This window comes from Paracoccus sp. TD-10 (assembly GCF_048270675.1).
GTDB lineage: Bacteria > Pseudomonadota > Alphaproteobacteria > Rhodobacterales > Rhodobacteraceae > Paracoccus > Paracoccus pantotrophus.
In genome coordinates this window covers 1,516,152-1,565,577 of record NZ_CP182419.1, presented here as the reverse complement: position 1 = coordinate 1,565,577, position 49,426 = coordinate 1,516,152, and the positions used below count along the sequence as shown (strand labels likewise).

General features: G+C 67.4%; 43 protein-coding genes, 1 other RNA gene and 4 pseudogenes (1 of these 48 running past the window's edge). 30 read left to right on the top strand and 18 right to left on the bottom strand.

Translation table 11 applies throughout. The annotated features are described in order from the left end of the window. Positions 1 to 510 precede the first annotated feature (510 nt). From rpsT to mutM, 3 genes are all read right to left on the bottom strand, one after another. On the bottom strand, positions 511 to 780 hold the full coding sequence (gene rpsT / locus ACNKFW_RS18690) for a 30S ribosomal protein S20 (protein ID WP_024843470.1): 270 nt from the start codon (positions 778 to 780) through the stop codon (positions 511 to 513). Positions 781 to 932: 152 nt separating this feature from the next. After that, positions 933 to 1,709 carry an enoyl-CoA hydratase gene (locus tag ACNKFW_RS18685; RefSeq protein ID WP_024843471.1) on the bottom strand — a complete coding sequence of 259 codons (777 nt, stop codon included), beginning with the start codon at positions 1,707 to 1,709 and terminating at the stop codon, positions 933 to 935. A gap of 120 nt (positions 1,710 to 1,829) precedes the next feature. Continuing rightward, positions 1,830 to 2,675 carry a bifunctional DNA-formamidopyrimidine glycosylase/DNA-(apurinic or apyrimidinic site) lyase gene (gene mutM, locus ACNKFW_RS18680; protein ID WP_147428700.1) on the bottom strand — a complete coding sequence of 282 codons (846 nt, stop codon included), beginning with the start codon at positions 2,673 to 2,675 and terminating at the stop codon, positions 1,830 to 1,832. Between the two features lie 98 nt (positions 2,676 to 2,773). Here mutM and ubiE point away from each other — a divergent pair, with 98 nt between their 5' ends. From ubiE to ACNKFW_RS18660, 4 genes are all read left to right on the top strand, one after another. Then, positions 2,774 to 3,526, top strand: coding sequence for a bifunctional demethylmenaquinone methyltransferase/2-methoxy-6-polyprenyl-1,4-benzoquinol methylase UbiE (gene ubiE / locus ACNKFW_RS18675; protein ID WP_024843473.1), 753 nt, complete (start codon positions 2,774 to 2,776; stop codon positions 3,524 to 3,526). Between the two features lie 2 nt (positions 3,527 to 3,528). Further along, positions 3,529 to 5,064 (top strand): 2-polyprenylphenol 6-hydroxylase, encoded by a 1,536-nt coding sequence (gene ubiB / locus ACNKFW_RS18670; protein WP_024843474.1) that lies wholly within the window; start codon positions 3,529 to 3,531, stop codon positions 5,062 to 5,064. A gap of 59 nt (positions 5,065 to 5,123) precedes the next feature. Beyond that, positions 5,124 to 5,942 carry a TIGR00282 family metallophosphoesterase gene (locus tag ACNKFW_RS18665; RefSeq protein ID WP_024843475.1) on the top strand — a complete coding sequence of 273 codons (819 nt, stop codon included), beginning with the start codon at positions 5,124 to 5,126 and terminating at the stop codon, positions 5,940 to 5,942. A 100-nt stretch (positions 5,943 to 6,042) separates the two neighbouring features. Beyond that, positions 6,043 to 7,821: an SLC13 family permease gene (locus ACNKFW_RS18660; protein WP_147428702.1), complete on the top strand. Its 1,779-nt coding sequence runs from the start codon at positions 6,043 to 6,045 to the stop codon at positions 7,819 to 7,821. A 148-nt stretch (positions 7,822 to 7,969) separates the two neighbouring features. Here the strand turns inward: ACNKFW_RS18660 and ACNKFW_RS18655 are convergent, their stop codons facing one another. Continuing rightward, on the bottom strand, positions 7,970 to 8,803 hold the full coding sequence (locus ACNKFW_RS18655) for a lysophospholipid acyltransferase family protein (RefSeq protein ID WP_147428703.1): 834 nt from the start codon (positions 8,801 to 8,803) through the stop codon (positions 7,970 to 7,972). Next, positions 8,800 to 9,579, bottom strand: a complete 780-nt coding sequence (locus ACNKFW_RS18650) for a GNAT family N-acetyltransferase (RefSeq protein WP_024843478.1) — start codon at positions 9,577 to 9,579, stop codon at positions 8,800 to 8,802. The genes ACNKFW_RS18655 and ACNKFW_RS18650 overlap by 4 nt, the downstream gene beginning before the upstream one ends. A 278-nt stretch (positions 9,580 to 9,857) precedes the next feature. On the opposite strand from ACNKFW_RS18650, the gene ACNKFW_RS18645 reads away from it, so the two are divergent. Continuing rightward, a complete protein-coding gene (locus ACNKFW_RS18645) occupies positions 9,858 to 10,466 on the top strand; it encodes a hypothetical protein (RefSeq protein ID WP_147428704.1) in 609 nt (202 codons plus the stop codon). A 24-nt stretch (positions 10,467 to 10,490) separates the two neighbouring features. Here the strand turns inward: ACNKFW_RS18645 and ACNKFW_RS18640 are convergent, their stop codons facing one another. After that, positions 10,491 to 10,685, bottom strand: a complete 195-nt coding sequence (locus ACNKFW_RS18640; RefSeq protein WP_024843480.1) for a DUF3553 domain-containing protein — start codon at positions 10,683 to 10,685, stop codon at positions 10,491 to 10,493. Positions 10,686 to 10,725: 40 nt separating this feature from the next. Between ACNKFW_RS18640 and ACNKFW_RS18635 the strand changes: the two genes are divergently transcribed. Beyond that, the gene (locus ACNKFW_RS18635) at positions 10,726 to 11,382 is read left to right on the top strand and encodes a histidine phosphotransferase family protein (protein WP_024843481.1); all 657 of its coding nucleotides are present in this window, start codon (positions 10,726 to 10,728) and stop codon (positions 11,380 to 11,382) included. Between the two features lie 43 nt (positions 11,383 to 11,425). Here the strand turns inward: ACNKFW_RS18635 and ACNKFW_RS18630 are convergent, their stop codons facing one another. The 7 genes from ACNKFW_RS18630 to ACNKFW_RS18600 form a co-directional block, all read right to left on the bottom strand. Further along, the gene (locus tag ACNKFW_RS18630) at positions 11,426 to 12,697 is read right to left on the bottom strand and encodes a glutamate-5-semialdehyde dehydrogenase (RefSeq protein ID WP_147428706.1); all 1,272 of its coding nucleotides are present in this window, start codon (positions 12,695 to 12,697) and stop codon (positions 11,426 to 11,428) included. A 70-nt stretch (positions 12,698 to 12,767) separates the two neighbouring features. Then, positions 12,768 to 13,121, bottom strand: a transfer-messenger RNA (tmRNA) gene (ssrA, locus tag ACNKFW_RS18625). A gap of 174 nt (positions 13,122 to 13,295) precedes the next feature. Beyond that, positions 13,296 to 14,348: an ABC transporter substrate-binding protein gene (locus ACNKFW_RS18620; RefSeq protein ID WP_024843483.1), complete on the bottom strand. Its 1,053-nt coding sequence runs from the start codon at positions 14,346 to 14,348 to the stop codon at positions 13,296 to 13,298. 72 nt (positions 14,349 to 14,420) lie between these two features. Continuing rightward, a complete protein-coding gene (locus tag ACNKFW_RS18615; protein WP_418025163.1) occupies positions 14,421 to 15,362 on the bottom strand; it encodes a TPM domain-containing protein in 942 nt (313 codons plus the stop codon). A gap of 21 nt (positions 15,363 to 15,383) precedes the next feature. Continuing rightward, the gene (gene ppk2 / locus ACNKFW_RS18610; protein WP_051419747.1) at positions 15,384 to 16,301 is read right to left on the bottom strand and encodes a polyphosphate kinase 2; all 918 of its coding nucleotides are present in this window, start codon (positions 16,299 to 16,301) and stop codon (positions 15,384 to 15,386) included. 2 nt (positions 16,302 to 16,303) lie between these two features. After that, positions 16,304 to 17,230, bottom strand: a complete 927-nt coding sequence (locus ACNKFW_RS18605; RefSeq protein ID WP_024843486.1) for a homoserine O-succinyltransferase — start codon at positions 17,228 to 17,230, stop codon at positions 16,304 to 16,306. Beyond that, positions 17,230 to 18,132 (bottom strand): hypothetical protein, encoded by a 903-nt coding sequence (locus ACNKFW_RS18600; protein WP_024843487.1) that lies wholly within the window; start codon positions 18,130 to 18,132, stop codon positions 17,230 to 17,232. The genes ACNKFW_RS18605 and ACNKFW_RS18600 overlap by 1 nt, the downstream gene beginning before the upstream one ends. Positions 18,133 to 18,403: 271 nt before the next feature. On the opposite strand from ACNKFW_RS18600, the gene ACNKFW_RS18595 reads away from it, so the two are divergent. The 15 genes from ACNKFW_RS18595 (at position 18,404) to recN (ending at position 34,604) form a co-directional block, all read left to right on the top strand. Continuing rightward, positions 18,404 to 19,384 (top strand): TerC family protein, encoded by a 981-nt coding sequence (locus ACNKFW_RS18595; RefSeq protein ID WP_147428708.1) that lies wholly within the window; start codon positions 18,404 to 18,406, stop codon positions 19,382 to 19,384. A gap of 227 nt (positions 19,385 to 19,611) precedes the next feature. Further along, a complete protein-coding gene (locus ACNKFW_RS18590; protein ID WP_024843489.1) occupies positions 19,612 to 20,781 on the top strand; it encodes a peptidoglycan glycosyltransferase FtsW in 1,170 nt (389 codons plus the stop codon). Further along, positions 20,778 to 21,866: a UDP-N-acetylglucosamine--N-acetylmuramyl-(pentapeptide) pyrophosphoryl-undecaprenol N-acetylglucosamine transferase gene (locus ACNKFW_RS18585; protein WP_147428709.1), complete on the top strand. Its 1,089-nt coding sequence runs from the start codon at positions 20,778 to 20,780 to the stop codon at positions 21,864 to 21,866. Before ACNKFW_RS18590 ends, ACNKFW_RS18585 begins: the two co-directional genes overlap by 4 nt. After that, the gene (gene murC / locus ACNKFW_RS18580) at positions 21,863 to 23,290 is read left to right on the top strand and encodes a UDP-N-acetylmuramate--L-alanine ligase (RefSeq protein WP_024843491.1); all 1,428 of its coding nucleotides are present in this window, start codon (positions 21,863 to 21,865) and stop codon (positions 23,288 to 23,290) included. The genes ACNKFW_RS18585 and murC overlap by 4 nt, the downstream gene beginning before the upstream one ends. Continuing rightward, complete coding sequence (locus tag ACNKFW_RS18575) at positions 23,287 to 23,562, top strand: DUF2484 family protein (RefSeq protein ID WP_024843492.1); 276 nt, start codon at positions 23,287 to 23,289, stop codon at positions 23,560 to 23,562. Before murC ends, ACNKFW_RS18575 begins: the two co-directional genes overlap by 4 nt. Before the next feature lie 12 nt (positions 23,563 to 23,574). Beyond that, on the top strand, positions 23,575 to 23,946 hold the full coding sequence (locus ACNKFW_RS18570; RefSeq protein ID WP_024843493.1) for a hypothetical protein: 372 nt from the start codon (positions 23,575 to 23,577) through the stop codon (positions 23,944 to 23,946). A gap of 50 nt (positions 23,947 to 23,996) precedes the next feature. After that, positions 23,997 to 24,491: a cell wall hydrolase gene (locus ACNKFW_RS18565; protein WP_147429171.1), complete on the top strand. Its 495-nt coding sequence runs from the start codon at positions 23,997 to 23,999 to the stop codon at positions 24,489 to 24,491. Positions 24,492 to 24,606: 115 nt separating this feature from the next. Further along, complete coding sequence (gene murB / locus ACNKFW_RS18560) at positions 24,607 to 25,527, top strand: UDP-N-acetylmuramate dehydrogenase (protein WP_024843495.1); 921 nt, start codon at positions 24,607 to 24,609, stop codon at positions 25,525 to 25,527. Positions 25,528 to 25,659: 132 nt separating this feature from the next. Beyond that, a complete protein-coding gene (locus tag ACNKFW_RS18555) occupies positions 25,660 to 26,583 on the top strand; it encodes a D-alanine--D-alanine ligase (protein ID WP_024843496.1) in 924 nt (307 codons plus the stop codon). Next, positions 26,571 to 27,605, top strand: coding sequence for a cell division protein FtsQ/DivIB (locus ACNKFW_RS18550; protein WP_024843497.1), 1,035 nt, complete (start codon positions 26,571 to 26,573; stop codon positions 27,603 to 27,605). Before ACNKFW_RS18555 ends, ACNKFW_RS18550 begins: the two co-directional genes overlap by 13 nt. 22 nt (positions 27,606 to 27,627) lie before the next feature. After that, a complete protein-coding gene (ftsA, locus tag ACNKFW_RS18545) occupies positions 27,628 to 28,962 on the top strand; it encodes a cell division protein FtsA (protein ID WP_147428710.1) in 1,335 nt (444 codons plus the stop codon). Positions 28,963 to 29,182: 220 nt separating this feature from the next. Continuing rightward, positions 29,183 to 30,793 carry a cell division protein FtsZ gene (gene ftsZ / locus ACNKFW_RS18540; RefSeq protein ID WP_147428711.1) on the top strand — a complete coding sequence of 537 codons (1,611 nt, stop codon included), beginning with the start codon at positions 29,183 to 29,185 and terminating at the stop codon, positions 30,791 to 30,793. A gap of 235 nt (positions 30,794 to 31,028) precedes the next feature. Then, entirely contained in the window at positions 31,029 to 31,967 is a 939-nt protein-coding gene (gene lpxC, locus ACNKFW_RS18535) for a UDP-3-O-acyl-N-acetylglucosamine deacetylase (protein WP_024843500.1), read from the top strand. 128 nt (positions 31,968 to 32,095) lie between these two features. Further along, positions 32,096 to 32,938 (top strand): outer membrane protein assembly factor BamD, encoded by an 843-nt coding sequence (locus ACNKFW_RS18530; RefSeq protein ID WP_024843501.1) that lies wholly within the window; start codon positions 32,096 to 32,098, stop codon positions 32,936 to 32,938. Positions 32,939 to 32,945: 7 nt separating this feature from the next. Further along, entirely contained in the window at positions 32,946 to 34,604 is a 1,659-nt protein-coding gene (recN, locus tag ACNKFW_RS18525) for a DNA repair protein RecN (RefSeq protein ID WP_147428712.1), read from the top strand. 16 nt (positions 34,605 to 34,620) lie between these two features. Here recN and ACNKFW_RS18520 read toward each other — a convergent pair. Next, positions 34,621 to 35,323, bottom strand: a pseudogene (locus ACNKFW_RS18520) (FadR/GntR family transcriptional regulator). Positions 35,324 to 35,696: 373 nt separating this feature from the next. Here ACNKFW_RS18520 and ACNKFW_RS18515 point away from each other — a divergent pair. From ACNKFW_RS18515 to ACNKFW_RS18505, 3 pseudogenes are all read left to right on the top strand, one after another. After that, positions 35,697 to 37,177, top strand: a pseudogene (locus ACNKFW_RS18515) (ABC transporter substrate-binding protein). Between the two features lie 55 nt (positions 37,178 to 37,232). Continuing rightward, a pseudogene (locus tag ACNKFW_RS18510) lies at positions 37,233 to 38,084 on the top strand (ABC transporter permease); the annotation flags it as partial. Beyond that, positions 38,076 to 38,585 (top strand): annotated as a pseudogene (locus ACNKFW_RS18505) (ABC transporter permease); the annotation flags it as partial. The pseudogenes ACNKFW_RS18510 and ACNKFW_RS18505, both read left to right, overlap by 9 nt. A 291-nt stretch (positions 38,586 to 38,876) precedes the next feature. Here ACNKFW_RS18505 and ACNKFW_RS18500 read toward each other — a convergent pair. The 3 genes from ACNKFW_RS18500 to ACNKFW_RS18490 are packed head-to-tail and all read right to left on the bottom strand — an operon-like array spanning position 38,877 to position 41,453. Continuing rightward, complete coding sequence (locus ACNKFW_RS18500; RefSeq protein WP_208852035.1) at positions 38,877 to 39,668, bottom strand: ABC transporter permease; 792 nt, start codon at positions 39,666 to 39,668, stop codon at positions 38,877 to 38,879. After that, complete coding sequence (locus ACNKFW_RS18495) at positions 39,665 to 40,453, bottom strand: ABC transporter ATP-binding protein (protein WP_179921631.1); 789 nt, start codon at positions 40,451 to 40,453, stop codon at positions 39,665 to 39,667. Before ACNKFW_RS18495 ends, ACNKFW_RS18500 begins: the two co-directional genes overlap by 4 nt. A gap of 19 nt (positions 40,454 to 40,472) precedes the next feature. Beyond that, positions 40,473 to 41,453, bottom strand: a complete 981-nt coding sequence (locus tag ACNKFW_RS18490; protein WP_123130233.1) for an ABC transporter substrate-binding protein — start codon at positions 41,451 to 41,453, stop codon at positions 40,473 to 40,475. A gap of 221 nt (positions 41,454 to 41,674) precedes the next feature. Between ACNKFW_RS18490 and ACNKFW_RS18485 the strand changes: the two genes are divergently transcribed. The 6 genes from ACNKFW_RS18485 to ACNKFW_RS18460 all read left to right on the top strand — a co-directional run bounded on the left by ACNKFW_RS18485 (position 41,675) and on the right by ACNKFW_RS18460 (position 48,310). Beyond that, positions 41,675 to 43,759: a hydantoinase/oxoprolinase family protein gene (locus tag ACNKFW_RS18485; RefSeq protein ID WP_208852034.1), complete on the top strand. Its 2,085-nt coding sequence runs from the start codon at positions 41,675 to 41,677 to the stop codon at positions 43,757 to 43,759. A gap of 11 nt (positions 43,760 to 43,770) precedes the next feature. Further along, on the top strand, positions 43,771 to 45,507 hold the full coding sequence (locus tag ACNKFW_RS18480; protein ID WP_147428715.1) for a hydantoinase B/oxoprolinase family protein: 1,737 nt from the start codon (positions 43,771 to 43,773) through the stop codon (positions 45,505 to 45,507). Further along, entirely contained in the window at positions 45,507 to 46,352 is an 846-nt protein-coding gene (locus ACNKFW_RS18475; RefSeq protein ID WP_147428716.1) for a sugar phosphate isomerase/epimerase family protein, read from the top strand. The genes ACNKFW_RS18480 and ACNKFW_RS18475 overlap by 1 nt, the downstream gene beginning before the upstream one ends. Before the next feature lie 31 nt (positions 46,353 to 46,383). Further along, a complete protein-coding gene (locus ACNKFW_RS18470) occupies positions 46,384 to 47,052 on the top strand; it encodes a TetR/AcrR family transcriptional regulator (protein WP_024843511.1) in 669 nt (222 codons plus the stop codon). Between the two features lie 43 nt (positions 47,053 to 47,095). Then, positions 47,096 to 47,944, top strand: a complete 849-nt coding sequence (locus tag ACNKFW_RS18465) for an EamA family transporter (protein WP_418025155.1) — start codon at positions 47,096 to 47,098, stop codon at positions 47,942 to 47,944. 243 nt (positions 47,945 to 48,187) lie between these two features. Next, positions 48,188 to 48,310, top strand: a complete 123-nt coding sequence (locus ACNKFW_RS18460) for a hypothetical protein (protein ID WP_276330384.1) — start codon at positions 48,188 to 48,190, stop codon at positions 48,308 to 48,310. Here the strand turns inward: ACNKFW_RS18460 and ACNKFW_RS18455 are convergent. Next, positions 48,307 to 49,426 (bottom strand): IS3 family transposase gene (locus ACNKFW_RS18455; RefSeq protein WP_407672796.1). Its coding sequence is split into 2 segments (ribosomal slippage): positions 48,307 to 49,166 and positions 49,166 to 49,426, totalling 1,149 coding nucleotides (it continues 28 nt past the right edge of the window); the frame shifts between segments, so codons are not numbered across the junction. The two genes, ACNKFW_RS18460 and ACNKFW_RS18455, sit on opposite strands and share 4 nt — an antisense overlap.

The window sequence follows — 49,426 nt, the reverse complement described above, 5'->3', positions numbered from 1 at the left end:
CTCGCCCAGTTCCGTCTCTTGTCCCCACATGCCGCCGGCATTTTCCGGCGTGAGGCGATTCGGACGTCACGGCCTGAACGCAATACGTTTCGGCAACAAGAAGACCCCGCCGCCAAGGCGACGCATGGGCCATCTTGCGGCCGAAACTTGCAGACACGCGGCACAGGCCGGTGGCAGCCGGCTTGCGCTTCATCGGTAGCGGATCTTGTCCGATCCTGCTGCCACCCTGCCTGTCGGCGGCACGGCCGACGGTTCAGGGCATGTCCCCCAGGCGCGACGGTGAATCGCAGGGAACAAGCTAGCAAGAACCCCGCCCGGCCAGCAACCGATCTTCGCGCTTGACAGTCACTTTGCCTGATCGAATCTCGCAACGTGACGGCAAGATGACGCCCTTGCGGAAATTGCTGTAAAACCGGGAAAAAACCACGGTTTCCTTATGCGGAAGGGCGCGCCTGGATAGAGCGCGCCCCTGGCGTATTCCACCGATAGTTGCGAAAATGCCGCAGCGGCTCAGGCGGTGCCCAGGGCCTTAACGCGGGCCGCGAGGCGCGACATCTTGCGCGCGGCGGTATTCTTGTGGATGACGCCCTTGGTCACGCCGCGCATCAGTTCGGGCTGGGCGTTCTTCAGCGCCTCGCGGGCGATTTCGGCATTGCCGCCGGCGATGGCTTCCTCGACCTTGCGCAGGAAGGTGCGGATGCGCGAGCGGCGGGCCTTGTTGACGGCGGTGCGGCGCTCGATCTGGCGGGCGCGTTTCTTCGACTGGGGCGTATTGGCCATGGGTGCGGTCCTATCTGTTCTTCATGTCTCGGTCGCGCAAAGCCCATGGCGCCGTCCGCGAAAACGGACGGTCATGATTCTTGCCTTAAGCGGGCCCACGCGCATGTAGCCCGGCCCTATACAGCGGACCGGCCTTGATGCCAAGCGCCAAATCAGCGGTCGCGGAACTGCGGCTCGCGCTTTTCCAAAAAGGCGGCCATGCCCTCCTTCTGGTCCTCGGTCGCGAACAGCGCCTGGAAGCTGCGGCGCTCGAACAGGATGCCCTCGCGCAGCGTGGTCTCATAGGCGCGGTTCACCGCCTCCTTGGCGGCCATGACGGCGATCTGGCCCTTCTCGGCGATCTTGCGGGCCGCGGCCAGCGCCTCGGGGATCAGCTTCGCGGCCGGCACGACGCGGCTGACCAGCCCGGAACGCTCGGCCTCGGCCGCATCCATGAACCGGCCGGTCAAATGCATCTCCATCGCCTTGGACTTGCCGACGAAACGGGTCAGCCGCTGGGTGCCGCCGATGCCGGCGATGACGCCCAGGTTGATCTCCGGCTGGCCGAACTTGGCATTGTCTGCGCAGAGGATGAAGTCGCAGGCCATGGCCAGTTCGCACCCGCCCCCCAGCGCATAGCCCGACACGGCGGCGATGATCGGCTTGCGCGTGGCGGTGATGCGGTCGATCTCGGCGCCGAACAGGTCGTCGGTATAGACGTCGACAAAGCTCTTGCCGGCCATTTCCTTGATGTCGGCCCCGGCGGCAAAGGCTTTCTCGCTGCCGGTCAGGACGATGCAGCGCACCTTCTCGTTCCGGTCTGCCTCGGCCAGCGCATCGCCCAACTCGCCCAGAAGCTGCGCGTTCAGGGCATTCAGCGCCTCGGGCCGGTTCAGCCGGATCAGCGCCACATAATCGTCGATCTCGACGGTGAGGGTCTGGTAAGCCATCGACTCTTCGCCTTTCGCAAGCAAGTTGACCGCGACTCGTAACAAAAGCGCGAGGCCAAGGCCAGCGCCGCTTCTTTCTTGCCCAAATATCCCCGCCGGAGGCAGCGGCCGAAGGCCGCTTCACTGCTGGCAGAGCGGGCAGAAAAAGCTCGACCGGCCCGATTGCACGATGCGCTGCACCACGCCGGCGCAGCCCGGTGCCGGGCAGGGGGCGCCCTCGCGGCCATAGACGCGGAAGGCGTGCTGGAAATAGCCCAGCTCGCCCGTCGCCTGCCGGTGGTCGCGCAAGGATGACCCCCCGGCGGCGATCGCCTCCTCCAGCACGGCGCGGATATGGCCGACCAGCGCCGCCGTCTCGGGTGCCGAGACCGTCCCGGCCAGGCGGCGCGGGTCGATGCCGGCGCGATAGAGCGCCTCGGAGACGTAGATATTGCCCAGCCCGGCCACGATCCGCTGATCGAGCAGCGCCGCCTTGATGGGCATGCGCCGCCCGGCCAGGGCGGCCGCCAGCGCCTCGGGGGTAAAGGCGTCCGACAGCGGCTCGGGCCCCAGATGCGCCAGCAGCGGATGGGTCGCGCCCGGCGCCACCAGGTCGACCATGCCGAATCGCCGCGCGTCGTTGAAGGTGATGCGGGTGCCCCGGTCGGTCCAGAAGACCACATGGTCGTGGCGCGGCAGGATGGCCGGGTCGCGGTGAAACGCGCCCTGTGATTCGTCCTCGATCAGCATCCGGCCCGACATGCCCAGGTGCAAAAGCAGACTGCCGCGATGCTCCAGCTCGGCCAGGATGTATTTCGAGCGCCGCCGCAAGGCGACGACCCGCGCGCCGGTCAGCACCTGCACCAGGTCGGGCGGCAGCGGCCAGCGCAGGTCGGGACGGCGGGCTTCGGCGCGGGCGATCACGCGGCCTTCAAGATGCGGCTCAAGGCCGCGCCGGACGGTTTCGACCTCTGGCAGTTCTGGCATTTTCTTCCCGTTCGTCGCATGGTGCCGCCGCGGCCTTGCTATGGCGCGCGGCGCGCTTTCGGACTATCTGGGCGCGAAACGACGGATGGACAAGCGACATGACCCCTGACGAGCCAAAGGAAACCCATTTCGGCTTTCGCACCGTGGCCGAGACGGACAAGGCCGGGCTGGTCCATGGCGTCTTCTCGCGCGTGGCCTCGCGCTATGACGTGATGAACGACCTGATGAGCGGCGGTATCCACCGCCTCTGGAAGACCGCGATGATGGACTGGCTGGCGCCGCGCGACGGCCAGCATCTGCTGGACGTGGCGGGCGGCACCGGCGACATCGCCTTTCGCTTTCTGGAGCGCGCGCCGGGCGCCCGCGTCACCGTCTGCGACATGACCGAGTCGATGCTGGTCGAGGGCCGCAAGCGCGCCGAGGCCGACAAGCTGGCCGGGCATCTCGCCTGGGTCACGGGCGATGCGATGCAACTGCCCTTTGCCGACAACAGCTTCGACCGCTACACGATCAGCTTCGGTATCCGCAACGTTACCCGCATCCCCGATGCCCTGGCCGAAGCGCGGCGCGTGCTGCGTCCCGGCGGCCGGCTGATGGTGCTGGAGTTCAGCCAGATGCCGGTGCCGATGCTGCAATGGCTCTATGACCGCTACAGCTTCAACGTGATCCCGGTGATGGGCCAGATCGTCGCCAACGACCGCGACAGCTACCAGTACCTGGTCGAATCGATCCGCAAGTTCCCCGACCAGGAAACCTTTGCCGCGATGATCCGCGAGGCGGGCTTCGGCCGCGTGCAATGGCGCAACCTGTCCATGGGCATCGCGGCGCTGCATTCGGGCTGGAAGCTGTAACGATGCGCGGCCCCCACAACATCTGGCGCCTGATCCGCACCGGCGCCACCTTCGAGCGCACGGGCGCAATGAAGGTCGCGCTGGACGCCGCGAACGCGCCCGCGGGCATCCGCGTCGCCGCCCGCATCCTGGGCTGGCCCTTCGCCTGGCTCGGCTACAAGGGCGACCCGGCGCTGCCGCCCGTCACCCGCGCCATCACCGCGCTGGGGCCGGCTTACGTGAAATTCGGCCAGATCCTGTCGACCCGGCCCGATGTGGTGGGGGTGGAACTGGCCGACCAGCTTTCCATGCTCCAGGACCGGCTGGCACCCTTTGCGCAAGACCAGGCCCGCCGTACCGTCGCCGCCGAGCTGGGCCGGCCGGTCGAGACGCTGTTCAGCGAGTTTTCCGAACCGGTGGCGGCGGCCTCGATCGCGCAGGTGCACCGCGCGCGGCGCATCGACAACGGCCGCGAGGTCGCGGTCAAGGTGCTGCGCCCCGGCATCGAAGCCGCTTTCCGCCGCGACATCGACGCCTTCCATTTCGCCGCCGGCATGATCGAGCGGCTGTCGCCATCGACCCGCCGGCTGAGGCCGCGCGACGTGGTCGCCCATTTCGAATCGGTGGTGACCGGAGAGCTGGATTTGCGGCTGGAAGCCGCCTCGGCCTCGGAATTTGCCGAGAACACCGCGGGCGACGAGGGGATGGCGGTGCCCGCCCCCTATTGGCACCTCAGCGCCCGGCGCGTGCTGACGACCGACTGGGCCGAAGGCGTGCCGATGGGCGATGTCGCGGCGCTGCGGGCGGCCGGACATGACCTGCCGACGCTTGGCGCGCGGGTGTTGCAGCTTTTCCTGCGCCATGCGCTGCGCGACGGCTATTTCCACGCCGACATGCACCAGGGCAACCTGAAGGTGGCCAGGAACGGCGACATCATCGTCTATGACTTTGGCATCATGGGCGAGATCGACGAATATACCCGCCGCGTCTATGCCGAGATCCTGATGGGCTTCATCCGCCGCGACTACGAGCGCGTCGCGCGGGTGCATTTCGAGGCGGGCTACGTGCCGCGCGACCGTGACATCAAGGAATTCGCCCGCGCCCTGCGCGCCGTGGGCGAGCCGATCTTCGGTGCCGATGCCAGCCGCATCTCGATGGCGAACCTGCTGGCCTATCTGTTCGAAGTGACCGAACGCTTCGGCATGGCGACCCGGACCGAGCTGATCCTGCTGCAGCGCACCATGGTCGTGGTCGAGGGCGTGGCACGCTCGCTCGATCCGCAGATCAACATGTGGGAGGTCGCCAAGCCGGTGGTGGAAAGCTATATCCGCGACAATCTGGGGCCCCATGCGGCGGTGCGCGACCTGACGCGGGCGGCGCAGGTGCTGGGCCGCTTTGCGCCGCTTCTGCCGGAATACCTGGAGCGCCGCATGCCCGAGCTGCTGCGCGAACCGCCGCCGCCGCCCGAGCCGCGCCGGCGTCCGGGCCTTGCCGCGGGCATGGCGCTGGGCGCCGTCGTCGCGCTGGCAGGCGCGGCCTTCGGCGCATGGCTGGGGTAAGAGCCCTCCTGCCACCGCCGGGGCTTGAGCGTGCCCCGGCTTTCGCCTAACGCTGTCCCATGCGGATTCTCTATCTTGGCGATGTGATGGGCCGCGCCGGCCGGCGCGCGATTGCGGAAGGGCTCGGCCCTCTCAAGGAACGGCTGGGCGTCGATTTCACCGTGGTGAACGGCGAAAACGCCTCGGGCGGCATGGGGCTGACCGGCGGCCATGCCAAGCTGATCCTGGAAGCCGGCGCCGATTGCATCACCCTGGGCGACCATGCCTTCGACCAGAAGGAAATGCTGTCCTTCATCGAGACCGAGCCGCGCATTATCCGGCCGCTGAACTATTCCAAGGTCGCGCCCGGCCATGGCGCGCGGGTCTTCGAGGCGACGCGCGGCCGTAAGGTGCTGGTCGCGCAGGTGCTGGGCCAGGTCTTCATGAAGCGGCCCTTCGACGATCCCTTCTCGGCCATCGACGCGGTTTTGCGCGCGCATCCGCTGGGCGGGCTGGTGCAGGCGTCGGTCGTGGACATCCATGCCGAGGCCACCAGCGAAAAGATGGCCATGGGCCATTGGTGCGACGGCCGCGCCAGCCTGGTCGTGGGCACCCATACCCATGTGCCGACCGCCGACACGATGATCCTGAACCGCGGCACCGCATACCAGACCGATGCCGGCATGTGCGGCGACTACGACAGCGTGATCGGCATGGAAAAGGCCGAACCGCTGCGCCGCTTCCTGACCGGCATGGCCTCGGAACGCTTCACCCCGGCCGAGGGCGAGGCGACGCTGTCGGGCGTGCTGGTCACCACCGAGGACCGCACGGGCAAGGCGGTCGCGGTGCAGCCGCTGCGCCAGGGCGGCAGGCTGGGCGCCACGCAGCTTCCCGCCTGATGGGCGCGCGCGCCCCGCGCTTTTGCTTGCGGCGGCGGGGAAAATAATTCTATTACCCATCGAAAGGGCCGTGATTTAACGGCGCACGGGACAGGATTGCATGCTGGGCTTTGAACTGACCGGAACCAATGCGGCGGTGGCGATGCTGATCATCGTGACCATCATGTTCATCGAGTTCGTCCGTGAAAAGCACCCGCCCGAAGTCGTCGCCATCGGCACTGCCGCGGTGATGATGCTTCTGGGCCTCTTGCCGATCAAGGATGCGGCCGGGGTACTGTCGAACGCCGCGCCCTGGACCATCGCCTTCATGTTCCTGATCATGGGCGGGCTTCTGCGCACCGGTGCCTTGGAGATGATGTCGCGCCTCGTCACCCTGCGCGCGACCAGCCATCCGCGTTTCACCATCGGCGCCCTGTTCCTGTTCGTGATCCTGGCCTCGGCAATCATGAACAATACGCCGGTGGTGGCGGTGATGATCCCGATCTTCATCCAGCTGGCGCTGCGGCTGGGGTTCTCGCCTTCCAAGCTCTTGATGCCGCTGAGCTATTTCACCATCCTGGGCGGCATGATGACGCTGATCGGCACCTCGACCAACCTGCTGGTCGACGGCGTGGCGCGCGAGCAGGGCATGGTGCCCTTTACCATCTTCGAGATCGCGCCTGTCGGCATCGCCATCACGCTGGCCGGCATCGTCTATTTCGCGCTTCTGGGCAAGCACCTGCTGCCCAACCGCACCTCGCTGGCCGGCTTCCTGGGTACCCGGCGCGAGATGAAATATTTCACCGAGGTCGCCATCCCCGAGGATTCCAGCCTGGCCGGCCAGCCGGTGCTGACGGCGCCGATCTTCAAGCGCGAGGCAGTGCGGGTGATCGACGTGCTGCGCGGTGATGCCTCATTGCGCCGCAACCTGGCGGAGGTGGTGCTGGAACCGGGCGACCGCGTGGTGCTGCGCTCGGAAATGGCCGATCTGCTGGAGATGCAGGCCAACAAAAATTTCCAGATGGTCGACAAGCTCAGCTCGGTCGCCACCGACACGGTCGAGGTGCTGATCTCGCCCGGCGCGCGGCTGGTCGGGCGGCGGCTGGGCGACATGCGCCTGCGGCGGCGCTATGGCGTCTACGTGCTGGCCGCACATCGCCGCAGCCAGAACATCGGCCGCCAGCTCGACGACCTGGTGGTGCAGGTCGGCGACACGCTGCTGCTGGAAGGCGCGCCCGAGGATATCGCCCGGCTGGCCGCCGACATGGAACTGGTCGATGTCTCGCGCCCCTCGGCCCGGCCGTTTCGCCGCTCCAAGGCGCCGATCGCGATCCTGTGCCTGCTGTCGGTGGTCACGCTGGCGGCACTGGACGTGGCGCCGATCATGGCGCTGGCCTTCATGGCGGCGGCGATCATCCTGATCACCCGCTGCGTGGATGCCGAAGAGGCCTTCTCCTTTGTCGATGCCCGGCTCCTGGCGATGATCTTCGCCATGCTGGCGGTGGGCGAGGCGCTGGAGCATACCGGGACCGTCGACCTGGTGGTGGAGGCGGTGGCGCCCTATCTTGCCGGCCTGCCGCCCTTTGCCACGCTGATCGCGGTCTATTTCCTCGGCCTCGTCATGACCGAGGTGCTGTCGAACAATGCCGTCGCAGTGCTGTTGACGCCAGTGGCCATCGCCCTGGCAAAATCGCTGGGCCACGATCCGCGCGCCTATGTCGTGGCGGTGATGTTCGCGGCCACGGTGGCCTTCGCCACCCCCATCGGCTATCAGACGCATCTGATGGTCTATGGCCCCGGCGGCTACAGGTTCAGCGATTTCGTCAAGGTCGGGGTGCCTCTGGACATCATCTGCGGCATCGTCGCCTGCCTGACGATTCCGCTGTTCTGGCCGCTTTGAAATATCTGGATCCGGCTGGACCTGTGTCGCCGCCGCAGGGGTATTTGCAAAACGGAAAGCATGAGGCCCTGCGCCAGGTTCTTTCCGTCATGCAAATACCCCGCCGGCCTCGTCACAGGCGGCGCGCGCGCCGGCTATGCGGCAGAGTTCAACCTGCCGCGAACCCTTCGCGGACGGAGGCCTCGGCCTTGGCGGCCAGCGTCTTGCGGGTTTCTTCCGCCACCGGGATCGGCGCGTGCAGCCGCACTGTCACCGAGCCTTGCGGATATTGCGCCAGCACCGCCAGAAGATGCGGCCCCAGGTCCATGTCGCCCCACCAGCCGTAGAAGCGCGGGTCGCGGCCCTTGGGCGCGCGATAGGCGGCGCTCATCGGCTGGATCGCCAGCCCCTCGGGCAGGGCCGGGTCGAGGAAGCCCTGGAACAGCGTGGGCTTGAAGGGCAGCACGCGGCGTCCGTCGCTGCTGGTGCCCTCGGGGAAAAACAGCAGGCGGTGGCCGGCGCGGGTGCGGGCGGCGAATTCCTCGGCCTGGGCGCGGGCGAGCCGGGGGTCGCGGGCGACGAAATGCGTGTCGGTGACGCGGGTCAGGATATTGATGCCCGGCCAGCCCGCCACCTCGGATTTCGAGACGAAGAACACCGGCATCGCCGCATTCAGCACGAAGATGTCGAGCCAGCTGGAATGATTCGCCACCACCGCGCCGGGGCTGCGCATCGGCCGGCCGACGCAGCGCCAGCGCAGGCCCATGATCCACAGGCAGATGCGGCAGACGCCCTGCACCCAGGGGCCGGTCAGGGGCCGGCGCGGGCCGGTGAGCAGCCGCTCGGCCAGGCGCAGCGGCAGGATCAGCAGCACGCCGAGCGCCAGCACCAGCACGATGCCGCCGCCGCGCAGCAGCACCAGCAGCCAGCCGAGCGCGCCGGGACGCGGAATGGCCGGCGGCGCGATCTCGTCCCGCCAGGTGGCGCGGTTGCCCTGGCTCATTGCCCCTGCCGGGCCTCGTAGAACTTGCGATGCTTGGCCGACATGGCCTGGGTATCGACCATCAGGAAGACATCGGTGGTGTTGAAGGCGCGGTCCAGCCAGGCGCCCTCGCCGACCATGCCGCCCAGCCGCAGATAGGCCTTGATCAGCGCCGGCATGCCAGCCATGGCGGCGCGGCGGTCCAGCTCTTGGGGCGTGATCAGATCCATGCGACGATAGCCGTCGGGCCGGGCGCGGGGCCGGATCGCCTCGGGCGCCAGGTGGTGATGGTGCAGCCAGCTGAGCGGCTGGGCCAGCGCCTCCACATCCGTGCCGTGGAACGAGGCGACGCCGAACAGGATCTCGATCCCGCGCGCCAGCACGTAATCGGCCAGCGCATTCCACATCAGGAACATGCCCGAGCCGCCGCGATAGGCCGGATCGACGCAGGACCGGCCCAGTTCCAGCAGCGACCGCCCCGAGGCGCGCAGCGGCGCCAGGTCGTATTCGCTGTCGCAATAGAAGCGGCCGAAGGCCTCGGCCCGGTCGCCCGGCAACAGGCGATAGACGCCGACCACATGGTCCAATGCCTCGCGCGAGCGGCGGTGGTCCACCAGCACCAGGTGATCCACCACCGGGTCGAACTCATCCCGCTCGAAGCGGTTCACGTGATCGACCAGCGGGCCGTCGCCGCCCAGTTCCTCGACGAAGACGCGATAGCGCAGGCGCTGCGCGGCCAGAAGGTCGGCCTCGTCTGTGGCCAGGCCTGTGGTGAAATAGGACGTCTCTGGCGTCATCTCTGCGGCCTGGAACCCTGCCTGGTTGCGTCTGGTTCCGTGTCTAGGCGGGTGCGGTGAACATTGCAACTGCCGCACCGCCCGGCAACTCAGGGGCGATTGACAGCCGGAAAAGTTCAATTACTCTGCACTGACCCTTGCAGAGAGCCCGGCTGCGAGCAGTTGCGGCCGGCAACACAGTTTTAATGATGGCCGCATATGCGGGAGATCGCGATTGGATCAGTATGATGCAAAAGCAATTTGCGATTCAAGGAAGTATAGAAAGCAGGGTATAACGAATGACTGAAGCGCCGGCAAAGATCGACCGTGGGTTCGCCGAGGTGAGGAATGGCGACGGCTCGATGAGCGTCTCTTATAAGACCGCCGGAATGGGCTGGATCGCAAGGATTGTCCTTGTTCTGCCGTTTTGGCTTGTCATCTCTCTCTTGTTTGTGACGGCAGGCGGGACTGAAAACGTCGTCCTGTTCTACCCCATAACTTTCGGCTTGACGCTTCTCGCGATATATCTGTTTACTTCTGGAAAGACCAAGGAATTCAAAATATATTCCAACGGGTTCTCTGTTGATGGCCGGCGCTACGACTTTGGAGGGGTCAAGGAGATCTTTCTCGACAATCCGGCTGACAAATCCGGTCCTGTGACATCCAAACCCATTGGTTTCATCGACGGGGGAAGCGGTGTCTTGGGGACTATGGCCGCCAGTGCTGCGGTCTCGTCGGCAGCTTTGGTCGGCTCTGTCACCGCGCTGCAAGGTGCGGCATATGAGGGTAATATTGCCAGGCGGTTCAGGGTTGGATTTAGGTGTGGTGCCAAGAATGCTTGTCTCGTCAGGAATGTAAGGCTCGGCGTTGCTGAATCCATTTTCGACTATCTGACCAAGAAGAACTGATATCCAGCCTCGGCAACCCTAGCCTCAGGAGGTTGTCGATTGGGACGATAGCGGCGGAAGGAGAATAAGAATGATATGCCTGCCATCCACCACCTGCTTGCCCGCATGGGTGAAATTCACGGTGATGCGGTCGCCGACGCGCGATTGCACCTGGCCGGTGCCCCATTCGGGTGCGCCGGGGTGGCGCACGATCATGCCGGGTTCCAGGATTTCATTCATCTTAGGCCCCTTCCTGAAGCATCATGCAGGCTAGCCTTCCATGGACGATCTGACAATCCATTGCCCGCTCGGCACTCCCGACGTCCTGCCGCCCGAGCGGCTTGCCGCGCTGGTCGGTTCGCGGCTGTGCCATGACATCGTCTCGCCCCTGGGGGCGATCGGCAACGGGCTGGAGCTGCTGCAGCTTTCGGGCGCCTGGCCAGGCATCGACGACAGCCCCGAGATGCAGTTGATCGCCGAAAGCGTCGAGGCGGCGCGGGCGCGGATACGCTGGTTCCGCGTGGCCTTCGGCCATGCTGCGCCGGACCAGCGCCTTGGCCTGGCCGAACTGGCCGCGCTGCTGGCCGAGGTCGAAAGGGGCGGGCGCATCCGCCTGCGGCTGGAGGCCGAGGGCGATCTGCCGCGCATCGAGGCGCGCCTGATCCTGCTGGCGCTGATGTGCCTTGAGACGGCGATGCCCTGGGGCGGCAGCGTGCTGGTCTGCCGCGGTGCCCAGGGCTGGCGGCTGGTCGCCGAAAGCAGCCGCATCAGGCCGGATCCGGCGCTGTGGTCCTGGCTCGGCCCCGATCGGCACCGGGCGCGGCCCGAACCGGGCGCCTCCGAGGTGCATTTCCCGCTGCTGGCCGGTTTCGCCTGCGCCGCCAATCGCCCGCTGGCCTGGGAACTGGACGAGAGCGGCGGCGAGATCTCGTTCTGAGGCCCGGATCCCACCGGGTTTCAGTGCCCGGCTTGTGTTGGCGTCAGGTCCGGATGGTGCCGTCGCCGGTGACCAGATACTTGAAGCTGGTCAGCTGCTCGGCGCCCACCGGCCCGCGCGCATGCATCTTGCCGGTGGCGATGCCGATCTCGGCGCCCATCCCGAATTCGCCGCCATCGGCGAATTGCGTCGAGGCGTTCTGCATCAGGATGGCGCTGTCGAGCCCGTTGAAAAAACGCTCGGCGGTGGCGTCGTTCTCGGTCAGGATCGATTCGGTATGGCCCGAGCCATAGCGACGGATATGGGCGATCGCCTCCTCGACGCCGTCGACCAGCTTTACCGCGATGATCTTGTCCAGGAACTCCTGCCCGAAATCCGAGGGCTCGGCCGGCACGGTGCCCGGCACCTTGGCAAGCTCGCCTTCGGCACGGACCTCGACGCCCGCGTCCAGCAGATCCTGCACCAGCACGGGACCGTGCCTGGTGTAGAACTGCCAGTCGATCAGCAGGCATTCGGCGGCGCCGCAAATGCCGGTGCGCCGGGTCTTGGCGTTCAGCACCACGCGGCGCGCCTTGTCCAGGTCGGCGTCGCGGTCGGCATAGACATGGCAGATGCCCTCCAGATGGGCAAAGACCGGCACGCGGGCTTCCTTCTGCACCAGCCCGACCAGGCCCTTGCCGCCGCGGGGCACGATCACGTCGATGAATGCCTGCGCGCGCAGCATGGCGGCGACGGCCTCGCGGTCGCGGGTCGGCACCATCTGCACCGACGCCTCGGGTAGGCCGGCCTGCGTCAGGCCCGTCACCAGCGCCCGGTGGATCGCGGCCGAGCTGTTCAGGCTTTCCGAGCCGCCGCGCAGGATCACCGCATTGCCCGCCTTCAGCGCCAGCGCCGCGGCATCGGCGGTGACATTGGGGCGGCTTTCGTAGATCACGCCGATGACGCCCAGGGGGGTCGCGACGCGCCGGATATGCAGCCCGTTTGGCCGGTCCCATTCCGCCAGCACGCGGCCCACGGGGTCCGCTTGCGCCGCGACCGAGCGCAGCCCCTCGGCCATGGCGCGGATGCGCGCGGGATCGAGCTTCAGCCGGTCGAGCATGGCGGGGGAGAGGCCCTTCTCCTCAGCGTAATGCATGTCCTCGGCATTGGCGTCGAGGATGGCGTCCTCGGCCCTCAGGATCGCATCGGCGGCACCGATCAGGGCGGCATGCTTGCGCTCGGCCGAGGCCTCGGCCAGCAGGGCGGCGGCGGCGCGCGCCTTTGCGCCCAGATCCGCGATCAGCGCATCGGCATCGGAGGAGGTCAGGTCTTTCATGGCGGCATTCCCTTGCATGTGGCCTGAGATAGGCCCGGGCGCGCCGAAAAACCAGAGATTAAAGGGGGAAGGTGCAGGATTCTGTTGCCAGGCTCCTGCGGGCCCCGCCTTACGCTGCTAGGCGGAAGGGCTTGAGTTTCGGTTGCCCGAGCTGCTTACGCAGCCAGAGCCACCGGAGCACGGTTGTCGTTGGCAACTGTACATTTTGCACCGATGACGGTGGTAGCTCACCGAGACAAAGCAAACAGCTTTAGACGTTCGTCGATCCTGTTTCGGCCCCATGCGCCCCCAACGAGGGATGATGGTGGAGCCGCCGGGTACCGCCCCCGGGTCCGATCCGCTTATTACCTGCGCGTTTATGTCCATAGTCCGGGCGAACCCGGACAAGCCGAATATAGGCGCCGCCATTCTCGCGCGCAAGGAGGGGAACGCTGTTCCCCTCTTGTCCCGCTGCGCGGACCAATTCACCCCATGGGGTATTTGGAAAACGGAGAATAACGGGGCGCAACGCCCCGGCCTTCTTCGTTCCTGAAATACCCATGCGGCCGTGCCGTCGGCGGAAGGCCCCGCTTTCGGGGCGGGGCGCTGCAAGGGTCGGTCAGAAGCCGGCCTTGATCTTTTCGAATTCCTGCAGCTGCCTTTCGCGTTGCTGCGGGTCGTTCGGGGTCTGGGCCAGGATCGGGGCGTCCACGGGCGACAGCCCTTCCTGCACCGCCGGCTCGTCCTTGATCGTCTCCATGGCGACGGTCGAGGTATGGCCGTAGCCGATCGTGTCCAGCAGGCCCTTGGCCGCCTCGGGGGCGAGCCAGGCGTTGATGAAGTCGTAGGCCTTGTCCTCGTTGCCCGGCCCGCTCTTCAAATTGATGAAGCCGCAGAAGAAGGTCGAACTGCCTTCCTTGGCCGCGCGCTGGAAGCCGACCGGGAAGCCGTCGTTTTCCAGCAGCACCACGCCGTCGTTCCAGGACCAGGCCACGTCCACCGCGCCCGAAGCCATCAGCTGCGCCTGTTCGGCCGGGTCGGCCCAATAGGCGGCGACGTTCTGATGCGCCTGGCGCAGCCAGTCGGCGGCGGCCGCGAACTGCTCGTCGGTCACTTCGGTCCAGTCGGTGGTGCCGGTGGCCAGATAGGCCAGCGCCCAGACATCGTCGGCCGAATCGGGCAGCGAGGTGCGGCCCTGGTATTTCGGGTCGATGAAGATGTTCAGGCTGGCCACGTCCTCGGCCGGCACGGTCTCGGTATTATAGGCCACCGCGGTCGCGCCCCAGTCGGTCGGGATGTACCAGACACCCTCGTCGTCCTTGAAGATTTCCGAATCGAGGAATTTCGCATCGAGGCTTTCGAAGGCGGGGATCTTCGAGACGTCCCAGGGCTCGATCAGCCCGGCATCGCGGTATTTCGACACCATTTGCGAGCAGGGATGGGCGACATCGGCTTTGAAGCCCGAGGCGAGCTTTTGATAGGCCTCGTCATCGTCGCCGTAGAAGACGAAGGTCGGGCCGGTGCCATGCTTGTCGATATAGCCCTGGAAAATCACCGGCTCCTCGAACCCGGCCCAGTCGAAGACCGTCAGTTCGGGATCGGCGGCCCAGGCGGCCGTCAGGCTGGTGCTGGCAAGCGCGAGCGCCAGGGCGGGGAAGCGGAAAAGTTTCATGTCGGAGCTTTCCTTGAAGGCAGTCTGGCCTGACGCTAGCCGTCCCGCCGCGACCTCGCAAGCGCGGCGGTGCTACCAGCGCCCCGAGGCGCCGCCGCCCCGCGACGAGCCGCCGCCGAAGCCCGAGTTGCCGCCCGCGGCCCTGTTGGTCCGGCTGCGCAGCACGGCGCCGTTCGGGTCGTACCAGACCGTTTGCCGGCGCAGGCGCTGGCGGGATTCGGACCAGTCGCAGGCCGGGCAGCGCCGCGTGACATCGTCATGCGAGACCATGTGGCCGCCCTCGGGCAGCGGGGTTTGCAGGGGCGCGACCTGCGTTTCCAGGCCGCGGTGCCCGCATCGCGGGCAGCGGTTGCGTTGCCAGAGCTGCCGGGCGATGGCGCCGAGGATCAGGAGCCAGGCGCCGCCGAAGGCAAGGGGGACGATACGGTCCATCAGCCCGCGTTCGCGCGTCCCGAGCGGCTGACCCGTCGCGACGGGACGGGCGATCAGCGTGATCACCGCCAGCGTGCCGTCGCGGATGCCCTGCGACATCCGGCCGTCGCGAAAGGCGGGCAGCATGGTGTTGCGCATGATCTCCTGCGCCAGGATGTCGGCGTCGTTTTCATAGCCGCGGCCGAGTTCGATCCGCGCCTCGCGGTTCTCGGCCAGCACCAGGACCATGAAGCCGTCGCTGCGCGCACCGTCGCCCACGCCCCAATGGTTGAAGAGCCGGGTGGCGAAGGGCTCCAGCCCGTCGGACCCGCCGTGGCGCGCCCGGTCGGTCAGGGTGACGACCGTGCCCTGGATACCGGCATCCTTGCGCAGCCCGGCCAGGGCCCTGTCGAGGGCCTGGGCATCCTGGGGCGCGAGCAGCCCGGCGAAATCGTTGACATGCAGGTTCTGCCAGTCGGGCAGATCCTGTGCCTGTGCCTGTGCCTGGACCGGGGCGAGGACCGCCAGCCAAATCAGCGCGCACAGCCATGCCGCCTTGCGGGCGATCGCGTTGGCCGGGGTGGTCCTGAACGGCCGATCCATCGTCGCCCCCTGCCTTGCCCGCTATCCCGGCAGGATCTCGGGGCCGCCGGTGATCTGCGGGTCGGGCTGGCCGATTACCTCGTCGTCGCGGCCGGCGAAATCGACCGCGCGCAGGATGGCCTGGATCGCCGCGATGCGGGCGCGGCGCTTGTCGTCGGCGCGGATCACCGTCCAGGGTGCGATGCCGGAATGGCTGCGCAGCAGCGTGTCCCGGATCGCGGCACCGTAATCGTCCCATTTCGCCAGCCCCTCGACGTCGATGGGGCTGAGCTTCCATTGCTTCAGCGGATCCTGCTCGCGGTCGAGGAACCGCTTGAGCTGCTCGGCCCGGCTGACCTCCAGCCACAGCTTGACCAGGATCACCCCGTCATCGACCAGCATGGTCTCGAACAGCGGCAGTTGGCGAAAGAAGGTCTCGCGCTGTGCATCCGTGCAGAAGCCGAAGACCTTTTCGACCACGCCGCGGTTGTACCAGCTGCGGTCGAAGAGCGCGATCTCGCCCCTGGCGGGCAGCCAGTCGACATAGCGCTGGAAATACCATTCCCCGGCCTCACGCTCGCTGGGCTTGGGCAGGGCGACGATATAGGCCGAGCGCGGGTTGAGGTTCTCGCGCACCCGCTCGATGGTGCCGCCCTTGCCGGCGGCATCGCGGCCCTCGAACAGCACCACCATGCGCTTGCCGGTATGGATCACGTCGCGCATCAGCCGCACCAGCTGCAATTGCAGCCCGGCCATCCGCTCGTCGTAATCCTTGCCCTTCATCTCCTCGGCATAAGGATAGGAGGGATCGGGGATGCGCTTGCCGTCCGCCGCCGCCACGGTCTTGCGCAGCGCCTCGGGCGCGTCCTGTTCCAGGTAGCGGGTGATTGCGCCGACAAAGGGCAGGTCGGGCAGAGATCCCCGCTTGCCGGTCCCGTCCTTGGCGCCATTGCTGGCCATGCTTACGCCTCGCCGATGCGGTTCAGGTCGAAATGGGTGGTCTGGTAGATCTCGTTGATCCAGTTACCATAGAGCAGATGCGCATGGCTGCGCCAGCGGTTCGTCGGCGCGCGCGACGGGTCGTCGTCCGGGTAGTAGTTCACCGGCACCTCGATCGGCTTGCCCGAGGCGGCGTCGCGGTCGTATTCGTCCTTCAGCGTCGTGCTGTCATATTCGAAATGGTTGAAGACATAGAGCGCGCGATGGCAGGGGTCTTGCAGCAGGCAGGGCCCGACCTGATCCGAGGCGATCAGCGTCGTCAGCGCCGGGATGGCGTCCACCTCGTCCTGGCGCACCTCGGTCCAGCGGCTGACGGGAACCAGCACGTCGTCGGAAAAGCCGCGCAGATAGGGGCTGGAGGGCGCCAGGTTGCGGTGGCGGAAGCAGCCGAAGGCCTTGCGGTCCAGCATGTGCTTTTCCAGGCGGTGGAAATGCCAGGCCATCGCCATGCCGCCCCAGCAGACGCCGAAGGTCGAATGCACATGGCTTTGCGTCCAGTCGAAGACGCGGGTCAGTTCGTCCCAATAGGTCACGGCCTCGAAGGGCAGGTGCTCGATGGGCGCGCCGGTGATGATGAGCCCGTCGAACTTCTCGCCCGTTTCCTCGACCTCGCAGAAGCGGCGATAGAAGGATTGCAGGTGATCGGCCGCGGTGTTGCGGCTTTCGTGGTCGGACATGCGGATCAGCTGAAAGTCGATCTGCAGGGGCGTGGCGCCGATCAGCCGGGCGAACTGGTTCTCGGTCTGGATCTTCTTGGGCATCAGGTTCAAAAGCCCGATGCGCAAGGGCCTGATGTCCTGCGTCGCCGCCCGGCCCGGCGACATGACCATGACGCCTTCGTTCGACAGGATGTCATAGGCCGGCAGGTCATTGGGCAGGGTGATGGGCATCATGCGTCCTTTCTGTCGATCGTTCCGGCAAGGGCGGCGCCGGCGGGCCGTCGGTCTATGGCATGGCCGATCAGCGCGATCAGGTCTTGCGGGCCTGTCACCCGTGCCACCTCCTCGGCCAGCAGCGTCACGCCGCGCCGGGCCATCGCCTCGTAGCGCGGCTGGCGATGGGCCAGCGCGCGGGCATAGGTCCAGCGGATGAAATCGTCGGGATTCACCTGATCCTCGCGCAGGCCCTTGTCGACCCGGTAGTCGGTCCAGGCCCGGTCCAGGAAATCCGGCTGGTAATACATCGGCTTCGGCGCGCGGTCGAAGCGGCGCACCAGTTCCTCGGTATGCGCGTCCGAGCCCTTGATCCAGACCAGCAGCAATTCGCGCTCCAGCGCGTCCAGCACCGGGTCGGTCTTGGCAAAGGGGTCCACCACCTCGCAGACCGAGCCGCCGGAATCGCAGACGAAATTGCCCAGGTTGTAGATCTCCTGCGCGCGGCGGATGAAATGCCCGGTATCCAGCAGCGCCGCGATCTCGGCCATCCGGTGCTGGTCCTGGCGGCGCATGTATTCGTCAAATTCCAGCCCGCCGCGGGTGACGCTGCCGGGCTTGCCCAGATAGGTGGACAGCGGCGCCAGGTTCTCGAAGGTGATGTTGCTGGCGATATAGACCGAATCCGACAGCAAGAGTTCGCGCAGGAAGGGCACTTTCATCGCCTCGCGCTTGAAGTTGTCGGCGATCAGCTCGCCCATGTAGCGGGTGCCGATGCGGTAATCGACCGAATAGTGGAACCATTCCCCCGAGCCGCGCAGCATCGAGGCCAGGAAGGTCTTGCCCAGCCCGGACATGCCGAAGAACAGCACGCGCTTGCGGGGTGCGGCCAGCCATTCGGCCTTGGTCTGGTAAAGCATGGGCGATCCTTTTGCGAGGCTTGGCGATAGTTAGTCCCGCGCAGGGCCAAGGAAAAGGGGTGGCTGTTCCCGCCGATCGGCCCGCCGCCCGGAAAAGCGATTGGCCCGGTCTTGCATCGCGGCCCCGAGCCCCTATCTGGGGCGGGCGGACCGGGCCCCTCTGACGACGCCAGTCGTGATGTCGGACCGCATTGAGCCTTGCTCGGTGCCAGCCCAGAACCCTTTCCCTTCCAAGGCTTCGCACCGGCTTTCGTTCAATGTGGAGCCTGGCATGGAACCTTTCTACCTGACCCTCTTTCTCGGTACGCCGATCTGGCTGTGGCTGGTCTTCGTCGGCCTCGTCGCGGCGTTGCTGGCCTTCGACCTCGGCGTGCTCAACCGCGGCGACAAGGAAATCGGCGTCGCCGAAAGCCTGAAGCTCTCGGGCTTCTACATCACGCTGGGCGTGCTTTTCGGCGGCTTCGTCTGGTATCAGCTGGGCAGCAATGCCGCCGCCGAATACATGACCGCCTTCGTGGTGGAAAAGACGCTGGCGATGGACAATGTCTTTGTCATCGCGCTGATCTTCGCCACGCTGTCGATTTCGCGCCGCTACCAGCACCGGGTGCTGTTCTGGGGCATCCTGGGCGTGATCGTGCTGCGCGGCATCATGATCGGCGTCGGTGCGACGCTGGTCGCGCAATATGGCTGGATCCTCTATGTCTTTGCCGGCTTCCTGATCCTGACCGGCGTCAAGATGCTGTTCATCGGCGACAAGGAGCATGACATGGGATCGAACCCGGTCCTGAAGTTCCTGCGCCGCCGGATGCGGCTGACCGACGAACTGCACGGCCATGCCTTTGTCGTGAAGAGGTCCGACCCCGCGACCGGCCGCATCCGCCGTTACGCCACGCCGCTGCTGTTGGCGCTGGTGATGATCGAGATCGCCGACGTGATCTTCGCGGTCGATTCGGTGCCGGCGGTCTTTGCCATCACCGCCGACCCCTATATCGTCTACACCTCGAACATCTTTGCCATTCTGGGCCTGCGCGCGCTGTTCTTCGCGCTGGCGGCGATCATCCACCGCTTCGAATATCTCAAGCAGGCATTGGCGGTGCTGCTGATCTTCATTGGCTCCAAGGTATTCCTGGCCGACCTGATGGGGCTGGCGAAATTCCCGCCCGCCGCGTCGCTGGGCATCACCCTCGCCATCCTCGGCGCCGGCGTCGGCTGGTCGCTGTGGCGCACCCGCAAGGACGTGGCGCGCGCCTGAGCGCCAGATTTCCGCCGCCGCGCCCGGCCGCGCGGTTGCCGTCGGGTATTTGAAGAACGGAGAAGGCGGGGCGGCGGGGTGCGAAACCCGGCCGTCTTCCGCGCGATGTGATCCGGGCTGCCACCACGTCACTCAATCCGCAGTAGCGCGCCACGGCCAATCGCGCTATGCTTCCGCCCAGACCCGGCAAACGGGCGATGCAAACGAGGCAGTGACGGCGGTAACCCATGACCGAGATGGTCTTTGGCACCACGCCCTTGCGGGCAGGTGATCCGATTCTTCCACGCTGGTGGCGCACGCTGGACCGATGGTCCCTGGCCTGCGTGCTGGGACTGTTCGCGGTCGGGCTGCTGCTGGGCCTGGCGGCCTCGGTGCCCCTGGCCGAAAAGAACGGCCTGCCGCAATTCTATTACGTCACCCGCCAGGCGGTCTTCGGCGCCATGGCGCTGGCGGCAATGCTGGTGATCTCGACCTTCTCGCCCAGGATGGTGCGGCGGATCGGCGTGCTGGGCTTTCTGGTCGCGCTGGTGGTGCTGATGGCGCTGCCCTTCATCGGCACCGATTTCGGCAAGGGTGCGGTGCGCTGGCTGCGCCTGCCCGGCGGCATGTCGGTGCAGCCTTCCGAGTTCCTGAAACCCTGCTTCGTCGCCATCTGCGCCTGGTTCATGGCCGCAAGCCAGGAGGTCGGCGGCCCGCCCGGCAAGTCCTTCTCCTTCGGGCTTGCGGTGGTCGTGGTGCTGCTTCTGGCCATGCAGCCCGATTTTGGCCAGGCCTCGCTGGTGCTGTTTTCCTGGTGCGTGATGTATTTCATCGCCGGCGCGCCGCTTTACCTTCTGGGCGGTGTGATGGGGCTGGCCTGTGTCGGCGGCGTCTTCGCCTATGGCGCATCCGAGCATTTCGCCCGCCGCATCAACGGTTTCCTTGCGGCCGAGGTCGATCCGCGCACCCAGCTGGGCTATGCCACCAACGCCATCCAGGAGGGCGGCTTCTTCGGCGTCGGCGTGGGCGAGGGCTCGGTCAAGTGGTCGCTGCCCGACGCCCATACCGATTTCATCATCGCCGTTGCGGCCGAGGAATACGGGCTGATCCTGGTGCTGATCATCATCGCGCTTTACGCCACCATCGTCATCCGCTCGCTTCTGCGGCTTCAGGGCGAGCGCGATCCCTTTGCCCGCATCGCCGGCACCGGGCTGGCCTGCGCCTTCGGCGTGCAGGCGCTGATCAACATGGGCGTGGCGGTGCGGCTTCTGCCGGCCAAGGGCATGACGCTGCCCTTCGTCAGCTATGGCGGCTCGTCGGTGATCGCCTCGGGCATCGCCATGGGGATGCTGCTGGCGCTGACCCGCTCGCGCCCGCAGGGCCGCATCGGCGACGTGCTGGGCCGGGGCCGGGGATGAGCGCGGCCCCGCTTTGCCTGATCGCTGCCGGCGGCACCGGCGGCCACATGTTCCCGGCGCAATCGCTGGCCGAGGTGCTGCTGGCGCAGGGCTGGCGGGTGAAGCTGTCCACCGACGAACGCGGCGCGCGCTATGCCGGCGCCTTCCCGGCCGAGGTCGCGCGCGAGGTGGTCAGCTCTGCCACCACCGCGCGCGGGGGGACGCTGGCCAAGCTCGCCGTGCCCTTCCGCATCGGCGCGGGCGTGCTTTCGGCCATGCGCCGGATGCGGGCCGACCGTCCGGCCGTGGTGGTGGGCTTCGGCGGCTATCCGACCATCCCCGCCATGTCGGCGGCGCTGGTCCTGCGCATCCCGCGCATGATCCACGAGCAGAACGGCATCATGGGCCGGGTGAACATGGCCTTCGCCCGCCGGGTGGACCGCGTGGCCTGCGGCACCTGGCCGACCCGGCTGCCGGCCGGCGTGCAGGGCATCCATACCGGCAACCCGGTGCGCCAGGCGGTGCTGGACCGCGCCGGCGCGCCCTATATGCCGCCGGGCGAGGGCCCGCTGCGCCTGCTGGTCATCGGCGGCAGCCAGGGCGCGCGCGTGCTGTCCGACATGGTGCCCGAGGCCATCGCCGGCCTGCCCGACGAGATGCGCGCCCGCCTGTCGGTCAGCCACCAGGCCCGCGCCGAGGATGGCGCGCGCGTCACTGCCGCCTATGCCGCGGCCGGCGTCGATGCCGAGGTCCGGCCCTTCTTCGACGACGTGCCCCGGCGGCTGGCCGAGTGCCAGCTGGCCGTCAGCCGGGCCGGGGCCTCGTCCATCGCCGACATCACCGTGATCGGCCGCCCGGCGATCCTGATCCCCTATGCCGCGGCGACCGGCGACCACCAGACCGCCAATGCCCGTGCCCTTGCGGAATCCGGCGCGGCGATCCTTTTGCCCGAATCCGTGCTTGACGCCGAGAGCCTGAGGCGCGACATCCGGGACATCCTTTCCGACAGCGCCCGCGCCACCGCCATGGCCGCTGCCGCGCTAACGCTTGCCCGCCCCGACGCGGCGCAGCGCCTTGCAGATCTAGTGACGGAACTGACCCGATGAACGCAGCGACCAAACTTCCGGGCGAGCTTGGCCCCATCCATTTCGTCGGCATCGGCGGCATCGGCATGTCCGGCATCGCCGAGGTGCTGATGACGCTGGGCTACCAGGTGCAGGGTTCTGACGCGAAACGCTCGAAGATCACCGACCGCTTGCAGGCGCTGGGCGCCACCGTCTTCGAAGGCCAACGTGCTGAAAACATTGGCGAAGCCGGCGTGGTGGTGATCTCGACCGCCATCAAGAAGGGCAACCCCGAGCTTGAGGAGGCCCGCCGCCGCGGCCTGCCCGTCGTGCGCCGGGCCGAGATGCTGGCCGAGCTGATGCGGCTGAAATCCAATGTCGCCATCGCCGGCACCCATGGCAAGACCACGACCACCACCATGGTCGCGACGCTGCTGGATGCGGGGGGCTTCGATCCGACGGTGATCAATGGCGGCGTCATCCACGCTTACGGCTCGAACGCCCGCGCCGGCGCCGGCGAATGGATGGTGGTCGAGGCCGACGAATCGGACGGCAGCTTCAACCGCCTGCCCGCGACCATCGCCATCGTGACCAATATCGACCCCGAGCATATGGAGCATTGGGGCAGCTTCGATGCGCTGCGCAAGGGCTTCCAGGATTTCGTCTCGAACATCCCCTTCTACGGCCTTGCCGTCTGCTGCACCGACCACCCCGAGGTGCAGTCGCTGGTCGGCAAGCTCTCCGACCGTCGCGTCGCCACCTTCGGCTTCAACGCCCAGGCCGACGTGCGCGCGATCAACCTGCGCTATGAAAACGGCGTGGCGCATTTCGACATCGCCCTGCGAGGCGAGGCCGAGTTGAACGACGGCGAGGTGCCGGTGATCGAGGGCTGCACCCTGCCGATGCCGGGCGATCACAACGTCTCGAACGCGCTGGCCGCGGTGGCCGTCGCCCGCCACCTGGGCATGAAGCGTGCCCAGATCCGCGAGGCGCTGGCGCGCTTCGGCGGGGTCAGCCGCCGCTTTACCCGCGTGGGCGAAGTGAACGGCGTGACCATCATCGACGATTACGGCCATCACCCGGTCGAGATCGCGGCGGTGCTGAAGGCCGCGCGCCAGGCGACCAGGGGCCGGGTGATCGCCGTGCATCAGCCGCATCGCTATTCCCGGCTTTCCAACCTGTTCGACGATTTCTGCACCTGTTTCAACGAGGCCGATGTCGTCGCCATCGCCGAGGTCTATTCCGCGGGCGAAGAGCCGATCCCCGGCGCCTCGCGCGACGACCTGGTCGCCGGGCTGATCGCGCATGGCCACCGCCACGCCCGCGCGGTAATGGACGAGGGCGACCTGGAGCGGCTGGTGCGCGAACAGGCGCGGCCGGGCGACATGGTGGTCTGCCTGGGCGCCGGCACCATCTCGGCCTGGGCCAACAACCTGCCCGAGCGGCTGACGGAGAAGGCCGCGTGATCGCGCTGGCCAGCCATCCCGCCACCGCGGCGCTTTGCGCTCTGCTTTGGGGCGTGATGGCCTGCCTTCTGCCCTTTCTGCGGCTGCGCTGGCGCCATTCGGCGCTTTGGGCGCTGGTGCTGTGCGGCGTGCCGGTGCTGGGCTGGATGACCTATCTCTGCGGGCCCGGCTTCGGCGTGCTGTTCCTGGCGCTGGGGCTGTCGCTGCTGGTCTGGCCGCCCTTCGATCCGCGCCGTCGCCGGCGCGCGCTGACGCAGCGCGGCCTGCGCTAGGAACCGCCGGCGATGATCGCGGCATGGCTGATCGTCCTCGTCACGGTGGCGCTGGCCGCCGCCATCGGCATCCGGCGCGCCGCTGCCCGCTCGTTCCGGGTGCTGGGGGCCGAACTGGCCCTGCTGCTCGGCGCGGCCTGGCTTTGCTATCTGATCGGCGATGGCAAGACCGGCGGCGGCTATCTGGCCGGCATCATCGGCGCGCTGCTGTCACTCTTGCTGCTGATCGCGGCGGGAGGTCTGGTCGCGGGCGCGCTGCTGCGCTGGATTTACGACCGCTTGCGGCCGACGGCAGGCATGCGCGCACCGTTCGCGCGGCCCTGGGACATCGTCGGGCTTGGCTGCTTCGCCGCGCTGGCGGTAATCCTCAGCGCGCTGGAATAGCCGGAGACGGGACGAGAAAGGGGGGCGGGATGACGGTGACGGAAACCAGGATGCGGGTCCGGGCGCGGGCGGGTCTGGGCGCGATGCTGGCGCTTGCCCTGGCCGGGCTTGCCGGCTGCGGCCGCGGCGGCATGAGCGAGCTGGAATGCATGGAGCGGGTGATCTATTTCGAAGCGAACCGTTCGAGCCGCGACGGCATGATCGCCGTCGGCAACGTGGTCATGAACCGCGTCCGGGCGCAGGGCTATCCCAACACGGTCTGCGGCGTGGTCGGGCAAAAGGGCCAGTTCGCGCCGGGCGTCCTGACCCGGCGAATGGATTCGAAATCCCTGCCGGCGGTGCGCGAGGCCGCGATCGCGGTCCTGCGCGGCGAAAGGCAGCCGGGGATCGGCAATGCCATGTTCTTCCACCAGAAGGATCATCGCTTCTCCTATGACAACATGCATTACGTCCTGGTTGCAGGGGGCAATGCCTTTTACGAAAAGCGCAAGAGCCATCTTGTGACCCAGCCCGTGCCTCCGGCCCCGGTGGACGGGCTGCGCTAGAGGCGCGGCGCGTCTCGGCGGGCCGCAGCCGGAACCCTGGCGAACCGCGCCGGAAAGCGGTTGTGCCATGCGGGCCGGATTGACGGCGCGCGCAAGGCTGATTAACCACCGCGCCATGACCCAGACGCCTCCCACGCCCCGCGGCGCCCTGACCCCGAACCGAGCCCTTGCCGATCTGACCTGGCTGCGGGTCGGCGGGCCGGCCGACTGGCTGTTCCAGCCAGCGGACGAAGCGGATCTGGCGGATTTCCTGCGCGGCCTTGACCCGGCGCTGCCGGTCTTTGCCATGGGCGTCGGCTCGAACCTGATCGTGCGCGACGGCGGCATCCGCGGCGTGGTGATCCGGCTGGGACGCGGCTTCAATGGCATCTCCTGCGAGGGCGGCATCGTCACCGCGGGCGCGGCGGCGCTGGACGCCCATGTCGCGCGCCGCGCCGCCGAGGCGGGGCTGGACCTGACCTTTCTGCGCACCATCCCCGGCAGCATCGGCGGCGCGGTGCGGATGAACGCGGGCTGCTATGGCAGCTATGTCGCCGACCACCTGATCTCGGTCCGCGCCGTGGCCCGCGACGGCAGCCTGCACGAAATCGCGGCCGCAGACCTGCGTCTGGCCTATCGTCATTCCGAGATCCCCGAGGGCTGGGTCGTGACCGAGGCCCGCTTTCGCGCCGCGCCGGGCGATCCCGCGGGACTGGCCGCGCGGATGGAGGAACAGCTGGCGCGCCGCGATGCGAGCCAGCCCACGCGCGAACGCAGCGCCGGCTCGACCTTTCGCAACCCGGCCGGGTTTTCCTCGACCGGGCGGGCGGATGACAGCCACGAGCTGAAGGCCTGGTCGCTGATCGACGCTGCCGGCCTGCGCGGCCACCGCCTGGGCGGGGCGCAGATGTCGGAAAAGCACCCCAATTTCCTGCTGAACGCCGATGGCGCCACCGCCGCCGAGCTGGAGGCCCTGGGCGAATTGGTGCGCGCCCGCGTGCGCGAGGCCAGCGGGCACGAGCTGCAATGGGAAGTCATCCGCGTAGGCCAGCCCTAGGAACCGGCCGTAACCCGCCGTCATCGCCGGAAATATCGCGCAAGACGCGAAAAGGGACTTTTGCGATTCCGCCCAAGCGGCTATCCTGACCGCATAATTACCCGGACCAACCGGGGAACATGAGGCAGAACATTGGCGGGCAGGTCGAGCAGGTCGGCCCCGAAAGTCGCAGTCCTGATGGGCGGACCCTCGGCCGAGCGCGAGGTTTCGCTCTCGTCGGGGCGTGAATGCGCGGTTGCGCTGCGGCAGGCGGGCTATGAAGTCGTCGAATTGGATGCGGGCAGGGATCTGCCCGCGCGTCTGGCCGAACATGCGCCGGACGTGGTCTTCAACGCCCTGCATGGCCGTTGGGGCGAGGATGGCTGCGTGCAGGGCCTGCTGGAATGGCTGGGCTGGCGCTATACCCATTCCGGCGTGCTGGCCTCGGCGCTGGCCATGGACAAGTCCCGCGCCAAGGAGATCCTGCGCCTTGCCGGCCTGCCGGTGCTGGACAGCCTGATCGCCGATGCCGCCGAGGTGCGCGCCCGTCACGTCATGGCGCCGCCCTATGTGGTCAAGCCGAACGACGAGGGCTCCTCGGTCGGGGTCTATATCGTGCACGAGGCCGCCAACGGCCCGCCGCAGCTTTCCGACCGGATGCCCGCGCGGGTCATGGTGGAGACCTATGCGCCGGGGCGCGAGCTGACCGTGGCCGTGCTGGGCGACCGCGCGCTTGGCGTGACCGAGATCGTGACTGAGGGCTGGTACGACTACGACGCCAAATACAAGCCCGGCGGCTCGCGCCATGTCATCCCCGCCGAGATCCCGCCGGAAATCGCCGCCGCCTGCCGCGACCAGGCCGTGCGGGCGCATCGGGCGCTGGGCTGCCGCGGGCTGACCCGCACCGATTTCCGCTGGGACGAAAGCCGCGGGCTGGGCGGGCTGATTATCCTCGAGGTGAACACCCAGCCCGGCATGACCCCCACCTCGCTTGCCCCCGAGCAGGCGGCCCATGCCGGCATGGACTTTCCCGCGCTTTGCCGCTGGATCGTCGAGGAGGCGCTATGCAGGGCCTGAACCCCTTTCACCGCGGCCAGGGGCCGGGCGGGCGGCCGGCGCCGGTGCGTCCCGCACCCGCGCGTCCCGCCCCGGTGGCGCCGCGCACGCCGCGCAAGGATCCCGCGCCCTCGCGCCTGGCCTACCGGCTGAACCGGATGATGCTGCGGCCGCTGGTGCGGCGGCTGGTGCATGTCGGCCTGCCCGCCTTTCTGGCGGCGCTGGTGGCGGGGATCTGGCTGTCGGACGACACGCGCCGCGCCAACCTGACCGGCGGCATCGACGCCATCGTGGACCGCATCCAGCACCGCGACGAATTCATGGTCAGGATGATGACCATCGAGGGCGCCTCGCCCGCGGTGGACAAGGGGCTGCGCGCCATGCTGCCGGTGGACCTGCCGGCCTCGAGCTTTGACATCGACCTGGAAAAGCTGCGCGAGCGGGTGCTGAAGCTGGATGCCGTCGAGGCGGTGGACCTGCGCATCAAGCCGGGGGGGGTGCTGTCGGCCGTCGTGACCGAACGGGTGCCGGCCCTGCTGTGGCGCCATGCCCGCGGCATCGAGCTGCTGGACAAGACCGGGCACCGCGTCGCCTCGGTCACGGGGCGCGAGGTGCGGGGCGACCTGCCCATCGTCGCCGGCGAGGGCGCCGACCGCGCCGCGGCCGAGGCGCTGGCGCTGATCGATGCCGCCGGGCCGATCCTGCCGCGGCTGCGCGGGTTGGAGCGCATGGGCGAGCGGCGCTGGGACGTGGTGCTGGACCGCGGCCAGCGTATCAAGCTGCCCGAGGACAAGGCGCTGCAGGCGCTGGAGCGCGCCATCGCGCTGGACCGCGCGCTGCACATGCTGGACCGCGACCTTTCGGTCGTCGACCTGCGGCAGGAGGCGCGGCCCGTGGTGCGGCTGGGGCTGGAGGCGCAGAACGCCATCCGCCGCGCCCGCGGCCAGCCGGAACTGGGCGCGGACGGATTGCCGCTGCCGCCCGACGCCGCGGCGGGGGCGACGGCGGGCAAGGCGGCAAAGACCGCGCGGAAAAGCGGCTGACAGCGCAAAGGAGGCAGGTGAGATGAAGGATCTGTATCAGGGCCAGCGGGCAATGCGGAACATGCGCCGCCAGGCCATGCAGCGCGGCGTCATCGCGGTTCTGGACATCGGAACCTCGAAGATCGCCTGCCTGGTGCTGCAATTCGACGGCCCGAGCCAGTTCCGCGAGACCGACGGCGTCGGCCCCATGGCCGGCCAGTCGAATTTCCGCGTCATCGGCACCGCCACCACCCGCGCGCGCGGGATGCGCTACGGCGAGATCGAGACCATGGCCGAGACCGAGCGCGCCATCCGCACCGTGATCCAGTCGGCGCAGAAGGTCGCGGGGGTGCGCGTCGATCACGTCATCGCCTGCATCTCGGGCGCGCGCCCGGCCAGCTATGGCCTGGCCGGCGAGATCGTGCTGCCCGCCGGCAAGGTCGGCGAGGGCGACGTGGCCCGCGTCCTGGCCGCCTGCGAGGTGCCCGATTTCGGCCGCGGGCGCGAGGTGCTGCACGCCCAGCCGGTGAACTTTGCGCTGGACGGCCGCTCGGGCCTGTCGGACCCGCGCGACCAGTCGGGCAGCCGGCTGGCCTGCGACATGCATGTGCTGACCATCGACGGCGATGCGGCCAGCAACCTGGTGCATTGCATCCGGCGCTGCGACATGGAACTGGCGGGCGTGGCCTCGGCCTCATACGCCTCGGGCCTTGCCGCGCTGGTCGAGGACGAACAGGAGCTGGGCGCCGCCTGCATCGACCTGGGCGGCGGCACCACCGGGGTTTCGGTCTTCATCAAGAAGCACATGATCTTTGCCGATGCCGTCCGCTTCGGCGGCGAGCTGATCACCCAGGACATCGCCAAGGGGCTGCGCGTCAGCCATGCCGTGGCCGAGCGGCTCAAGACCCTGCATGGCGGGCTGGAGGCCACCGGCCGCGACGACCGCGAGATGATCGAACTGGGCGGCGAGACCGGCGACTGGGACACCGACCGCCGCAGCGTCAGCCGCGCCGACCTGATCGGCATCATGCGCCCGCGGGTCGAGGAGATCCTGGAAAAGGTGGGCGAGATCCTGGACGCGGCCGGCTTCGACTGCATGCCCTCGCGCCAGATCGTGCTGACCGGCGGCGGCAGCCAGATTCCGGGGCTCGATGCGCTGGCCGCGCGCATGCTGGGGCAGAACGTGCGCATCGGCCGGCCGCTGCGCATCCAGGGCCTGCCGCATAACGCGACCGCGCCGGGCTTTTCCTCGGCCATCGGACTGGCGCTGCTGACGGCGCATCCGCAGGACGAATGGTGGGATTTCGACATGCCCGCCGAGCACTATCCGGCGCGCAGCCTGCGCCGGGCCTATCGCTGGTTCCGCAACAACTGGTAGGGGCGCGGAACCCGGATGCGGTGGTGTGGGCGGGCGCCTCCACCACATGCAGCAGAATGGGCAAGATGCCGCCGAAAACACCAGCGTCCACCGCGATATTTGGTGTGCGAACTGTGTTTTTCGGGTGACGCTCGGCGCGAATCTGGCTAGGCTGGCTGGTATACGGGGATTCGACCGGACTGCGCTTATGTCCGGCGCAACAGATGAAGGCAGGCGAGAGATGGAACGGCAGATTCACCTGATGCTGAATGATGACCAGGAACTGAAGCCGCGCATTACCGTCTTCGGCGTCGGTGGCGCGGGTGGCAATGCGGTCAACAACATGATCGACAAGCAGCTGGAGGGGGTCGAGTTCGTCGTGGCGAATACCGACGCCCAGGCGCTGCAATCCTCCAAGGCCGAAAGCCGCATCCAGATCGGCCCGAAAGTGACCGAGGGGCTGGGCGCTGGCGCCAAGCCCTCGATCGGTGCCAAGGCCGCCGAGGAGACGATCGAGGACATCGTCGATCACCTGATGGGCGCGCATATGTGCTTCATCACCGCCGGCATGGGCGGCGGCACCGGCACCGGCGCCGCCCCGATCATCGCCCAGGCCGCGCGCGAGATGGGCATCCTGACCGTCGGCGTCGTGACCAAGCCCTTCCAGTTCGAGGGCACCAAGCGAATGCGTCAGGCCGAGGAGGGCGTCGAGCAGCTCCAGAAGGTCGTGGACACGCTGATCATTATCCCCAACCAGAACCTGTTCCGGCTGGCCAACGAAAAGACCACCTTCACTGAAGCCTTCGCCATGGCCGACGACGTGCTCTACCAGGGCGTCAAGGGCGTGACCGACCTGATGGTGCGCCCGGGCCTGATCAACCTCGACTTCGCCGACGTGCGCGCCGTGATGGACGAGATGGGCAAGGCGATGATGGGCACCGGCGAGGCCTCGGGCGAGAACCGCGCCGTGCAGGCCGCCGAGAAGGCCATCGCCAACCCGCTGCTGGACGAGATCAGCCTGAACGGCGCCAAGGGCGTCTTGATCAACATCACCGGCGGCTATGACCTGACGCTGTTCGAGATGGACGAGGCGGCCGAGAAGATCCGCGAGAAGGTTGATCCCGACGCCAACATCATCGTCGGCTCGACGCTGGACCCGTCGATGGAAGGCTCGATCCGCGTCTCGGTGGTGGCCACCGGCATCGACGCCTCGGCGGCCGAGCTGCCCGTGCCGCGCCGCGGCATGAAGGAGCCGCTGACCCAGCACCCGCCCGTCGCGCAAAAGCCCGTCGAGGAAGAGCTGCCGGTTCCGCCGCGCCGCGCCGCGCCCCTGGTCGAGCCCGCCCCGGCGGCGCGCGTCCAGCCCTCGGCTCCGGCGGCACGCTATGACGAGGACGACATGCCGCGTCCGGCCTATCAGCCGGACCTGCGCCAGCCCGCCGCGCCCAGCGACGCGCTGAACGGCGATGCGGGCGGCTTCGTCGCGCCCACCCGCCCGCAGGCCCCGGCCGGCACGCCGTCGGATGCGGTGATGCAGCGCCTGGCCGCTGCCGTGCAGAAGGCGCCCGAGCGCCAGGCCGCGGCCCAGAATCGCGCCGCCCAGCAGCAGCCGGCCGAGCAGGGCCGCGCCCAGGGCCGCATGGGCGGGCTCAGCCGGATGCTGGAACGCATCTCGGGCCATGGCGAGCAGGCGGACAAGCCCGCGCCCTCGACCATCGCCGAACGCGTGAACGAGCGCGTCGCGGCCCGCAACCGCGGCGGTTTCGACGCCGGTTTCGACGATCTGGCCAGCCCCGACCGGGCCGGCGACAATGTCGAAATCCCGGCTTTCCTGCGCCGCCAGGCGAATTGAGCCGATCACAAATTTCCGGCGACGACTTCGTGAAGGACCGCTTCGGCGGTCCTTTTTTCATTTTTGATCATGGCGTTACCGATGCAGGTGGGGGGCGGGGCGCAAGCCGCGGCCGATTGTTTCACCCCGTTACAAAAGGTTATTTGAGCAATCGGCGGGGGATGCCTAACTGATCCTTGCGCCGCGGATTTCTTGCCGTGGCACGCTCAGTTCACAAGAATCGGCAGGCAAGACCATGCAGACCACCATCGCTCAGAAAGCCCAGTTCCGCGGCGTCGGACTGCATTCGGGTGCGGCCGTGCGGCTGACGATCCTGCCGGCGCCGGCGGATCACGGCATCGTCTTCGTGCGCACCGACCTGGGGGGCGCCCGGATCCCGGCGCGCTGGGACCATGTCACCCCCTCGCAGCTTTGCACCCTGCTGGACAACGGCCGCGGCGCCACCGTCTCGACGGTCGAGCATGTGATGGCCGCGCTGTCGGGCACCGGCATCAACAATGCCGTGGTCGAGGTGAACGGGCCGGAAGTGCCGATTCTCGACGGTTCCTCGGCGCCTTTCGTGCAGGGCATCCTGGAAGCCGGCCTGCGCCGGCAGGCGGCGCCGCTGCGCGCGATCCGCGTGCTGCGCGAGGTCGAGGTGCGGCAGGGCGAGGCTTTCGCCCGCCTCTCGCCCGCCGACCACCTGGAGATCCATTTCGACATCGACTTCGTCGACGCGGCGATCGGCCGCCAGGAAAAGCACCTCGACATGGCAAATGGCAGCTTCGTGCACGAGCTGATGGACAGCCGCACCTTCTGCCGCCAGGCCGATGTGGTGCAGATGCAGCGGAACGGGCTGGCGCTTGGCGGCACCTATCTGAACGCGGTGGTCGTGGATGGCGACCGGGTGCTGTCGCCGGGCGGGTTGCGCCACCGCGACGAGGCCGTGCGTCACAAGATGCTGGACGCGGTGGGCGACCTGGCGCTGGCCGGTGCGCCGCTCCTGGCGCGCTATACCGGCCACCGCGCCGGCCATGCCATGACCAACAAGCTGCTGCGCGCGCTTTTCGCCCAGCCGGAGGCCTGGGAATGGGTCACGCTGACCCCGGCGATGGAAAGCCGTCTGCCCGGCGCCGGGGTGATCGCCTCGGCCGCGCGCCTCGCCCCTCGCAACCGCCAGTTGGCCGTCGCCTGAAGGTGGCGGCCCTGCGCCGGTTTAGCCGTTTTGGCATTTTGCGCAGCCCGATTTTCTGTGCTAGGACGGCCGGGCCGCGCGGGCCTTCTGCCCATGCGGGAACGTGAATTTCTGACGGGCGGGATGGAATGACAGGCATCAGATCGGGTTCCTTGGTCGCGGCTGTGCTGTCGTTGGGCCTGCTGGCGGGCTGTTCGGGCGGTGCGGGGAAAAAGCCCGAATCATTCGAGAATTTCACCGCCGAACAGATCTACAAGCGCGGCGAATACGAGCTGGAGAATTCCCGCCGCCCCAAGGATGCGGTGCAGTATTTCTCCGAAGTCGAGCGGCTTTACCCCTATTCCGAATGGGCCAAGCGCGCGCTGATCATGCAGGCCTATGCCTATCACCGTGCCCGCGACTACGAAGAGGCGCGCGGCGCCGCGCAGCGCTTCATCGACACCTATCCGGGCGACGAGGACGCGGCCTATGCGAAATACCTGCTGGCGCTCAGCTATTACGACCAGATCGACGAGGTCGGCCGCGACCAGGGCCTGACCTTCCAGGCGCTCCAGGCGCTGCGCGAGGTGATCGAGCAATATCCCGACACCGAATATGCCCGCTCGGCCATCCTGAAATTCGACCTGGCCTTCGACCATCTTGCCGCCAAGGAGATGGAGATCGGCCGCTACTACCTCAAGCGTGGGCATTACACCGCGGCGATCAACCGTTTCCGCGTCGTGGTCGAGGAGTTCCAGACCACCACCCACACCCCCGAGGCGCTGATGCGCCTGGTCGAGGCCTATCTGGCGCTCGGCCTGAACGACGAGGCACAGACGGCGGGCGCGATCCTGGGCCACAACTTCCAGTCCTCACCCTTCTACCAGGATGCCTTTGCGCAGCTGCGCGGCCGCGGCCTGCAGGCCGAAGCGCGCGGCGACAGCTGGCTGACGCGGGTCTATCGCCAGGTCATCCAGGGCAAGTGGCTGTAGCCCGGCGATGCTGCGGCATCTCGACATCCGCGACATGTTGCTGATCGACCGGCTGGAACTGGAGTTCCGGCCGGGCCTCAACGTGCTGACCGGCGAGACGGGGGCGGGCAAATCGATCCTGCTCGACTGCCTGGGCTTCGTGCTGGGCTGGCGCGGCCGCGCCGATCTGGTGCGCGCCGGCGCAAGCCAGGGCGAGGTGACGGCGGTCTTCGACCTGCCGCCCGGCCACCCCGCCCGCACCCTGCTGGACGAGGCGGGCTTTCCGGTCTCGGACGAGCTGATCATCCGCCGGGTGAATGCCGGGGACGGGCGCAAGACCGGCTGGATCAACGACCGCCGCGCCTCGGGCGAGGTCTTGCGCACGCTTTCGGAACTGCTGGTCGAGCTGCATGGCCAGCATGACGACCGCGGCCTTCTGAACCCGCGCGGCCACCGGCTGCTGCTGGATGCTTTTGCCGGGGTGGACCTGGGGCCGGTCCGTGCTGCCTGGGCCGCCCGGCGCGAGGCGCGCGCGGCGCTGGAACGGGCCGAAGCGGCGCTGGCGGCGGCGAAGGGCGAAGAGGATTTCCTGCGCCATGCCGTGGCCGAACTCGACAAGCTCGATCCGCAGCCGGGCGAGGAGGCGGAGCTAGACACGCGCCGCCGCGCCATGCAGGGCGCCGAACGCATCCGCGAGGACGTGGCGCGGGCCTTGCAGGCCCTGGGGCCGCAAGGGGCCGAGGGCGCGATGCTGGATGCCGCGCGCTGGCTCGACGGTGCCGCCGAGCGGGCCGAGGGCCGGCTGGAGGCGTCCGCCGCCGCGCTGCAGCGGGCGCTGATCGAGCTGGGCGAGGCGGTCTCGGGCGTCGAGGCGGCGCTGGAGGCGATGGATTTCGACCCGCGCGAGCTGGAGACGACCGAGGAGCGGCTGTTCGCGTTGCGGGCGCTGGCGCGCAAGCACGATGTGCTGGCCGACGACCTGGCAGGGCTGGCCGATGCCTTGCGGGCCCGGCTGGGCCGGATCGACGCGGGCGAAGGCGACCTGGCGCGCCTGCGCGAGGCCGTGGCGGCGGCCGACGCCGCCTATGGCGCGGCCGCGGCGGCCCTGTCGGAGCAGCGCGCCGCGGCCGCCAAGCGGCTCGATGCCGCGATGGCGGCCGAACTCGCGCCGCTGAAGATGGAGCGGGCGGTCTTCGAGACCCGGCTTTCCGCGGCCGAGCCGGGCCCCGAGGGCTGCGATGCCGTGGCCTTCACCGTCGCCACCAATCCCGGCGCCCCGGCCGGGCCGCTGGACCGCATCGCCTCGGGCGGCGAGCTGTCGCGCTTCCTGCTGGCGCTCAAGGTCTGCCTGGCGCGCGGCAATGACGCGCTGGTGCTGATCTTCGACGAGATCGACCGCGGCGTCGGCGGCGCCACCGCCGATGCGGTCGGCCGTCGCCTGGCGCGGCTGGCCGAGGGCGCGCAGGTGCTGGTCGTCACCCACAGCCCGCAGGTTGCGGCGCTTGGCGGGCATCATTTCCGAGTGGCGAAATCGGTCGCGGGCGGCATGACCACCTCGAACGTCGCTGCGCTGACCGCCAGCCAGCGCATCGAGGAAATCGCCCGCATGCTCGCCGGCGAAGAGATCACCGCTGCGGCCAAGGCGGCCGCGCGCGCGCTGCTTGAGCCCAAGGTCGTAGGCTCCTGATGCCGCATCCTGGGGGCTAGCCCGCGCTCATTGCCTGGGCCGGCTCCTTCTTCTCGGACAGCCGGTCGCGCGATTCCGACAGGCGGGCATGCATGAGATCGTGGGCCTGCTGCGCGTGTCTCTGCCGAATCGACTCGAAGATCGCGAAATGTTCGTCGAAGACGCGGCTCAGCCCGCTGGCCTCGCGCTTGACCGACACGCCGTGAAAGCGCATCCCCACGGTGATATGGTCCTTCAGGGCCGCCATCGCGGTCGAGAAATAGCTGTCCTCCGCCGCGATGGCGATGGCGAGGTGGAACTGGAAATCCGCATCCTCTCGATGGACCTGAGGATTGGTCGCGTCGCGCCTATGCTCCAGCGCGTCGCGGATCTGCGCCAGGGTTTGCGGGTCATGGCGTTCGGCCGCGAATACGGCGGCTGAGGGTTCCAGCGTCAGGCGGGATTCATAGCAGCTGAGCAGGTCCGGGACGTTTTCAACGGGCCAAAGCCCAGCGGCTGCTTAAGCCCGATCGCGCGCACGAAACTGCCCGCACCACGGCGCGAATAGATCAGCCCGTGTTAGCGCAGAGGTTTCAGCGCATCGCGGATGACGCGGTGCGAGACCTCGAACTCGGCCGCCGCTCGTCCGGTTTGTAGGAGCCGGACTTGATCGCGCGCTCCATACGTTCATAGACGATTTCGCCAAGGCTTTTCCGTGCGGTCTTTTCCACTGCTGGCATCACTACTCGCCCCGAAACATCGCCAGAATGGTGGCAAGGGTTTTTTCATCGCCGAAGCCGCCTGATTTCGCAATGATGCGGCGGTCCCCGGCAAAGGCGACCGGCAGGCATTCCCCGCGCAACTCCAGCGCCGTCCGCGCCCATTTCGGCCAGCACGGCCTCGGCTGCGGCGCCGCCGGTCAGAAGCATCGCCTGGCGTGGCCTGCACCAGCAGGTCGGCGGCGCCGGACAGGCTTGCGGGATCGTCCAGATCGCCCCGCGGCACCCCGGCGCCTGCGACTGCTGGCGCGCATCCGCTGCTCCTGCCGCATGGCTTTCGCTGAACATCGATGAACTGCCTCTGGGAGGAAAGATCGTGATCCGCAAGACCGCAATGCTGGGAGGGCTGCTGCTGGCGACCTGCCTGACCGCGGCGGCCATGGGCAGGACAGGGCCGTCAGGATCGTCATGGCCGAGGATGTGGACCTGCTGGAGCCCTGCATGTCCACGCAATCGACCATCGGCGCGGCGCTGTTGCAGAACATCAGCGAAACGCTGACCTATCTCGATGTGGGCGGCTGCGGCGGATTGCAGCCGAAACTGGCCGAAAGCCGGGAACAGCTGCCCGACGGCAGTTGGCGGTTCGAGCTGCGCCAGGGTGTGACCTTCTCGGACGGCACCCCCTTCGATGCCAGGGACGTGAAGCATTCCTTCGACCGGGTGATGAGCGACCAGATCACCTGCGAGGCCAAGCGTTATTTCGGCGGCATGACCGTCAGCGCCGGAGTGGTCGACGACCATGCCATCGACTTCAAGGCCGATCCGGTCCAGCCGATCCTGCCGCTGCTGTCGCTGGACTTGATCGTCCCCGAGGGAACCCCGATCGAATTCACCCGCGCGCCCGTCGGCACCGGCCCCTATGTGCTGAGGGACTGGACCCCCGGCCAGCAGATCGTCCTGGCCGAGCGCGAGGGCTACTGGGGTGACAAGCCTGCCGTCAGCGAGACGACCTATCTGTTCCGCACCGATCCGGCCGTGCGCGCCGCCATGATCGCGGCCGGCGAGGCGGATATCGCCCCCTCGATTGCCGCCCCGGATGCGACCAACCCGGGCCGACTTCTCGTATCTGGACAGCGAGGCGATCTGTATCAGCCTGGATCACTCGATGCCGCCGATCAACGGCCTGCGCGTGCGCAAGGCGCTGAACATGGCCATCGATCGCGAGGCGTTCATCGGCACCCTGCTGCCCGAAGGCACGCTGCAGGCGACCGCGCTGTTCCCGCCGCCCTTCTTGGGCTGGAACGAGGAGGTGCAGTCCCGGAAATACGCCCCCGAGGGCGCCAGACAGCTGCTGGAGGAAGCCGGGGCCGATGGCGTGCCGGTCGATACCAAGATGACGCTGGTGGCACGCCCCGGCAACTTCCCCAACCTCACCGAGGTGATGGAGGCGATCCAGCAGCAGCTGCACGAGGGGGTTTCAGCGTCGATCTGCAATTCTATGAGATCGCCGAGTTCCAGAAACTGTATTCCAAGCCCTATCCGACCGATCGCGGTCCGATGATGGCGACGGCGATGCATGACAATTCCAAGGGCGACCCCTCCTTCACGATGTTCTTCAAATATGCCTCCGAAGGCCTGCAATCGGGCATCAGCGACCCCAAGGCGGACGACCTGATCGCCCGCGCCTCGGCCGCGACGGGCGAGGGATGCGCCAGGCTGTGGTCGGAACTGCAAGCCTATCTGCATGACGATGTGGTCGCCGATGTGCTGCTGTTCCATTCGGTCCGCTTTGTCCGCGTCGCGCCGCGCCTGGAGTGGAGGCCGAACATGTCCACCACCTTGTCGCTGCCCCTTGGCGGGATCGCCTTCAAATGAGCCGCCGCCGGGCGGGGCGCGTCCCCGCCCGTCCCGTCTTTGACAGGAGCCTTCCATGTCGAGTTTCATCCGCAAGCGGGCCTTTGCCAACCTGGTCTCCCTGTTGGGTCCGGTGGTGATGGTGTTCTTCCTGTCCCGCCTGACCGGCGATTCCGCGTCGCTGTTCCTGCCGGTCGATGCGACCGAACAGATGCGCGAGGAATTTCGCCAGCTGCACGGGTTCAACGATCCGCTGCTGACGCAATTCGGCCGCCATGTCTGGGATCCGCTGCACCTGGATTTCGGCGCCTCGATCCGCCGCGCCCGTCCCGCCATCGACGTGGTGCTGGAGGCCTTCGTCTGGACCTTGCAACTGGCGGTCATCACCATGACCCTGGTCGCAGTCGCGGTCATCGTCGTCGGCTTGCTGGCTGCGTTCCGGGCGGGCGGCCTGTGTGACCGCATCGCCCCGCTGACTTCGCTGATCGGGGCCTCGGGGCCGGATTTTTGGGTCGCCATCGTCGCCTTCGTGGTGTTCTCGGTGGGCCTGGGCTGGCTGACCACATCCGGCACTGGTACCGTCTGGCACCGGATCCTGCCGATCGCCGTGCTGTTCATCCGGCCCTTTGGCCTGATCGTGCAGGCGGTGCGCGGCTCGATGATCTCGGCCCTGTCCTCCGCCTAGGTAAAGACCGCCCGCGCCCAGGGGGCGCGTTCGCCCCCCATCATCTTCGTCCACGCCCTGCGCAACGCCATGCTGCCGGTCGTCACCGTGATCGGCGACCAGGCGGCGGCGCTGCTGAACGGGGCCGTCGTGGCCGAGACGATCTTCGGCTTCCCCGGCGTCGGCAAGCTGATGATCGACGCTATCCTGCAACGTGATTTCAACGTGGTGCTGGCGGCGATCATGGTCATGGCGCTGGCGATCATCGGCCCGTCATGGCTGGATGCGGGGCACAGAAGCAGAACCTGCGCGGCCGCAATGCCCCGCCCTTCGAATGGGAGCGCGGGTGGTTAGGGATCATGGGCGCCGATGCGCTTGGCCGCCCGCTGCTGGCGCGGATCATCGTCGCCACCCGGAACACCATGACGGTCGCCGCCGGCGCGGTGCTGTTCTCGGCCGACATCGGATCGGCGTTTGGGCTGGTTGCGGGCCATGCCGGGCCGCGGGTCAGCCAGGTCATCATGCGGCTGGCCGACATGATCATGTCCTTCCCGTCGCTGCTGATCGCGGTGATCGTGCTCTGTATCCCTGGCCCCTCGGTGCTGAACCGGATCATCGTCCTGGCGGATCACCCGCATTCCGGTCTATCTGCGCACCACCCGCGCCGAGGTGCTGGAGGTCAAGCAGAGCATGTTCGTTTCGGCCGCCCGCGTCATGGACGCATCCTCGGGGCGGATCATCTTTCGCCATATCCTGCCGGTGGTGCGCGATTTCGCCGATTACGTCATGGTCATGCAGCGCGGCAAGGCCGTCGCGCCGGGTCCGGTGCGTCTGGTGTTCGAGGGCCGCGCCAGCCCTGTACCCAGGCGCTGCTGGCCGCGGGCCTGGATCCCGATCCCGAGATGCAGGCCCGCCGCCGCGAGGCGCGGCGATTGCTGGCGGCGTGCTGGGCTAGTGGCCTGGCCTGACGCCGCGGCTCCGGGCCGGGCCAGAGGCTTCATTCCCGATTGGATCGCATCGGTCGGAAAAAGGGGGGCAGCAAGCCCCCCTAAGTGCTCAGGCATTAGGCTGGCGTTGCGAGCTGTGCCAGGGCAGGGCGATCCGCTCCATCACGTCGACGGCATAGAACAGGATCGTGCCCATCACCCCCAAGAGCACCAGCGAGACGAAGACCCGCGTGGTGTCGAACTGGCCCTGGGCGGTCAGGACCAGGAAGCCCAGGCCGCGGCCGCCGGCGACGAACTCTCCGACGATGGCGCCGACCAGCGCGAAGGAGATGCCGACCTTCATGCCGGAAAACAGCGAGGGCAGGGCGTTCGGCACCCGGATCTTGTAGATGATGTCGAATTTCGAGGCCCGCGTCGCCTTGGCGAGGTTCAGCATGTCGGGATCGACCGAGCGCAGGCCCAGGACGGTGTTGATGACGATGGGAAAGATCGCCAACATCACCGCCACCGCCAGTTGCGACGACATGCCGGTGCCCAGCCAGATCACGAACAGCGGCGCCAGCGCCACCTTGGGAACCGAGTTGATGGCGATGAGCAGCGTATAGACCGTACGCTCAAGGAATTTCGACTGCACGATGCCCACCGCCATGACCACGCCCAGCACCACGGAAATGGTGAAGGCCAGGCCGGTGGTCATCAGCGTGTAAAGCATGTTGCGGATGAACACCCAGGGGCTTTGCATGAAAGCGGCCCAGATCGCCGAGGGGGCGGGCAGGATGATCGCCGGCGGATTGAAGAGCCGCACCCCAATTTCCCACAGCAGGATGGTTCCCAGAAGCACCAGGACGATGTCCAGCGAGCGGTTGTCCCGCATGATTTTTGCGATGAGGCTGTTTTTCATTCCTTGAGCACTCCCAATTCGGCGAAATGGTGGCGGATACGCTGGGCATAGACGCCGAAGGCATCGGATTCGCGCACCGACAGCGGGCGCGGCCGGGGCAGGTCCACGTCGAAGACATCGACGATACGGCCGGGCGTGCGCGACATCATCACCACGCGGTCGGCCAGGAAGACCGCCTCGGAAATCGAATGGGTGATGAAGATCACCGTCTTGTTCGTCTCTTGCCACATCCGGGCCAGCTCGACGTTCAGGTCGTCGCGGGTCATCGCGTCCAGCGCGCCGAAAGGCTCGTCCATCAGCAGAAGGTCGGGATCGCAAAGCAGCGCCCGGCAGATCGAGGCGCGCTGCCGCATGCCGCCCGACAGCTCCCAGGGGTGGCGCTTTTCATAGCCTTTCAGCCCGAAGCGTTCCAGCAGCTGCAGGGCGCGTTCGCGGTATTGCTCGCGCGGATGGCCCAGGAACTCGGCCTGCAACAGCACGTTGTCCAGGATGGTGCGCCAGTCCAGCAGGACGTCGCGCTGGAACACCACGCCCATGCGGTCCGGCGGGCCGGACAGCGGCTTGCCGGAAACGGTGATGCCGCCGGAGGTGATGTTTTCCAGCCCGGCCAGGCATTTCAGCAGCGTGCTCTTGCCGCAGCCGCTGGGCCCGACGATGCTGAGGAACTCGCCCGGGCGCACGTCCAGGTTGATGTCGCTGAGCGCGACGACGGGCCCGTGCTGCGAGGGATAGGTCTTGCCCGCGCCCTTGATGCGCAGATAGGTGTCGGTGGTGGTGTCGGCCATCATGTTCATGCTCACCGCCTCATTCCGGGATCAGGTCGTTGGTGAAATAGTCGGCGACCTGCCAGCCGGGGTCGACCACGCCGGCGCGCTCCATGCCCTTCAGCGCGGCTTCCCAATCCTCGTCCGCCTGCCAGCCGATCGGCTTGCCTTCGGTCGCCGGCGTGTCGAAATATTCCACGGTCAGGCGGATCTGCTCGCGCAGGACGTCCGGGTTCAGCATCGCATCGGGACGCTGGGCCAGCATCGCCTCGACGCCCAGGTCGGGATTGCTGGCGATTTCCGCCCAGGCGCGCTGCTGGACCTCGACCAGTTTCTTCAGTGCATCCGCCCGGTTCTTGATCGTGTCGTCCGAGGCGACAAGGCCGTAGCTGGGGAAATACAGGTCGGCGGAATCCGAGGTCAGGCATTTGGACGGCCGCTGCGCCTCGGCGAGCGGCAGGGCCGAGGCGACGGTGGACATCATGGCGTCCGCACGCCCCGAGGTATAGGTGCCCCACAGCGCCGAGGCATCGACGAATTCGATGGTGGTGTTGTCGCGATCCAGCCCGCCTGCGGCCAGGAAGGTGTCGATATAGGGCGTCCAGGGGCTGGCGGCGAAGACGACGATCTTCTTGCCCTTGAGGTCCGTGATCTGCTCGACGGGCGCGTCCTTGTCGACCAGCACGCAAAGATCGGTGCGGCGGTCCCAGCCGGCGATGCCCTTGACCTTGGCGCCGCCCTGGCGTGCCGCGGGGATCAGGCCCAGCTGGATCTGGCCGACATCGGCCTGCCCGGCATTGACCAGCTGCAAGGTATTGCCCGAGCCGCGCCCGTCCTGCACGTCCACGTCCAGCCCCGCCTCCTTGAACCAGCCCTGCTGCTGCGCAAGGTGCATGGCGGCGTGACTGCCCCAGGGCGAGAAGTCCAGCCGCACGGTCAGCTTGTCCTGCGCCAGGCCCGGCCCGGCGAGGATCAGCAGCGCGGTGACGGCGGCTGACGGCAAAATCTGCATCTTTCTCATTCGTCCTCTCCTGTCATGTGGCCCGCGGCGAATCGTCCGGGGGTGTTCTTGTTGTCTGGATTATTAATAGCACCAGTAGTCCAATTATAATCAAGTTTCTTTGGGGTATCGCGGCAAAACAGTTGCCAACATACTGTAATATATGAAATAAAAAATCGCTTGTTGGTTTGGAGGTATGCGTGTTACCAAACTAACCAACTAGTCCAATAAGGGTAGGAATCATGATGACTTCAGCGACCAGAACTGCGCGAATCGGCGTCGATATCGGCGGCACTTTCACCGATCTCGTGATGATCGAAGGCGACGGGCGGCTTTATCACGCCAAGGTGCCCTCGACCCCCGCCGCGCCCGAGGAGGCGGTGATCGCCGGCATCTCGGACCTGGTGCGGGCTTCGGGAATTTCGGTCGCCGATGTGCGCGAGATCGTGCATGGCACCACCGTCGGCTCGAACACGCTCTTGCAAAAGGTCGGCGCGCGGGCCGGGCTGATCACCACCGCGGGCTTCCGCGACGTGCTGGAGATCGGCCGGCTGCGCACGCCGAACATGTTCGACCTGCAATGGGACAAGCCCGTTCCCCTGATCCCGCGCCGCTACCGGCTTGAGGCGCAGGAGCGCATCGCCGCCGACGGCACCGTCATCACGCCGCTGGACGAGGCAAGCGTCGTCGCCGCTGCCGCCGCACTGGTCGAGGCGGGGGTGGAATCCATCGCCCTCTGCTTCCTGAACAGCTATCGCAACCCCGCCCACGAACAGCGCGCCGAGGAACTGATCCGCGCGCGGTTCCCGAAGGTCCAGGTCACCACCTCGGTTTCGGTCCTGCCCGAGGCCAAGGAATACGAACGCACCAGCACCACGGTGGTGAACGCCTATGTCGGCCCGGTTCTGGCCGCCTATCTGGAGCGCCTGCAGACCGGCATCAAAAGGCTGGGCGTGAACGCGCCGCTGCTGGTCAGTAACTCGAACGGCGCGCTGGCCTCGGCCGAGACCGCCTGCGAGAAGCCGGTGTTCTTCATCTCCTCGGGCCGGGCCGCCGGCGCCGTCGGCGGTGCCAGGCTGGGCGAGGCGCTGGCCCAGGAAAACCTGGTCATCTTCGACATGGGCGGCACCACCGCCTCGGCCACGCTGGTCAATGGCGGCGAGCTGAGCCGGGTCAGCGAATACGAATTCCGCGCCGGCATCTCGACGCCTTCGCGCTTCATCAAGGCCGGCGGCTACATGATGAGCGTGCCGACCGTCGACGTGGCCGAGGTGGGCAGCGGCGCCGGCTCGATCGCCGCGCTGGACAGCGCCGGGCTGATCCGGGTCGGCCCGCTTTCGGCCGGGGCCGATCCGGGGCCGGTCTGCTACGGCCTGGGCGGCGAGGCGCCGACGGTGACGGACGCGAACCTGGTGCTGGGCTACCTGCCCGAGGAACTGGCCGGCGGGGCGCGGCATCTGGACAAGGCCGCGTCCGAGGCCGCCATCGCGGCGCGGCTGGGCGACCCGCTGGGGCTTGAGGCCGAGGATGCCGCCTATGGCATCCGCGAGGTGGTGAACGCCAACATGGCCCGCGCCATCCGCGCCGTGACCGTCGAGCGCGGCGTCGACCCGCGCGATTTCACGCTGGTCGCCATCGGGGGGTCGGGCCCCGTGCATGCCGCCGCCATCGCCTCGCTCCTGTCGATGGACAAGCTGCTGATCCCGGCCACCCCCGGCGTCTTCACCGCCATGGGCATGCTTTCGGGCGATATCGAGCGTTATTTCACCGCCCCCATCGGCCGCGTGGTCGAGGATGTCGATCTGGCGCGCCTTGCCGAGGCGACCGAGGATCTGCGCCGGCAGGCCATCGCCAACCTGCGCGAGGAAGGCATCCCTGAGGAGGCGATGGAACTGCTGCCCGAGGCGAACATGCGCTTCCGCGGTCAGGAAATGTCGCTGGCCATCCCCTTTGCCGAGCCTTTCGATCCGGTCCGCGTGCGCGAGGATTTCCTGGAGACCTATCGCTCGATCTACAGCTATGTGTCCTCCGACGCGGTCGAGGTGGTCGGCATCCGCATGACCGGCCGCGGGCTGCGGCAGGGGCGGCTGGACTTCCGCAAGCTCTCGGCTCCGGATCACGAAGAGGCGGGGCCGGTCTCGCAGCGCCGGGTCTATTTCGGCAAGGATGCCGGCTGGATCGAAACCCCGGTCTATGACCGCACCCGCTCGCCGCGCCGGCTGACCGGCCCGGTCGTCCTGGAATCGAACGACTCGACCGTGGTCGTGCCGCCGGATGCCACCGTCGAGCGCGACGACTTCCTGAACCTTCACATCCGCCTTTCGTAAGGAGCGCAGCCATGGCCGAGATTTCCGCCAATGACCCGATCACCTTCGCCGTGCTGAAAAGCGCCGTCGAATCCATCGTCGACGACATGGCCTATACGGTGATGCGGACGGCGCGTTCGCCTATCGTCCGCGACGTGCTGGATTATTCGACCACCATGTGCGACGCCAAGGGCCGCATCCTGGCGCAGGCCAAGACCGTGGCGCTGCATCTGGGGGCCGTGCCCGACGCCATGGAGGCGCTGCTGGCGCGGTTCCAGGGCGACCTGCATCCCGGCGACGTCATCATCTTCAACGATCCCTATGACGGCGGCATGCACCTGCCCGACATCTTCATGTTCAAGCCGATCTTCCACGGCGACGAACATCTCGGCTTCTCGGTGGTGATCTGCCACCATTGCGACGTGGGCGGCCGCGTGCCCGGCTCGAACGCCAGCGACTCGACCGAGATCTTCCAGGAGGGGCTGCGCCTGCCGCCGCTGAAGCTTTATGACCGCGGGGTCCGCAACGACATCGTGTTCCAGATCATCGAGCGCAACGTGCGCCTGCCCGATCTGGTCATCGGCGACCTCGAAGCGCAGTTGGCGACCTGCGCGCTTGGCGAGCGCGAGTTGCTGCGCATCGTCGACAAATACGGTGCGCCGACCTTCAACCGGTTCCTGGCCGATTTCCTCGATTACGGCGAGCGCCTGACCCGCAACGAGATCGCCAACTGGCCGGATGGAAGCTACGAGTTCACCGATTACATCGACGGTGACGGCTTCGACCCGGCGCCGATCCCGATCAAGGTGACGATCACCGTCAAGGGCGACCATCTGGACGTGGATTTCACCGGCTCATCGCCGCAGGTCAAGGGCGCGATCAACTCGACCCTGTCCTTCGTGAAATCGGCGACCTATCTGGCGATCCGCTGCACGCTGGACAGCGAGGTGCCGAACAATTCCGGCATGTATCGCGCCATCGACATCGCGGCCCCCAAGGGCTGCTTCCTGAACCCGCATTTCCCGGCGCCGGTGGCGGCGCGCGCCCTGACCGGCTATCGCGTGGTCGATACCGTGCTGGGCGCGCTTTCCAAGATCGTGCCGACGCGCGTCGCCGCGGCGGGCGAAGGCGGCAACTCGGTGGTCTGTCTGGGCGGCTATGACAAGGAGACCCGCCAGCCCTTCGTCATGGTCGACATGATCAACGGCGCCCTGGGCGCGCGCGCCAGCAAGGACGGCATCGACGCGATCACCAACCCCTCGCAGAACATGTCGAACATGCCGGTCGAGCTGATGGAATCGACCTATCCGATCCGCATCGAGGAATATTCGCTGCGCACCGATTCCTGCGGGGCGGGCAGGCAGCGGGGCGGCCTGGGCGTGGTGCGCCAGTATCGCCTGCTGGCCGAAGACGCGGTGCTGCAGCTGCGCGCCGACCGCTACGAGCATCGGCCCTATGGGCTGTTCGGCGGCAATCCGGCGGCGCCCTCGCGCAACCTGCTCAGCCTGAACGGTGGCGCGTTCGAACTGCTGGACAGCAAGGTCACGCGCAATGTCGCAAAAGGCGACGTGATCCGGCACGAACAGGCCGGGGGCGGCGGCTATGGCGACCCGCTGCTGCGCCCGCTGGAGCAGGTGCTGGAGGACGCGCTGGACGGCAAGATCACCCCGGCCTTTGCCCGCGAGCATTATCGCGTCGTGATCGAGGATGGCCGCATCAACGAGAAGGCCACGGCCGAGTTGCGCAACCTGCAACCGGAACTGGCCTGATGCCCGATCTGCGCCGTTTTGCGATCAACCAGATCACCACGCGCGACTGGACCCTTGAGCAGGCGGTGAACGGCTATGCCCGGCAGGGCGTCGCCGGGATCGGGGTCTGGATGGAATATCTGGACGCCGCCGGGATCGGGCAGGGCGCCCGGCTGATCCGCGATGCCGGGCTGTTCGTGCCCTGCCTCTGCACCAGCGCCTGGGTCAATATCGCGGACAAGGGCGGCTTTGCCGCCGCTCTTGCCGAAAACCGTCGCCGCCTGGACGCGGCGGCCGAGATCGGCGCGCCTTGCCTGGTGATCGTGCCGGGCGGGCTGGCGACGGGCGAAAAGGATCTGGCGGCGGCGCGGTCGCGGGTGATCGGGGCGCTGGAAGAGCTTTTGCCCCATGCCCGGCAGGTCGGGGTCAAGCTGGGCCTTGAGCCCCTGCATCCGATGTATGCCGCCGATCGCAGCTGCCTCAACAACTTCGCGCATTGCCTGGATCTTTGCCGCAGCCTGGGCGACAGCGCGGGCATCGTCGCCGATACCTATCATTGCTGGTGGGATGCCGGTTTCATGCCGGGGCTGCGCGAGGCGGGGCCGGAAAATATCCTGACCTTCCACCTCTGCGACTGGCTTGTGCCGACCCGCGATCTATACCATGACAGGGGCATGATCGGCGACGGCGTGGTCGACTTCGCGGCTTACAAGGCGCTTCTCGACGAGATCGGCTATGACGGTCCCTTCGAGATCGAGCTGTTCTCGAAGTTCGACTGGTGGCTGCGCGACGGCGACGAAACGGTCGCCGCTTCGGTCGAGCGTTGTGCGCCCTTCGTGGCGGAAAGGCGGAAGGTGCCGTGCTGAACGGCCCTTCGATGCAAGTGGTGGGGGGCAGATGGCGGAGAAACCCGCTATCCGGGATGCGATCCGGACGCAGGAAAGGATCCTGGCGGCAGCGCAGGCGGAATTCGCGCGCCGCGGCTATGACGGCGCGCGCGTGGATGCCATCGTGGCCCGGGCCAAGGTCAGCAAGAACCTGCTCTACCACTATTTCCGCGGCAAGGAGGATCTGTATATCCGCATCCTCGAACGCACCTACGAGACGCTCCGCCGCCGGCAGAGCGATGTTCCGGTGAACGGACTCGACCCGCTCAGCGCGATGATCCGGCTGTGCGAGAACACCTTCCGGGTCTTCGTCGAGGAGCCGGACGTGATCGTGATGCTGAACACCGAGAACCTCTATCGCGCCCGGCATATCGCCAAGTCGACGATCATCCGCAGCATGTATGACCGGCTGTCGGAAAACCTGCGCGAGATCCTGCGCCAGGGCGAAGAACAGGGCGTCTTCCGCAAGGGCGTCGATCCGGTCGAGCTGTATATCTCGATCTCGGGCCTGGGCTATTTCTACCTGTCGAACCGGCACACGCTGTCGATGCTGTTCAATCGGAAGCTGAGCGCCCCCGAGAATATCGAGCACCGCCAGGCGCATCTGGTCGACATGGTGATCAGCTATCTGACGCGCAAGCCCGAGCCCGGAGACTGGACGCCGGACCTGGCGCGCTGAACCCGGCGCGCCGGCAAGGATCATCCCGACCGCGAGGATTGGCATGGCTGACCGGAATGCCGGCCGCTTCATCGGCACCGCCATCGGGCCGATGCTTTGGGGCACGACCTATGTCGTCTTTGTCGGGGCATTGCCGACGGATCACCCGGTCCTGATCTCTGCCCTGCGGGCGCTGCCGGCCGGGCTCCTGATGCTGCTGCTGGTCCGGCGCCTGCCGCCGCTTCGCATCCTGTTTCCCGTCACCGTCCTGGCGCTGACCAATATCGGCTTGTTCTTCGCGTTGCTGCTGATCAGCGCGGCCCGGCTGCCGGGCGGGATCACCGCCACGCTGGCCGCCTGCCAGCCGCTGCTGGTCGCGCTGCTGGTATGGCCGCTGCTGGGACGGCGGCCAGGGATGGGCCAGATCGGGCTGGCGGTGCTGGGCATGGCCGGCGTCGGGCTGATGGTGCTGAACGGCGGCCTTGCCTTCGACCCGACCGGCGTGCTGGCGGGGATCGGTGCGGCCTTGTCCATGGCGCTCGGCATCGTGCTGATGGAACGCTGGCGCGATCTTGCGCCGCCGGTGCAGATGACGACATGGCAATTGCTGATCGGCGGTATCCTGATCCTGCCCTTTGCCTTGCTGGTCGAGGGCTTGCCCGTGCATTGGGAGATGCGAAACACGCTGGGCCTGGGCTATCTGGTGCTGTTCGCAACCGCCCTGGGCTATTGGCTTTGGGTGGGCGGGGTGCAGCGATTGGGCAGCCGGGTTTCGGTGCTGGCCTTTCTCAGCCCGGTGGTGGCGCTGGTCCTTGGCATCGGCATCATGGATGAGACGCTGGACGTGCAGCAGGTGCTGGGCGTGGTGCTGGTTTTCCTGTCCATCGGCCTTTCGGTAAGGGGTCGGGCATAAGGTCGCCTGCCGGGCAAGCCGATGCCGCCGGCATTTCCCGCCGCCGGCGAAGATCATGGCGATGCCCGTGCCGACGAAAGGCAAGCCTGCCGGTCGGGAAGCCCGGACCCGGACGGGCGGGATGGAGCAGGGCAGAGCGGAAAACGGCCCACCAGGCTGTTTTCCCGGCCTGCAAGGGTGCAGGGGCCGGGCTCGGCTTCCTTCGGCGTCCCGGTGCGGTTCCGACCGTGAAGGAGGACGATCATGGCCGAGAAGCGACACAAGCCCGACGAGATCGTGACGAAGCTGCGGCGGCTTGATGTGCTGCGCGGCCATCCTGCTCGTGAGCTACTCCCCGATCCTTGGACAGCTTTCCGGCTGATTTAAGCTACTGCCTTCGTCTGCTGATCGGTTTCGATGCTGTTGAAGTAGACCACGGCGGGCGGCTGCCCGCCATGGGCGGTGTGGGGCCGTCGGTGATTGTAGAAGGTCATCCATCGACCGATGGCAGACTTTGCCTGGGATCCTGTGCCCCAGGCGTGCAGGTAGACGCATTCATACTTCAGGGATCGCCAGAGGCGCTCGATGAAGACGTTGTCGATGCAGCGCCCTTTGCCGTCCATCGAGATCCGGGTGCCAACGCGCTTCAGCCGATCAGTCCAGGCGAAGGACGTGAACTGTGAACCCTGGTCCGTATTCATGATCCCCGGCGCGCCGAAGCGGTGGATGGCCTCGTTCAGCGCCTCAACGCAGAAGTCGGCCTCCAGCGTGTTCGAGATGCGCCAGGCCAGAACCTTGCGGGTGAACCAGTCCATGATGGCCACCAGATACAGGAAGCCGCGCCGCATCGGCAGGTAGGTGATATCGGCGCACCAGACCTGGCCGGGACGATCCACCCGCAGCCCGCCCAGAAGGTAGGGCCAGGTCTTGTGGCCCTTTCTCGGCTTGCTGGTGTTGGGCTTCTGGTAGATCGGCATCAGGCGCATGAGCCGCATCAGCCGCCGGATGCGCTTCTGGTTCACGCCATGGCCTTCGTTCTGCAGATGCCAGGTCATCTGCCGGACGCCGTAGAAGGGCGTATCGAGGAACTGCTGGTCGATCAGCCGCATCAGCCCGAGGTTCCGCTCAGTCTCTCCGGCCGGTTCATGATAGAACGACGAGCGCGAGATCGACAGCAGGCGGCACTGCGCCACGATCGACAGCGCGGGATGGTCCCGCTCAATCATCCCACGCCTCACTTGCCGGTCCACGGCTTGAGCTTTCGTGACAAAAAATCGTTGGCGACGGCCAGCTCCCCGATCTTGGCGTGCAGCGACCGGACCGTCTCCTCATCCACTTCCGCAACGGGCTTTCTGCCGCCGCGCTCGAAGATATCCGCAGCCCCGTCGAGCAGCGCCTTCTTCCACTGGTGGATCATCGTCGGATGCACGCCGTATTCGGCGGCCAGCTCAGACACAGTGCGCTCGCCCTTCACGGCCTCAAGCGCCACGCGCGCCTTGAAGC

Bases quoted from the DNA above. Each gene is read 5' to 3' on its own strand.
- ACNKFW_RS18635 (WP_024843481.1), top strand. From the start codon at position 10,726: ATGGACGATCTGACAATCCATTGCCCGCTCGGCACTCCCGACGTCCTG.
- ACNKFW_RS18475 (WP_147428716.1), top strand. From the start codon at position 45,507: ATGCCCGATCTGCGCCGTTTTGCGATCAACCAGATCACCACGCGCGAC.
- ACNKFW_RS18470 (WP_024843511.1), top strand. From the start codon at position 46,384: ATGGCGGAGAAACCCGCTATCCGGGATGCGATCCGGACGCAGGAAAGG.
- murB (WP_024843495.1), top strand. From the start codon at position 24,607: ATGACCCAGACGCCTCCCACGCCCCGCGGCGCCCTGACCCCGAACCGA.
- ACNKFW_RS18500 (WP_208852035.1), bottom strand. From the start codon at position 39,668: ATGAAAAACAGCCTCATCGCAAAAATCATGCGGGACAACCGCTCGCTG.
- ACNKFW_RS18600 (WP_024843487.1), bottom strand. From the start codon at position 18,132: ATGCTTTACCAGACCAAGGCCGAATGGCTGGCCGCACCCCGCAAGCGC.
- ACNKFW_RS18465 (WP_418025155.1), top strand. From the start codon at position 47,096: ATGGCTGACCGGAATGCCGGCCGCTTCATCGGCACCGCCATCGGGCCG.
- ACNKFW_RS18585 (WP_147428709.1), top strand. From the start codon at position 20,778: ATGAGCGCGGCCCCGCTTTGCCTGATCGCTGCCGGCGGCACCGGCGGC.
- mutM (WP_147428700.1), bottom strand. From the start codon at position 2,675: ATGCCAGAACTGCCAGAGGTCGAAACCGTCCGGCGCGGCCTTGAGCCG.
- ftsA (WP_147428710.1), top strand. From the start codon at position 27,628: ATGAAGGATCTGTATCAGGGCCAGCGGGCAATGCGGAACATGCGCCGC.
- ACNKFW_RS18485 (WP_208852034.1), top strand. From the start codon at position 41,675: ATGATGACTTCAGCGACCAGAACTGCGCGAATCGGCGTCGATATCGGC.
- ACNKFW_RS18650 (WP_024843478.1), bottom strand. From the start codon at position 9,579: ATGACGCCAGAGACGTCCTATTTCACCACAGGCCTGGCCACAGACGAG.
- ACNKFW_RS18660 (WP_147428702.1), top strand. From the start codon at position 6,043: ATGCTGGGCTTTGAACTGACCGGAACCAATGCGGCGGTGGCGATGCTG.
- ACNKFW_RS18570 (WP_024843493.1), top strand. From the start codon at position 23,575: ATGATCGCGGCATGGCTGATCGTCCTCGTCACGGTGGCGCTGGCCGCC.
- ACNKFW_RS18530 (WP_024843501.1), top strand. From the start codon at position 32,096: ATGACAGGCATCAGATCGGGTTCCTTGGTCGCGGCTGTGCTGTCGTTG.
- ACNKFW_RS18665 (WP_024843475.1), top strand. From the start codon at position 5,124: ATGCGGATTCTCTATCTTGGCGATGTGATGGGCCGCGCCGGCCGGCGC.
- ACNKFW_RS18590 (WP_024843489.1), top strand. From the start codon at position 19,612: ATGACCGAGATGGTCTTTGGCACCACGCCCTTGCGGGCAGGTGATCCG.
- ACNKFW_RS18595 (WP_147428708.1), top strand. From the start codon at position 18,404: ATGGAACCTTTCTACCTGACCCTCTTTCTCGGTACGCCGATCTGGCTG.
- ACNKFW_RS18490 (WP_123130233.1), bottom strand. From the start codon at position 41,453: ATGAGAAAGATGCAGATTTTGCCGTCAGCCGCCGTCACCGCGCTGCTG.
- ubiB (WP_024843474.1), top strand. From the start codon at position 3,529: ATGCGCGGCCCCCACAACATCTGGCGCCTGATCCGCACCGGCGCCACC.
- ACNKFW_RS18655 (WP_147428703.1), bottom strand. From the start codon at position 8,803: ATGAGCCAGGGCAACCGCGCCACCTGGCGGGACGAGATCGCGCCGCCG.
- ftsZ (WP_147428711.1), top strand. From the start codon at position 29,183: ATGGAACGGCAGATTCACCTGATGCTGAATGATGACCAGGAACTGAAG.
- ACNKFW_RS18480 (WP_147428715.1), top strand. From the start codon at position 43,771: ATGGCCGAGATTTCCGCCAATGACCCGATCACCTTCGCCGTGCTGAAA.
- ACNKFW_RS18495 (WP_179921631.1), bottom strand. From the start codon at position 40,453: ATGGCCGACACCACCACCGACACCTATCTGCGCATCAAGGGCGCGGGC.
- ACNKFW_RS18685 (WP_024843471.1), bottom strand. From the start codon at position 1,709: ATGGCTTACCAGACCCTCACCGTCGAGATCGACGATTATGTGGCGCTG.
- recN (WP_147428712.1), top strand. From the start codon at position 32,946: ATGCTGCGGCATCTCGACATCCGCGACATGTTGCTGATCGACCGGCTG.
- ACNKFW_RS18630 (WP_147428706.1), bottom strand. From the start codon at position 12,697: ATGAAAGACCTGACCTCCTCCGATGCCGATGCGCTGATCGCGGATCTG.
- ACNKFW_RS18605 (WP_024843486.1), bottom strand. From the start codon at position 17,230: ATGCCCATCACCCTGCCCAATGACCTGCCGGCCTATGACATCCTGTCG.
- ACNKFW_RS18550 (WP_024843497.1), top strand. From the start codon at position 26,571: ATGCAGGGCCTGAACCCCTTTCACCGCGGCCAGGGGCCGGGCGGGCGG.
- ACNKFW_RS18615 (WP_418025163.1), bottom strand. From the start codon at position 15,362: ATGGATCGGCCGTTCAGGACCACCCCGGCCAACGCGATCGCCCGCAAG.
- ACNKFW_RS18620 (WP_024843483.1), bottom strand. From the start codon at position 14,348: ATGAAACTTTTCCGCTTCCCCGCCCTGGCGCTCGCGCTTGCCAGCACC.
- ACNKFW_RS18460 (WP_276330384.1), top strand. From the start codon at position 48,188: ATGGCCGAGAAGCGACACAAGCCCGACGAGATCGTGACGAAGCTGCGG.
- rpsT (WP_024843470.1), bottom strand. From the start codon at position 780: ATGGCCAATACGCCCCAGTCGAAGAAACGCGCCCGCCAGATCGAGCGC.
- lpxC (WP_024843500.1), top strand. From the start codon at position 31,029: ATGCAGACCACCATCGCTCAGAAAGCCCAGTTCCGCGGCGTCGGACTG.
- ACNKFW_RS18640 (WP_024843480.1), bottom strand. From the start codon at position 10,685: ATGAATGAAATCCTGGAACCCGGCATGATCGTGCGCCACCCCGGCGCA.
- ubiE (WP_024843473.1), top strand. From the start codon at position 2,774: ATGACCCCTGACGAGCCAAAGGAAACCCATTTCGGCTTTCGCACCGTG.
- murC (WP_024843491.1), top strand. From the start codon at position 21,863: ATGAACGCAGCGACCAAACTTCCGGGCGAGCTTGGCCCCATCCATTTC.
- ACNKFW_RS18565 (WP_147429171.1), top strand. From the start codon at position 23,997: ATGCGGGTCCGGGCGCGGGCGGGTCTGGGCGCGATGCTGGCGCTTGCC.
- ppk2 (WP_051419747.1), bottom strand. From the start codon at position 16,301: ATGGCCAGCAATGGCGCCAAGGACGGGACCGGCAAGCGGGGATCTCTG.
- ACNKFW_RS18645 (WP_147428704.1), top strand. From the start codon at position 9,858: ATGACTGAAGCGCCGGCAAAGATCGACCGTGGGTTCGCCGAGGTGAGG.